Here is a 57,671-nt window from a genome sequence, read left to right as displayed (position 1 = left end):
CGGTCCGCGCCCGCCAGGTGGCCCTGGCCACCAACGTCTTCCCGAACCTGCTGCGCCGTGTGCGCTCCTACACCGTGCCGGTCTACGACTACGCGCTGATGACCGAGCCGCTCAGCGCCGGCCAGCTGGCCTCGATCGGCTGGAAGAACAGACAGGGACTCGGCGACAGCGCCAACCAGTTCCACTACTTCCGGCTGTCCGCCGACAACCGCGTCCTGTGGGGCGGCTACGACGCGATCCACCACTACGGCGGCCGGGTGCGCGCCGAGTACGACGACCGGCCCGAGACGTACGCCAAGCTCGCGGGACACTTCTTCACGTGCTTCCCGCAGCTGGAGGGCGTCCGCTTCACGCACGCCTGGGGCGGCGCGATCGACACCTGCTCGCGTTTCTCGGCGTTCTTCGGCACCGCGCACCAGGGCCGGGTCGCGTACGCGGCCGGGTACACCGGGCTCGGCGTGGGCGCGACCCGCTTCGGGGCGGACGTGATGCTGGACCTGCTGAGCGGGGAGCGCAACGAGCGGACGGAGCTGGAGATGGTCCGCACGAAGCCGCTGCCGTTCCCGCCCGAGCCGTTCGCCTGGACCGGCATCGCGCTCACCAGGTGGTCCCTGGCCCGCGCGGACGCGCACGGCGGCCGCAGGAACCTGTGGCTGCGCACGCTGGACCGGCTGGGCCTCGGCTTCGACAGCTGAGCCGAGGTGTGACTCAGATCACTCCATAGGGGGCGCGGAACCCGCGTAATGCCCACGGACGGCCTCCCTCTCTCCTCCCGAGGCGACCGCACCGGACGGTCGGGACGAGAACAGGGAGGCCTTTCGGATGACTGGTGCGAAGACGGCCGTCGAGTGGCTGGCATCCGTCGCGCCGGACCCCGAGGCGTGCCGCTGGGAATGGGAGCGCAACCCCCTCGGGCTCGCGCTGCTGCCCGCCGGCCGGGCCTGGGACGTGCTGATCCTGCCGGGTGACCTCGGCTATCCGACCCTGGACGTGCTCACCCGCGTCCTCGACCGGCCCGGCCCGGCACTTGTCGACTTCGGCGACCACCGGGTCGGGTTCTTCGTGCCGCCCGGCACCGCCGCCCACTGGGTCGGCACCGGCGTGCGCACCGCGGGCTCCGGCACCTGGATCGTCGTACCGCACCCGGCCCGGGCGACCCGGGAGGTGCGCTGGCTGGTGCCGCCGGACGGCTCGGGCACGCTGACCGACCCCGCGCTGCTGGAGCTGGCGATGCACGAGGCGGCGGCGCGGCTGGCCGGAGGCGGGGACGGCTAGCGTCCGGAAGCGGCGACGGCCGGCGTCCGCAGTGGGAGACAGCCGGGGCCCGGAAGCCTTGACAACAGGATTGGTCTGGACCAAGTTGTGTGCGCTCCACCCTCCAACTCCCCCACCACCGGAGGCCCTTGTGGACCGCAGCCCCCGCGCCCCGCGCACACGGCGTCCCAGATCCGTCCTCGCCCTGCTCACGGCCGTCCTGCTGGCCGTGCCCGGCATCACCGCACTGTCGTCGGCCGCCCGCGCGGCCGACGCGGACCTCGTGACCGACGGCGGCTTCGAGTCCGGCCTGACCGGCTGGACCTGCACCGCCGGTACGACCGTGAACTCGCCCGTGCACAGCGGGAGTTCCGCGCTCCAGGCGACCCCGGCCGGCAGCGACGACGCCCAGTGCGCGCAGACGGTGACCGTACGGCCCGGCGCGCAGTACACCCTGTCCGGCTACGTCCGCGGCGCCTACGTCTACCTCGGCGTGAACGGCACCGGCACCACCGACGTCTCCGCCTGGACCCCGTCCGCCTCCGACTGGCAGCGGCTGACCACCACCTTCACCACCGGCGCCGCCACCACCGAGGTCACCCTCTACACCCACGGCTGGTACGGGACCGGCGCCTACTACGCCGACGACATCTCCCTCACCGGCCCCGGCGGCAGCGGCGCCGGCCAGCCGCCCGCCGCGCCCACCGGCCTGAAGACCACCGCCGTCACCTCGTCCTCCGTGACCCTCTCCTGGTCGCCGGTCACCGGCGCCACCGGCTACACCGTCTACCGCGACGGGACCAGGTCCCAGACGGTGACCGGCACCTCGGCCACCGTGACCGGGCTGAACCCCTCGACGGCCTACGGCTTCCAGGTCACCGCGAGCAACGCCGCCGGCGAGTCCGCGAAGTCCGCGGTGGTGACCGCCACCACCGGCGCCGGCACCGGAACCGGCGGCGGCTCCGCCGGCCTGCCCGCCCACGCCCTCGTCGGCTACCTGCACGCGAGCTTCGCCAACGGTTCCGGCTACACCCGCCTCGCCGACGTACCCGACAGCTGGGACGTCATCGACCTCGCCTTCGGCGAGCCCACCTCGCCCACCTCCGGCGACATCCGCTTCAACCGCTGCCCGGTCACCGAGTGCCCGAACGCCGAGAGCGACGCCGGCTTCAAGGCCGCGATCAAGGCCAAGCAGGCGGCCGGAAAGAAGGTGCTGATCTCGATCGGCGGCCAGAACGGCCAGGTCCAGCTCACCACCGCCGCCGCCCGGGACGCCTTCGTCTCCTCGGTCTCGGACATCATCGACACCTACGGCCTCGACGGCCTCGACATCGACTTCGAGGGCCACTCCCTGTCCCTGGACCCGGGCGACACGGACTTCAAGAACCCCACCACGCCGGCGATCGTCAACCTCATCTCGGCGCTGAAGACCCTGAAGGCGAAGTACGGCACCGGCTTCGTGCTCTCGATGGCGCCGGAGACCTTCTTCGTGCAGATGGGCTACCAGTACTACGGCACCGGCAAGTGGGGCGGCCAGGACCCGCGCTGCGGGGCGTACCTCCCGGTCATCCACGCCCTGCGCGACGACCTCACGCTCCTGCACGTCCAGGACTACAACTCCGGGCCGGTCATGGGCCTGGACAACCAGTACCACTCCATGGGCGGCGCCGACTTCCACATCGCCATGACCGACATGCTGCTCACCGGCTTCCCGGTCGCCGGCGACCCCGGCAACGTCTTCCCGCCGCTGCGCCCCGACCAGGTCGCCATCGGCATGCCGGCGTCCACGAACGCGGGCAACGGTTACGTGGCGCCCGCCGAGGTCACCAGGACCCTGGACTGCCTGACGAAGCGGACGAACTGCGGCTCGTACGCGACCCACGGGACCTGGCCCGCACTGCGCGGTCTGATGACGTGGTCGGTGAACTGGGACCGTTACTCGGACTGGGAGTTCCAGAAGACGTTCGACGCGTACTTCGGCTGAACCCCGTCACCAGGGACAGGGCGGTCAGCAGCATGGTGGACAGGCACCAGCTGGCCACCACGTCCAGCGGCCAGTGCCAGCCGTGCCGGACCAGGCCGTACGACACCCCGAGGACCAGCAGCGCGCAGCCGGCCACCAGCAGGCGGCGGGCCAGGGCCGAGCGGAGCCACGGCAGCAGGATCAGGGTCGCCGAGCCGTAGGCGACGGCCGCCGTGGCCGTGTGCCCGGAGGGGAAATAGCCGACGGCCGGGGGCACCACGGGGGTCCCCGGCCGTGCGGTCCAGTCCTTCAGCGGTACGACGATCGCCGGCACCAGGGCCACCAGCACGGCCGCGGCCAGCGGCGGCAGCCACCACCGGTGCGTGCCGGCGGTGCGGCCCCGCCACAGGACATAGCCCACGGCCGCGACGAGGACCGGGACGGCGACCTCGATGTCGCCCAGGTCCGACAGGGCCCCGCCGAACCGGTCCGGATGGACGAGGGACCGGCTGAGGCGCGCGTCCAGACCCAGCAACGGGCCGTGCGCCACGACCTGCCAGGTGATCAGGGCGAACAGCACGGCCGGGACGCAGAGGCACGGGACAAGGCGGACTGCTCGGGACACGGCGTCCAGCTTGTCAGACATTCGGCCCGGTGACCGGGCGACATACGGTCTGCCCGGCTCCGGGGAGGCGAAGCCGGGCTGGGGGAGAAGAAGAAGGAGGTCGGCCGCCCCGGAACAGGGGGGGTGGTTCCGAGGCGGCCGTCCGGACCGGAACGTCGCTCGCCCCGGGGGGTTTGGGGCGGCGACCGTCCGATCGGTGAGGAGATCCCGGAGCCGTCAGGCGCCGGTTGTGTGCGCGAGGGCACGACCAGGTCGAAGCTGGGGAGGCCTCGGCCCGAAATCGCCCACAGTCCCCTGTGGGCGGGGTGTATCTCTCATCTGGGTAGAACCTACGGCAGGCCGGGCCGCTTGGGCAGACGGAATCGGGTCCCGCCATCCACCTCGCACACGTTCTTCACACGGCCTGCCGCAGGCGCCTTTCAGAGGGGAGGGCGCTCGCTCAGATGGGCGTCGAACGCCCGCCCGGCGGTGCTCAGATGCCGGCGAGGGCCTGCTCGATGATGTCGAGGCCCTCGTTCAGCAGGTCCTCGCCGATCACCAGCGGGGGCAGGAAACGCAGCACGTTGCCGTAGGTGCCGCAGGTGAGGACCAGCAGGCCCTCGGCGTGGCAGGCCTTGGCGAGCGCGGCGGTGGCCTCCGGGTTCGGCTCCTTGGTCGTACGGTCCTTCACGAGCTCGATGGCGATCATCGCGCCGCGGCCGCGCACGTCGCCGATGACGTCGAACTTCTCGGCCATGGCGATGAGGCGACCCTTCATGATCTCCTCGATGCGCTTCGCCTTGCCGTTGAGGTCGAGCTCCTTCATGGTCTCGATGGCGCCGAGCGCACCGGCGCACGCGACCGGGTTGCCGCCGTAGGTGCCGCCCAGCCCGCCGGCGTGCGCGGCGTCCATGATCTCGGCACGCCCGGTGACGGCCGCGAGCGGAAGACCGCCGGCGATGCCCTTGGCGGTGGTGATCAGGTCCGGGACGATGCCCTCGTCCTCGCAGGCGAACCACTGCCCGGTACGGCAGAAGCCGCTCTGGATCTCGTCCGCGACGAACACGATCCCGTTGTCGGCGGCGAACTGCCGGATGGCCGGCAGGAAGCCCTTCGCGGGCTCGATGAAGCCGCCCTCACCCAGCACCGGCTCGATGATGATCGCGGCGATGTTGTCCGGGCCGACCTGCTTGGTCATCTGGTCGATGGCCTGCGCGGCGGCCTCCGGACCGGCGTTCTCCGCACCGGTCGGCCAGCGGTAGCCGTACGCCACCGGCACCCGGTACACCTCGGGCGCGAACGGCCCGAACCCGTGCTTGTACGGCATGTTCTTGGCGGTGAGCGCCATCGTGAGGTTGGTCCGCCCGTGGTAGCCGTGGTCGAACACCACCACGGCCTGCCGCTTGGTGTAGGCACGCGCGATCTTCACGGCGTTCTCGACGGCCTCGGCGCCGGAGTTGAACAGCGCCGACTTCTTGGCGTGGTCACCCGGGGTCAGCTCGGCCAGCGCCTCGGCGACCGCGACGTACCCCTCGTACGGGGTGACCATGAAACAGGTGTGGGTGAAGTCGGCGAGCTGGGCGGCGGCACGGCGTACGACGGCCTCGGCGGAGGCGCCGACGGAGGTCACGGCGATACCGGACCCGAAGTCGATGAGCCGGTTGCCGTCGACGTCCTCGATGATCCCGCCGCCCGCGCGCGCGGTGAACACCGGCAGCACCGAGCCCACGCCCTGCGCGACCGCGGCGGTACGGCGGGCCTGCAGCTCCTGCGACTTCGGGCCGGGGATGGCGGTGACGACGCGGCGCTCCTGCGGAAGTGCGCTCATGAGGGCTCCCTGAAGATCTTGCGTACCGGGCGGTCCCGGGATTCCGGGCGGTGATTTTTCGGCCGCATACCAGTCTTTCTTCGCAGGCTAGGGCCGCGCGCGGGGGGTGGGCATGCTCCATGTGGGCGTCTTCGGGGGTGGCGGTTGTCCGGAGTGGACATAGCAGGGTGGGAAGGGTACGCCCGGCCGGCCTGCGTTCTCGGCCGCGTAAGCGGTGAACTCCCCTTGCCGGGGCGTTAGATTGGCTCGCTGACGGTGGACGGAACGGCTGGTCAGGGGGCAAGGGCGATGGACAGCGACGGCACGCGGGACGCACGCGGCACGCATGCGCATCCCGTACCGCGCCCAACCGCACCACAGGAGAGCCCTGCGGTGCCCCCGATGCCACAGACACCGCCCGGCGTGCCACCCAAACCGGACGGCTCCGCGTTCCTCACCTGGCTGCGCGCCCCCCGCCCGGAGGCGGCACCCGGGGTGTGGCGCCTCGGGCACCGGCCCCGGCCGCAGCAGGAACCCGAGCAGACCCCGGGCCGGCAGCTGATCAGCGGCGCGCTCATCGCCTTCCTCGTCGGCTGGCTGGTCTGGTCCCTGCTGTGGAACGGCTACCTCGGCAGCTGGTGGGTGCTGCCCCTGGACCTGCTCGTCCCCGACTCCTGGCGCAACAGCGACAGCAGCGTGTCGCGCGCCTTCCTCTGGTACGGCTACTACACGATCATCGCCCTGGTCATCCTGTTCGTCGTCGGGCGCATCGGCCGCTGGGGAGAGGTCTGGCGCCGCTACGGCCCGCCGGCCTGGCACCAGACCCCGCCGGTGGCCGAGCGCCCGCCGGCTCCCGAACAGGACCCGGCCGAGTGGCCCCAGCTGCGCCAGGCCGGCGCGCACGAGGCAGCCGACCGGCTGGCCGCCGAGGCGAGGGCGGGCCTCATGAGGGACGTCGACCACGCCCGGATCAGCCGGGCCTGGCAGGGCGTGCGCTCGGGCCGGCACACCCTGGCCGCCTTCACCGGCGCCGTGCTCAAGGACGGCTCCGCCGCCTGCCTGCACCCCTCCGGCGCACGCGACCTGCCCGCCCGGCACGCCCTTCACGACCTGCTCACCGGCCAGGTCCGGCTCGGCGCCGCCGCCGACGATCCGCGCAACCCCTACCAGTACCGGGGCGCGGGCCTCGGCCTCGACCCCGGGCTGCTCGGCACCTCACTGCTCGCGGTCGGCCCCTCCGGCTCCGGGAAGACCGGCACCGTGGTACGGCCGCTCGCCGAGTCCCTGTGCCTGCACGCCCTGGCCGGGCGGGCCTCCGTCGTGGTCGTCGGCGCGGCGGGCGCCGGACTCGGGCCGGCCGAGGCGTACGACGTCGTCGTGGGCATCGGCAACCCGGACTCCGTCTACGACCTCGACCTCTACGGCGGCACCACCGACCCGGACGAGGCCGCCGCCATACTGGCCGAGGCTCTCGTCGGCGACCTCGTCGACGCGCACCCGGGCAGCGACGGGCGCCGCTCCACCACGGTCCTCGCCCAGCTGCTGGGCCCCTTCCACGCCGTCCACGGCCGTTTCCCCTCCGTGCCCGAGCTGCGCCGGCTCCTCGACGGCGCACCCGGCCCGCTCGCCGCACTGCGCAAGGCCCTCACGGACGCCGGACAGGACGGGCTGCTGAGGGAACTCGACGCCCGCGAGCGGCAGATGGCCCATCCGGGAGACGCCGGCACCGTGCTCGCCGACCGGATCGCGCTGCTCGACCGGCCCGCCTTCGCCTCCTTCTTCGACACGTCCGGACAGACCCGGCCGTTCTCGCTCAAGGCCCTCGACCACCCGGTGCGCGTCCGCATCGACCTGCCCCAGCGCGGACACGCCGACGCCTCCCGGATCCTGACCCGGCTGGTGCTCGCGCAGTTCACGGCGGCCGTGACGGCGCGCGAGGACCGCTCGCTCTTCGCCTGCCTGATCCTGGACGACGCCTCCGGCGCCGTCACCCCCGAGGCGGTCCGCGGCATCCAGCGGCTCCGCTCGGCCGGCGCCGGAGTGGTGCTCACCCTGCGCACCCTGGACGACGTGCCGCGGCCGCTGCGCACCCCGCTGCTCGGCGCCACCGGCTGCCGGATGGCGCTGTCCGGCCTCACCCCCTGGGACGGGCAGGACTTCGCCGAGGTGTGGGGCAAGGAGTGGACCGAGATCCGGGACGTCACCGACCGGCAGATCATCGCCGAGACCCCGGCCGGCAAGGCCGTGCACATGCTGCGCCGGATCATCACCGGAAAGGCGCCCACCGCCCGGGCCGTCACCGTCCGTCAGGTCGAGCGGGAGCGGTGGTCGGCGTCCGAGTTGGCTCATGGGGTGCCGGCGGGGCATGCGGTGGTGTCGTTGACGAGTGTGCGCGGGGAGCACGCGCCGCCGTTGCTGGTGGATCTGCGGGGGTGAGGGGGCGGCGCCGGATCGTACGGTGAGGCAGAATCGAGGGAGGCCGTTCATACGTCGCGGCCAAAGAACCGGTTCGGCCGGCCGGGCGCCCCGGCCGGCGGGATCACCCCTCACCGTGAAGGCCCCATGCCCCTGACCCTCGCCTCGCTCGTCCACCACTCCGCGCTGAAGCTGACCGTGCGCGCGGGCGAGGACCGTCTCGACGTGCCCGTCCGCTGGGCGCACGTCAGCGAGCTGGCCGACCCCGTGCCGTACATGGAGGGCGGCGAGCTGCTGCTGATCACCGCGCTGAAGCTGGACGCCGAGGACCGCGAGGCCATGCGGCGGTACGTGAAGCGGCTGGCCGGCGCGGGTGTCGTCGGGCTCGGGTTCGCCGTGGGGGTCAACTACGAGCAGACCCCCGCCGCGCTCGTCGACGCCTGCGCGGAGGAAGGGCTGCCGCTGCTGGAGGTGCCCCGCCGCACCCCCTTCCTCGCCATCAGCAAGGCCGTCTCCGCCGCGATCGCCGCCGACCAGTACCGGGCCGTCACCGCGGGCTTCGCCGCCCAGCGCGAGCTGACCAAGCAGGCCCTGGGCGCCGGTCCCGAGGGCCTGCTCGGGGCGCTCGCGGCCCAGGTCGACGGGTGGGCCGCGCTGTACGACGCCTCCGGCGCGGTCGTCGCCGCCGCGCCCGAGTGGGCCGGCCGGCGTGCCGCCCGGCTGACGGCGGACGTCGAGCGGCTGCGGGAGCGGCCGGCGCCCGCCTCCTCCGTCGTCGGCGGACCCGAGCACGAGGACCGGGTCGAGCTGCACTCCCTGGGCACGGGCCGGCGGCCGCGCGCCGCGCTCGCCGTCGGCACCGCCGCGCCCCTCGGCACCGCCGAGCGCTACGCCGTGCACTCCGCCATCGCCCTGCTCACCCTCACCACCGAACGCTCCCGCTCCCTGCACGCGGCCGAACAGCGCATCGGCGCGGCGGTGCTGCGCATGCTCCTCGCCGGGGAGCCCGACCACGCCCGGGCCGTCGCCGGCGACCTGTACGGCGGGCTGCTCGACGCGCCGTTCCGGGTGATCGTCGCCGAGGCGGTGTCCGGGCCGGCCGCCCGGACGCACGGCGACGCCCAGGGACACGCGCGCACCCCGGGCGGCGCCGGGCGCACCGGCGCCGGGACGGGCGGGGATCCGCTCGGCGCGCTCACCGAGACCGTGGAGTCCGCCGCCGCGCGCTCCGGCGAGGCCGTCCTGGTCGTGCCCGAGGGCGAGCGGCTGGTGGTGCTCGCCGCCGACGGGGGCGCGGCGGTGGCCGCCTGCACGCGGTACGCGGCGGCGCTGGAGGCGGCCAGGGCCGCACCCGAGCAGGCCGCCGGCGACGAAGAGGAGCTGGTCGTCGGGCTGTCCGCGCCGGCCGGGCCGATCGCCGCCGCGACGGCCTACAAGCAGGCCGAGCAGGCGCTGTCGGTGGCGCGGCGCCGGGGGCGGGTCCTGGTGGAGCACGAGCAGCTGGCCGCGGGGTCCGTGCTGCCGCTGCTGGCCGACGACGCGGTGAAGGCGTTCGCGGACGGGCTGCTGCGGGCGTTGCGCGAGCACGACGCGACCGGGCGCGGGGACCTCGTCGCCTCGCTGCGGGCGTGGCTGTCCCGGCACGGGCAGTGGGACGCGGCCGCCGCGGACCTGGGCGTGCACCGGCACACGCTGCGCTACCGGATGCGGCGGGTGGAGGAGATCCTGGGCCGGTCCCTGGACGACCCGGACGTGCGGATGGAGCTGTGGCTCGCGCTCAAGGCGACCAGCACCGAGTAGGACCGGCACCGAGTAGGACGAGGAGTCCAGTAGTCCAAACAGTAGTGGGCGGTCCGCGCACTGCTACGACTCGGACAAACGACCGCGGGTCCTCCCCGCCCTACCGTGGAGCACGCAAGCCAAGCACACCTCCAACGCGGAAGGGCCGGGACTCACCTATGACTTCCACCCACGCCTTCTGGCTCGCCGGCCGCCAGGTCACCGGCGAGGACACCTTCGACGTCACCTCCCCGTGGGACGGCCGGCTCGTCGGCACGGTCAGCGTGCCGTCCGACGCCCAGGTCGAGGAGGCCGTGGCCGCCGCGTACGCGGTGCGGGACGAGTTCGCCGCCACCCCGGCGCACGTGCGCGCCGCCGCCCTGGACCACGTCAGCAAGCGGCTGGCCGAGCGCGCCGAGGAGATCGCCCAGCTGATCTCCGCCGAGAACGGCAAGCCCGTCAAGTGGGCCCGCGGTGAGGTCGGCCGCGCCGTCTCGGTGTTCCGGTTCGCCGCCGAGGAGGCCCGGCGGTTCAACGGCGGCGAGGCCCAGCGCCTCGACACCGACGCCGGCGGCCAGGGCCGGCTGGCCCTCACCCGGCGCTTCCCGAAGGGCGTCGTGCTCGGCATCGCGCCGTTCAACTTCCCGCTGAACCTGTGCGCCCACAAGGTCGCCCCGGCGATCGCCGTCGGCGCGCCGATCATCCTCAAGCCGGCGCCCGCCACCCCGCTGTCCGGCCTGATCCTCGGCGAGCTGCTGGCCGAGACCGAGCTGCCGGCCGGCTCCTGGAGCGTCCTGCCGGTACCGAACGACCGCATGCCCGCCCTGGTCCAGGACGAGCGGCTGCCGGTGATCTCCTTCACCGGCTCCGACAAGGTCGGTTACGCGATCATGGACTCGGTGCCGCGCAAGCACTGCACCCTGGAGCTGGGCGGCAACGGCGCCGCGGTCGTCCTCGCCGACTACGCGAGCGACGAGGACCTGGACTGGGCCGCGACCCGCATCGCGACCTTCTCCAACTACCAGGGCGGCCAGTCCTGCATCTCCGTGCAGCGCGTGATCGCCGACGCCTCGGTGTACGACCGCCTGCTGCCGCGCATCGTCGCCGCCGTCGAGGCCCAGGTCACCGGCGACCCGTCCGACCCCAAGACCGATGTCGGCCCGCTGGTCAGCGAGGACGCCGCCAAGCGCGTGGAGTCCTGGGTGAAGGAGGCCGTCGAGGCCGGCGCCACGCTGCTCACCGGCGGCGACCGCGACGGCGCCTCCTACGCGCCGACCGTCCTCACCGACGTACCGGCGCACGTGACGCTCGCCTGCGAGGAGGTCTTCGGGCCGGTCCTCACCGTGCAGAAGGTGAACGGCGAGGCCGAGGCGTTCGCCGCCGTCAACGACTCCAAGTACGGCCTCCAGGCAGGCGTGTTCACCCACGACCTGCAGGTCGCCTTCCGCGCCCACCGCGCCCTCGAGGTCGGCGGCGTGGTGATCGGCGACGTCCCGTCCTACCGCGCCGACCAGATGCCGTACGGCGGCGCCAAGCAGTCCGGCGTGGGCCGCGAAGGCGTGCGGTTCGCGATGGAGGACTACACCTACGAGCGCGTGCTGGTTCTCACCGGTCTCGCGCTCTGACCTGCCACGGACAGGTCGGACGGAACGGCCGCAGCCCACTGTGCGGGGGCTGCGGCCGTTTCTGTTTCCAGCGGCATGACCGGCAAGGAGGCCCGAACTCCGGCCGGCATGCGCAGAACTGCACAACTCGGCCGCTACCAGATGCCGTTCCGGGACCCCGGCGACGCCGAATTCATGCAAATCGCGCCCTCTTGAGGCCGGGGCGATTCAGGGCGGAAGCCCCGGGCGATGTGATCCCACAGCGTTTGACAGACCCTGCAGAGTGGCGCGTACTGGAAGAAAGGCCAGGACGAACAGCGAACAGAGCCCGGGCTCCCGACAGCCATGGGTGCTGTGCAGCGGTGGCGACAGGGCGCGCTGCTCAGGGCCTCCGTCCTCGGATTCGGTGCCCTTCGCGGCCATGTGGAACCTCTCGCACCACCCTGCACGTCGAACGAAGCTGCTGTACCAGCGGCGACCGCTCCGGGAAACGGAGCATGCAGGCTCGGGCCGAGGGGGCCCTCATCATGAAGTTGAAGCCGAAATTGGCCAGCGTCCAAACGTGGGAAGACGATCCCGGTGAACCTCCGATCGGACGCACTCCGATCCAACGGCCGACGCCCGAAGTGAGCCATCCGTCTCTGCCTGTCTCCGTTGCCGGCGAACCGCCGGCGGAGAGCGGGGACTATCCGGGCAGCGCGGAGTTCCGTTACTGGGCGGCGGCGGACGCGATGAGCCGAGCCTCCAATTTCTGGGGGCCGCTGATGCCGGCGAACACCACCTGGAACGGCAGCGTCGGGCAGGTTCTGACGGCGCAGCTTGATTCTGGTGACGATCTCAACGCCTACTACGACAGGAGCGGTCTTTGTTTCTTCAGGCACACTGTCGCGGGCGTGACCGTGCACTCCGGAGAGAGCCCGGACGTGGTGTGCCACGAGGCGGGCCATGCCGTCCTCGATGCTCTCCGGCCGCAGTTCTGGGGGGTGTTGAGCGCGGAGGTCGGTGCGTTCCACGAGTCGTTCGGGGACATGAGCGCCATCTTGTCGTCGCTGGGCGTGGGCGCCGTCGCGGACGAGGTGCTGACCGAGACACAGGGCAATCCGGCGCGTTCCTCCCGGCTGTCGCGGCTGGCCGAGCAGTTGGGGTGGGCGATCCGGCAGATCGATCCGAGCGCCGTCGACCGTGACTGCCTGCGCAACGCGGCCAACAACTTCTTCTACCGCGATCCGGTGACGCTCCGCCCCAGCGAGCCGGCGAGCCAGTTGTCGAGCGAAGTGCACTCGTTCTCGAGGGTGTTCACGGGAGCGTTCCTCGACGCCGTGGCTGGGATCTTCTACCAGCAGCCGGCGCGTGACGGCGATGCGCTCGTCCAGGCCGGGCAGATCATGGGCAGGCTGCTGGTGGCGGCCCTTCTCGCCACTCCCACGGTGCCCGCCCTGTACGCGCAGGTCGCCGCGCACATGCTCGCCGCCGACAAGGCTCTCTACGACGGCAGGTACGGCCCGGCGCTGCGTTCGGCGTTCGTCCGCCACGGCATCCTGTCGCCTTCGGAGGCCGTTGCCGCCGACCAAGCGGCGCCACAGCACCTCGCGGCGATCACCGGTGTGGTTCCTGAACCCGGCGCGGATCTGGGCACCGTCACCGTGCCCGCCGAACGATACGGCCTCACCGAGCCCTTCACCGCGTCCGCTCCCTCGGAGCAACCGCGATTCGCCGTCGCCGGCGCCGACCCGGCCATCGGCTCGCTGACCCCGGCGGACCCGGCGAAGGCCGCGGAGACCTTCATCGAGGACCTCTTCCGGCAGGGCCGCATCGCCGTCGCCGACGAGTTCCTCACCACGAGCGCCGCCGTGGTCGACGGCACGAGGACACGGACCCACCAGGTCACCCGTCAGGATTCCGGCGGCCTGGTACTGGACCGGCTTCTCTTCCTCTGACCGCGGCTGTCCGGCACGTGCCATGAGTACGGAACAGCACGACGAGCCCCCGCCTGCCACCGAGGGGGAGCATGCGAGGCAGGCGGAGGAGCGCTTCATCGACGACCTCATCGCCCGCGGTGAAGCCGTACCCGAGGGCGAGGACATCCCGCCTGGGGCCACGCACGTCATCGTCCATGACCAGAGTGGCAGACGCACCGTGCGTCGTGTCCGCTTCTCCGGTCACCACCAGGCACCCAGAGAGGAGTGACATCCGGTCCGGCACCCCGGCACCAGGCGCTGGAGGCACCGCGGCGCCGGCGCCGGTGTGCGGTGGCGGCCGGACGGGTGAAGACTGAAGGCGGGCGAGGACGTATCCGCCCGTGACCCGCATGCGAGGCGGCCATGACCACCATCGACGAAGCCGCTGCCGGCAGTCTGCGCGAGGCGCTGCGGGGGTCGTTGATCACACCGCAGGACCCCGGCTATGACGAGGCGCGCAGCATCTACAACGCCATGATCGACCGTCGGCCGGCCGCCTTCGCGCAGTGCGTGGACGTGGCGGACGTGCAAACGGCGGTCTCCTTCGCCCGGGACAACGGCGTCGAGCTGGCGGTGCGCGGCGGCGGCCACAGTGGCCCGGGGCTGTGCCTGGTCGACGACGCGCTCGTACTCGACCTCTCGCCGATGGGCTGGGTCAGGGTGGACCCGGAGACGGACACCGCCCAGGTGGGCGGGGGCAGCCGGATCGGTGACCTCGACCATGCCACACACGCCGTCGGACGTGCCGTTCCGGCCGGGATCGTGTCCACCACGGGCGTCGGCGGCCTCACCCTGGGCGGCGGCCACGGCCACCTGACCCGCAGATACGGCCTGACGATCGACAGCCTGCTCGCGGCCGACGTCGTCCTCGCCGACGGCAGCTATGTCACCGCGTCGCCGGAGAACCATCCCGACCTGTTCTGGGCGCTGCGCGGCGGGGGAGGCAACTTCGGTGTGGTGACGTCGTTCGCCTTCCGGCTGCACCCGGCCTCCACGGTCGGTGTCGGGATGACGCTGTGGCCGCTCGACCGCATCCCCGAGGTGCTGCGCTGGTACCGGGAGTTCCTGCCGGGTGCGCCGGAGAGCCTCAGCGGGTTCTTCGCCGTACTGACCGTGCCGCCCGGCCCGCCCTTCCCGGAGCCGATCCACGGGCGGAAGATGTGCGGGGTCGTGTGGTGCCACACGGGAGACCCGGCCGACGACCGGCTGGCGAAGGCGCTCGAGCCGGCGAACGAACCGGCGCCGCCGGCCTTCCACTTCGCCACCCCGATGCCCTACCCCGCACTCCAGGCCATGTTCGACGGGCTGATGCCCGAAGGTCTGCAGTGGTACTGGCGCGGAGACTTCTTCGACGGCATCCCCGACGCCGCGATCGACGTGCACCGGACGTACGCGGAGAATCTCCCGACCCCCCTGTCGACCATGCACCTGTACCCGGTGGACGGGGCGGCCCGCCAGGTCGGTGCCGACGACACGGCCTGGGCCTACCGTGACGCGATCTGGTCCGGCGTGGTCGCCGGCATCGACCCCGACCCGGCCAACGCCGAGGCGATCCGCCAGTGGTGCGTCGACTACTGGACCGACCTGCACCCGCACTCCATGGGCGGCGGTTACGTCAACTTCATGGGGTCCGCGGAGAGCCAGGACCGGGTCCGGGCCACCTACCGGGGCCACTACGACCGCCTGGCCTCCGTCAAGCACGCGTACGACCCGGACAACCTCTTCCGCGCCAACCAGAACATCTCTCCGGCGCCCGGAAAGGCGATCTGACCGGTCACCGCGGTCGCTTCGACGGTGAAGGGGAACTGCGTCGCGTGCTCAAGGCCGTGACGCCGGAACGGGCTGTCCTGCGGCCGTTTCTCGTTCCCCTCATTTCTCCTGCCGGGTAAAGGATTTGATATCGGCTGCTCAAGAGTGCACCCCTGCGTCTTGTTCTGTCCATGACTCACCCGATGGGATGCGCCTGACCACTTCGTCCGGCTCAGGACGTATCGGATCTGTCAGGGGAACACATGCACATAGCCCGTACCGGGCGCGGCGTCGCGGCGTCCGCAGCCACCGCCGCGCTCGTCGCCGCCGCACTGGCGGCTACCTCCCAGGCCGGCGCCACCGCCGCCGCGCCCGCCGGCGTACCGCACACCTTCGCGCAGCCGGCCGTCAAGGGGCACACCCTCGTCCAGGGCGTGGCCGGCCCGCTGTCCATCGCGCAGTGCCAGGCCAAGTGGCACATCAACTGCTACAACCCGCTGCAGTACCGCACCGCGTACGACCTGAACCCGCTGTACAAGAAGGGCATCACGGGCAAGGGCCGTACGATCGTCATAGTGGACTCCTTCGGGTCCCCGACCGTCCAGCACGACCTGGACGTCTACAGCAAGCAGTTCGGACTGCCCAGCACCAAGGTCAACGTGGTCAAGTGGGGCCACGTCCCGAAGTTCGACCCGAAGAACGCGGACATGACCGGCTGGGCCGGCGAGACCACGCTGGACGTCGAGATGGCCCACGCCGTCGCACCCGGCGCGAAGATCGTCCTGGTGGAGACCGCGGTCTCCGAGACCGAGGGCACCACCGGTCTGCCGGAGATGATGTCCGCGGAGAAGTACCTGATCGACCACGGTGTCGGCGACGTCGTCAGCCAGAGCTTCGGCGCCACCGAGAACACCTTCCCGGGCTTCGACAAGGGCGACTTCTCCAGCATCAAGAAGCTGCGCTACGCCTTCGAGGCCGCGCACCGCAAGCACGTGACGGTGCTCGCGTCCTCCGGTGACGGCGGCGCCACCGACATGAAGCTGGACGGCAAGACGTACTACAACAAGCGCGTCAACTCCTGGCCGTCGTCGGACCCGTTGGTCACCTCCATCGGCGGCACCCAGCTGCACCTGAACGACAAGGGCCAGCGGGTCAAGCCGGACAGCGTCTACAACGACTACGGCGCGAGCGGCGGCGGCCAGTCCCACGTCTTCGCCCGCCCCGGCTTCCAGGACGGCGTGCAGAAGACCGTCGGCACCCGCCGCGGCACCCCGGACATCTCGATGGCCGCCGCGGTCGACGGAGGCGCCTGGGTGTACTCCAGCTACGACCCGAGCGCCACCGGCTGGGACGTCTCCGGCGGCACCAGCGAGGCCAGCCCGCTCTTCGCGGGCATCGTCGCCCTCGCCGACCAGGCGGCCGGCCACCGCCTGGGCACCATCAACACCGCCCTGTACACGCTGCAGAAGCAGAAGAACCCGGGCATCGTCGACGTCAAGGACGGCACCGACAACAGCTACGAGGGCGTCAAGGGCTACAAGGCCGTGAACGGCTACGACATGGCGACGGGCGTGGGCACGCTGGACGCCCTGCGCTTCGTCCCGGCCCTGGCCAAGCAGCCCGTCCACTAGGGGAGACCGCGCAGGCGGGGTACGACTCCGCCCACCGCGCGAAAGGGCCCGGCACCGCTGCCTGACGGTGCCGGGCCTCTCGTGCCGCCGTTCAGGGAGACCTCCAGGACGCCCTCGCCGGCCACCTGTGCCGTCACCTCGCCGATTCCCGTGCCCAAGTCGCAGGCGCGGTAGAGCAGTTCGGCCGCCCTGCCGTGCTCCGGCGTCACCGCGTCGCCCGCCGTCTTCGCTCGGTCCACGATCGCGGCGCCTGGACTGCTCGTCGAAGCCGGCCGCCGCGAGGCCCTGTCGGTCCACCGGGCGCGGCGCCGGGGGAGTGCCGTCGAGGCGCACGGTCGTGCGCGGCCGGATGTCCTCGCTGGACGCCTCCACCAGCAGGTCGTAGGGGCCGCCCTTCAGCCTCGGGCCGCCCCGGGCCACCCCCCGTAACTCCAGCTCGGACAGCGGGACTTCGACAGGAGGAGGTCAGCACTGGCACCGTGTACGGGTGGGCGGCGCGGGCAGCTCCAGGGCCGTACGCCGCCTCCGCCTCCTCCGCGCCCAGCCGGGGCGTGCCGGCTGGCTCAGGGGGCGGCCGGGGCCGGGCCCGAGCTCGCCCGCAGCGTCAGCTCGGGTGCGATCAGCACGACCTCGTCGCTGCCGCGCCCGTCCAGCTTGGCGACCAGATGCTCGACCGCGTACCGGCCCATCTCCTGCGCCGGGATGCCGACCGAGGTCAGCCGCACCGAGGCGTGCACGGCGACCTGGTCCGGGCAGATCGCCACCACGGACACGTCCTCGGGCACCGCCCGGCCCTGCTGGCGCAGCAGCGCGAGCAGCGGCTCCACCGCCGACTCGTTCTGCACCACGAACCCGGTCGTCCCCGGCCGTTCGTCGAGGATCCGGGCCAGGGTCAGGGCCGTCGCGTCGTAACCTCCCTCGCACGGGCGGTGCAGCAGCCGTACGCCGGTCCGCCGGGCCGCCGAGCGCAGCCCGTCCTGGGTGCGCTCGGCGAAACCGGTGTGGCGTTCGTAGACGGCCGGGGCCTCGCCGATGACAGCGATGTCACGGTGACCGAGCCCCGCCAGATGCTCCACGCACAGCGCGCCCGTGGCCCTCCAGTCCAGGTCCACGCAGGTCAGACCGGTGGTGTCGGCGGGCAGACCGATGAGCACCGAGGGCTGGTCGCCCCCCGCCCCCGGCTTCCCCCGGGCCGCGGCGGCGCCGCGGCGCAGCAGCGGCAGCCGCTCGTCCTCCAGTTCGACGTCCATGAGGATCATCGCGTCGGCCAGACCGCTGCCGGTCACCCGGCGCACCGCGTCCGGCCCCTCCTCGCCGGTGAGCAGCAGGACGTCGTAGCCGTGCGTACGGGCCGTGGCGGCCACCGCGATGGCGATCTCCATCATCACCGGCACGTGCATGTCGGTGCGCGGCGGGATCATCAGCGCGATGATGTCCGACCGTTTCCCGGCGAGGGCGCGGGCGCCGGCGTTCGGGTGGTAGCCCAGTTCCCGGATGCTCTGCTCGACCCGCTGCCGGGTGGCCGCGGAGATGGACCGCTTGCCGCTGAGGACATAGCTCACCGTGCTCGCCGAGACTCCGGCGTGCTGGGCTACCTCGGCGAGGGTGACCATCCGGGCTCCAAGCTCTGTGAAGCGCTTCGACTACCGCCACATGACCGTCGGAGGTGGAGTGAGGGTGAGATCGACGCTAATCCCTGGCTGGGTGGGGTGTCCAGAGGGTGTCGAAGCGCTTCGACAGCTTTGTCCTGCGCGTCCGCGGCTCCCGGGCAGCAGGAGTACCTCACCCGCCGGCCGCGCCCGCGGCGGGGCTTTCGGCCGGATGGACGCGCGAGGGGTGGTGAGGTCGGCCCGTTTCGGGTACCAACGATCCAGTAGCACTGGTCGGTAGCGAACGGTCCCTAATCATCCCTCTTCGCGGCGAGGTGAGCCTCATGTCCGCCCCCTCCACCCCACGCACCACCGTCACCGAGCGCGAGGCCCGTCAGGTGGCGGAGGCCGCCCGGCAGCAGGACTGGCACAAGCCCAGCTTCGCCAAGGAGCTGTTCCTCGGGCGCTTCCGGCTCGACCTCATCCACCCCCACCCGCTCCCGGACCCGGACAGCGTCAGCCGCGGCGAGGAGTTCCTCGCCAAGCTGCGCGCGTTCTGCGAGTCCACCATCGACGGCGCCCGCATCGAGCGCGAGGCCCGCATCCCCGACGAGGTCGTCGCCGGCCTGAAGGAACTCGGCGCCCTCGGGATGAAGATCGACCCCAAGTACGGCGGGCTCGGCCTCACCCAGCTGTACTACAACAAGGCGCTCGCCCTGGTCGGCTCCGCGAGCCCCGCCGTCGGCGCGCTGCTCTCCGCGCACCAGTCGATCGGCGTCCCCCAGCCGCTGAAGATGTTCGGCACCCAGGAGCAGAAGGACGCCTTCCTGCCCCGCTGCGCCCGCACCGACATCTCGGCCTTCCTGCTCACCGAGCCGGACGTCGGCTCCGACCCGGCCCGCCTCGCCACCACCGCCGTGCCCGACGGGGACGACTACGTCCTCGACGGAGTGAAACTGTGGACCACCAACGGGGTGGTCGCCGACCTCCTGGTCGTGATGGCCCGGGTGCCGAAGTCCGAGGGGCACAAGGGCGGCATCACCGCGTTCGTCGTAGAGGCGACCAGCGAGGGCATCACCGTCGAGAACCGCAACGCCTTCATGGGCCTGCGCGGCATCGAGAACGGCGTCACCCGCTTCCACCGGGTCCGCGTGCCGGCCGCCAACCGCATCGGCCCCGAGGGCGCCGGCCTGAAGATCGCGCTCACCACGCTCAACACCGGGCGGCTCTCGCTGCCCGCGATGTGCGCGGGCGCCGGCAAGTGGTGCCTGAAGATCGCCCGCGAGTGGTCGGCGGAGCGCGAGCAGTGGGGCAAGCCGGTCGCGCTCCACGAGGCCGTCGGCTCCAAGATCAGCTTCATCGCGGCCACCACCTTCGCCCTGGAGGCCGTCCTCGACCTGTCCTCGCAGATGGCCGACGAGGACCGCAACGACATCCGCATCGAGGCCGCCCTCGCCAAGCTCTACGGCTCCGAGATGGCCTGGAAGATGGCCGACGAACTGGTCCAGATCCGCGGCGGCCGCGGCTACGAGACCGCCGAGTCCCTCAAGGCGCGCGGCGAGCGCGCGGTCCCGGCCGAGCAGATGCTGCGCGACCTGCGCATCAACCGCATCTTCGAGGGTTCCACCGAGATCATGCACCTGCTGATCGCCCGCGAGGCCGTCGATGCCCACCTCTCGGTCGCCGGTGACCTCATCGACCCCGACAAGTCCCTGTCCGACAAGGCCAGGGCGGGCGCCAACGCGGGCGTCTTCTACGCCAAGTGGCTGCCGAAGCTCGTCGCCGGACCGGGTCAGCTGCCCACGTCGTACGGCGAGTTCAAGCACGGCATCGACCTGTCCGGGCATCTGCGCTATGTCGAGCGCACCGCCCGCAAGCTGGCCCGCTCCACCTTCTACGCCATGTCCCGCTGGCAGGGGAGGATGGAGACCAAACAGGGCTTCCTCGGCCGGATCGTGGACATCGGCGCCGAGCTGTTCGCGATGAGCGCGGCCTGCGTCCGGGCCGAGTGGCTGCGCGGCCGGGGCGACCACGGCCGCGAGGCCTACCAGCTGGCCGACGCCTTCTGCCGGCAGGCCCGCATCCGGGTCGACGAGCTCTTCGACCGTCTGTGGACCAACACCGACGACCTGGACCGCAAGGTGGTCAAGGCCGTCCTCGGCGGGGCCTACACCTGGCTGGAGGAGGGCATCCTCGACCCGTCCGGCGACGGCCCGTGGATCGCCGACGCGACCCCCGGACCGTCCGCCCGGGAGAGCGCGCGCCGCCCCTTCGGGGCCTGACGCGCTCTCCCGCCCGTCGACCGGGCGCCTGGGGTCAGCTGCCCCAGGTGCCCTGGTTCACGGCGCAGGTCCAGCCCGAGCCGTGCAGGGTGAACTTCACCTTGTAGCTGTGGGTGTTGAGCAGATGCGTCTGCACCTTCACCCCGAGGCTCGCCTTCTTGTTCAGCGTCCCCGTGTACACGGTCACCGTCTTCGACGTCTTGTGGGTGACCTTGCCGCCCGTGGCCTTTGCCGAGCCGAAGCGGATGTTCTTCACGTCCGTGACGGTGAAGCTGACCTTCTTGAAGGTCTTCGTCGTGCTCTTGTTCTTGATGCCGAAGTACAGGCCCCCGTTGGTCACCCACCCGTGCGAGTCGATGTAGAAGCGGGACGGGTAGACCAGGTCGATCGGGCAGCCGGAACTGGCCGGCGCCTGCGCGGCGGCGAACGCGCCCCCGGCGAGCCCGAGCTGAGCGGCGGTCAGCAGACCGGCCGTGGCCAGGACGGTCGTGGTCGTGCGCATACGGTTCAAGGCGGTGATTCCTCCCCCATTTTTCCGCGCCCGTCGAGCCGGGCGCCTACGGAAGAATGCCATCACCGGAGCCGCGACACGCGGAGTTTCGGCAGGACGTGCACCTGTGCCCGAGGTCCGGGCCTCGTCCCCGCCGCGCAATCATCACTGATGTTTTACAAGCGGACAAACATTCCATTCGGCGGCAAAAACTGTTCACGCACCCGCCCGAGGGACACCCTGTCCCCGCTGTCAGTGGATGCGGCAACAATGGGGGGATGACCGACAGCCCCGCCCATCCGGCACCCCTGGCCGATCCGCACCTCGTCTACGACCCCCTCGCGGCCGACGGCCCCAAGGACGTGGTGATCCTCGGCTCGACCGGGTCCATCGGCACCCAGGCCATCGACCTCGTGCTGCGCAACCCCGGCCGCTTCCGGGTCACCGCCCTGTCCGCGAACGGCGGCCGCACCGCCCTCCTCGCCGAGCAGGCGCACCGGCTGCGGGTGCGCACCGTCGCGGTCGCCCGCGAGGACGCCGTCCCCGCGCTGCGCGAGGCCCTCGCCGCCGCCTACGGCCCCGGCGAGCCGCTCCCCGAGATCCTCGCCGGACCGGACGCGGCCACCCAGGTCGCCGCCTCCGCCTGCCACACCGTGCTGAACGGCATCACCGGGTCCATCGGCCTCGCGCCCACCCTGGCCGCCCTGCAGGCGGGCCGCACCCTCGCGCTCGCCAACAAGGAGTCGCTGATCGTCGGCGGGCCGCTGGTCAAGGAGCTGGCCAAGCCCGGCCAGATCATCCCCGTCGACTCCGAGCACGCGGCGCTCTTCCAGGCGCTGGCCGCGGGGACGCGGGCCGACGTGCGCAAGCTGGTGGTGACGGCCTCCGGCGGCCCCTTCCGCGGCCGGACCAGGGCCGAGCTGGCGGACGTGACCGTCGAGGACGCCCTCGCCCACCCCACCTGGGCGATGGGCCCGGTGATCACGGTCAACTCCGCGACCCTCGTCAACAAGGGCCTGGAGGTCATCGAGGCCCACCTGCTCTACGACATTCCCTTCGACCGCATTGAGGTGGTCGTGCATCCCCAGTCGTATGTCCACTCGATGGTCGAGTTCACCGACGGATCCACGATCGCCCAGGCGACGCCCCCCGACATGCGCGGGCCCATCGCCATCGGTCTGGGCTGGCCCGAACGGGTTCCGGACGCGGCGCCCGCCTTCGACTGGAGCAAGGCCTCCACCTGGGAGTTCTTCCCCCTGGACGACGAGGCCTTCCCGGCGGTGAACCTCGCCCGGCACGTGGGGCGGCTCGCGGGCACGGCCCCGGCGGTGTTCAATGCCGCCAACGAGGAGTGCGTCGCCGCCTTCCTGAACGGCGCGCTGCCCTTCAACGGCATCATGGAGACCGTCACCCGGGTGGTCGAGGAGCACGGCACCCCGGCCACGGGAACTTCCCTCACCGTGTCGGACGTCCTCGAAGCGGAGACCTGGGCCCGCGCCCGGGCCCGTGAACTCACAGCCACGACGGCGACCGCGGAGGCGCGTGCATGACGACCTTGATGTTCATCCTCGGCATACTGGTCTTCGCCGTCGGCCTGCTCGTCTCGATCGCCTGGCACGAGCTGGGGCACCTGTCCACGGCCAAGCTGTTCGGCATCCGGGTGCCGCAGTACATGGTCGGCTTCGGCCCGACCGTCTGGTCGCGGAAGAAGGGCGAGACCGAGTACGGCATCAAGGCCATCCCGCTCGGCGGCTACATCCGCATGATCGGCATGTTCCCGCCCGACGAGAAGGGCCGCGTCTCCGCCCGCTCCACCTCACCGTGGCGCGGCATGATCGAGGACGCCCGCTCGGCCGCCTTCGAGGAACTGCAGCCCGGTGACGAGACGCGCATGTTCTACACGCGCAAGCCGTGGAAGCGCGTCATCGTGATGTTCGCGGGCCCCTTCATGAACCTGATCCTCGCGATCGCCCTGTTCTTCACGGTCCTGATGGGCTTCGGCATCCAGCAGCAGACCACCACGGTCGCCTCGGTCTCGCCCTGCGTCATCGCGCAGAGCGAGCACCGTGACACCTGCAAGAAGTCCGACCCGGCGTCCCCCGCCGAGGCCGCCGGCATCAAGAAGCGCGACAAGATCGTCTCGTTCGCCGGCAAACCCACCAAGGACTGGAACACCCTGTCCGACCTGATCCGCGACAGCGCCGGCAAGACCGTCCCGATCGTCGTCCAGCGCGACGGCAGGCAGCTCACCCTGCACGCCACGATCGCCACCAACCAGGTCGCCAAGAAGGACTCCAGCGGCCAGTACGTCGAGGGCAGGTACGTCAAGGCCGGCTTCCTCGGCTTCAGCGCCGCCACCGGCGTCGTCCACCAGGACTTCGGCCAGTCCGTGACCTGGATGACCGACCGGGTCGGCGACGCCGTCGACTCCCTCGCCGCGCTGCCCGGCAAGATCCCGGCCCTGTGGGACGCGGCCTTCGGCAACGCCCCGCGCCAGCCGGACTCCCCGGTCGGCATCGTCGGCGCGGCCCGCATCACCGGCGACATCGCCACCCTCCACATCCCCGCCTCCCAGCAGGTGGCGATGTTCGTGATGCTGCTCGCCGGCTTCAACCTCTCCCTGTTCCTGTTCAACATGCTCCCGCTGCTCCCGCTCGACGGCGGCCACATCGCGGGCGCCCTGTGGGAGGCACTGCGCCGCAACGTGGCCAGGGTCCTGCGGCGCCCGGACCCGGGCCCGTTCGACGTGGCGAAGCTGATGCCGGTGGCGTACGTGGTGGCGGGGATCTTCGTCTGCTTCACCCTTCTCGTCCTGGTGGCGGACGTCGTTAACCCCGTGAAAATCTCCTAGCCACGCACGGTTCGAGGCGGTCCGGAAGGCTCTGTTCCGGGCCGCCATCCATCGGGTGGGTTCACCGGGTGGGATGTGCTGTCGCGTAGGGCCGTGCCGTAATCTCGAAGCCTGGAGCCCGCCCGACGACGGGACCGGACCTTGATCCACGACTTGGGGTTGCACAGCAGATGACTGCGATTTCTCTCGGCATGCCGTCCGTTCCGACCAAGCTCGCCGAGCGCCGGAAGAGCCGGCAGATCCAGGTCGGAAGCGTGGCGGTCGGCGGGGACGCCCCCGTATCGGTCCAGTCGATGACGACGACCCGTACGTCCGACGTCGGCGCCACCCTCCAGCAGATCGCCGAGCTGACCGCGTCCGGCTGCCAGATCGTCCGCGTCGCCTGCCCGACCCAGGACGACGCCGACGCCCTCGCGACCATCGCCAGGAAGTCGCAGATCCCGGTCATCGCCGACATCCACTTCCAGCCCAAGTACGTCTTCGCCGCCATCGAGGCCGGCTGCGCCGCGGTCCGCGTGAACCCCGGCAACATCAAGCAGTTCGACGACAAGGTCAAGGAGATCGCCAAGGCCGCCAAGGACCACGGCACCCCGATCCGCATCGGCGTCAACGCCGGCTCCCTCGACAAGCGCCTGCTCCAGAAGTACGGCAAGGCGACGCCCGAGGCCCTGGTGGAGTCCGCCCTCTGGGAGGCGTCCCTCTTCGAGGAGCACGACTTCCGGGACATCAAGATCTCCGTCAAGCACAACGACCCGGTCGTCATGATCGAGGCCTACCGCCAGCTCGCCGAGCAGTGCGACTACCCGCTGCACCTGGGCGTGACGGAGGCCGGCCCCGCCTTCCAGGGCACGATCAAGTCGGCGGTCGCCTTCGGCGCGCTCCTGTCCCAGGGCATCGGCGACACGATCCGCGTCTCCCTCTCGGCCCCGCCCGTCGAGGAGGTCAAGGTCGGCCTCCAGATCCTCCAGTCGCTCGGCCTGCGCCAGCGCGGCCTGGAGATCGTCTCCTGCCCGTCCTGCGGCCGTGCCCAGGTCGACGTCTACAAGCTCGCCGAGGAGGTCACCGCGGGCCTCACGGGCATGGAGGTCCCCCTCCGCGTCGCCGTCATGGGCTGCGTCGTCAACGGCCCCGGCGAGGCCCGCGAGGCCGACCTCGGCGTCGCCTCCGGCAACGGCAAGGGCCAGATCTTCGTCAAGGGCGAGGTCATCAAGACCGTCCCCGAGTCCAAGATCGTCGAGACCCTCATCGAGGAGGCCATGAAGCTGGCCGAGCAGATGCAGGACGAGGGCGTGGAGTCGGGCGAGCCGTCGGTGTCCGTGACGGGCTGATCTTCTCCCTCTCGCGAGCCCCGTCACCGCTGGGCGACGGGGCTCAGCCGTACCTCTGCCCAGACGGATTTGCCGGTCCTGTCGCTCGAACAGCATCACAAATCAGCCGATGCAGCGAGTGAGGGGTTGTTCTTCTCGGAAGGAAAGCGGGACAGACGTCACTAGAGGGCAAAGGTGAAGTTGATCGGTTTTTATCAGGAAATGGATCCAGGGTACCGGGAATCCTGGGGTGGCCCGGCGCCTCGGCCTGATTCGGGTGCGGGCACGTACCCGGTAGGGGATGTGGTCGGTTACCTGAAGTCCGGTTACTCCATCCTCGACGTGATGGAATCGACTGTCGACGTCATCGGTGGAAGTTTCCGTGTGCCGGGCGGATCGTCCGTACTCACCGATGGATGTTTCGTGTGGCGCGTGGACCTGTCCTCGTATGTCGGGCGATACCGCATAGACCTTCCGCGGGAATTCCTCGAGACGATCCACGGCTACGGCTACCGCATTCCTCAGGTCACGCACGAAGCGCTGCTCGGCATCTCCGTCGGGGTGAGCCGAGTGCTGGGATTCGGCGCGGGATCTCCCGCGGGCCCTGCATGACGCCGTCACCCGCTGGGCGCGGAAGCCCGGGCTTCCGGCGCAGGAGAGGCCCTCGCCGGAGGTCGTCCCGCTGTGCCGTTCCGACCCGGAAGCGCTTCACGGAATCGGGGTACAGTTCCACGACCAGCAGAACCCCAGGGTGAGGCCCCCGCACGTGTTGACGCAGACGACCTCTCGGGTGCTCGAACCGAGCGACCTTGACGCCGCACTCGCCGTCCTCGACCGCGAGCCGGTCGCGAACGCCTTCGTGACCTCGCGGGTGCAGGTGGCCGGTCTCGACCCGTGGCGGCTCGGCGGCGAGATGTGGGGCTGGTACGAGGACGGCATGCTCACGTCCCTGTGCTACGCCGGCGCCAACCTCGTCCCCGTCTGCGCCACCCCGCGCGCCGTCCGCGCCTTCGCGGACCGGGCCAGGCGAGCCGGCCGCCGCTGCTCCTCCATCGTCGGCCCCGCCGAATCCACCGCCGCGCTGTGGAGCCTGCTCGAACCCCACTGGGGCCCCGCCCGCGAGGTCCGCGCCCACCAGCCCCTGATGGTCACCGACCGCATGCCCGCCGACATCGCCCCGGACCCCTGTGTCCGCCGCGTCCGCAAGGACGAGATGGAGACGATCATGCCGGCGTGCGTGGCGATGTTCACCGAGGAGGTCGGCGTCTCCCCGCTGGCCGGCGACGGCGGGCTGCTGTACCAGGCGCGCGTCGCCGAACTCGTGGGCTCCGGCCGCTCCTTCGCCCGCCTCGACGAGCACGGCAAGGTCGTGTTCAAGGCGGAGATCGGCGCCGCGACGCACCACGCGTGCCAGATCCAGGGCGTGTGGGTGGCCCCCGAGTACCGGGGGAGGGGTCTCGCGGCCCCGGGCATGGCGGCGGTCCTGCAGTACGCGCTCGCGGACGTGGCGCCGGTCGTCAGCCTCTACGTGAACGACTTCAACACCGCGGCCCGCCGAACGTACAGGCGAGTGGGCTTCCAGGAGGTCGGCGCCTTCATGAGCGTCCTGTTCTGAGGCCCCTGTACGCTCCCGGCATGGACCTCGTGATCGGCCCCCTGGACCTCGCAGCCCACGTCGACGAGGCCCTCGCCGTCCAAGCCGTCGCCTTCGGCCTCGGCCCGGACGAGGTCGCCGTACGCCGTCAGATCGTCCAGCGCCACATGCAGTTCCCGGGTGCCCGGGCCCTCGGCGCGACCGCGGGCGGCCGGCTCGTGGGGTTCGTGTACGGCATGCCCAACTCCCGCACCCACTGGTGGTCCACGGTCGTGGAGCCCTACCTCCGCGCCAACGGCAACGACCACTGGCTCGACGACTCCTTCGTGATCACCGAGCTGCACGTCCACCCCGACCACCAGAACCGCGGCATCGGCCGCGCCCTGATCACCACGATCACGGACGGCGCGGCCGAACCCCGCTCGATCCTCTCCGCGATCGACACCGACAGCCCCGCCCGCGGCCTGTACTTCTCCCTCGGCTATGTCGATCTCGCCCGCCAGGTGCACTTCCCGAGCGCGCCCAAGCCGTACGCGGTGATGGGCGCCCACCTGCCCCTGCGCCGCAAGTGAGCTCCGCGCCGGGCAGACCCTGCGCCGCGGGCGAAGCCGGGACGAATACGATTTCCACCGGCGCCGCCCGCCCGGCTAACCTCCTATGCCATCACCCTCCCCCGCTCTCGCTGCGCTCGAGTGGGGGGACCCCCATCCGGCAGGAGTACGACAACCATGGCGAACGCACCGGTCCAGCGCATGTCCCAGTTGATGGCGAAGACCCTGCGCGACGACCCGGCGGACGCCGAGGTCCTCAGCCACAAGCTTCTCGTCCGCGCCGGCTACGTCCGCCGCACGGCCGCCGGCATCTGGAGCTGGCTGCCGCTCGGCATGAAGGTCCTCTCCAACGTGGAGCGGATCGTCCGCGAGGAGATGGACGCCATCGGCGCCCAGGAGGTCTCCCTCCCCGCCCTGCTGCCGCGCGAGCCCTACGAGGCGACCGGCCGCTGGGACGAGTACGGCCAGGAGCTGTTCCGGCTCAAGGACCGCAAGGGCGGCGACTACCTGCTGGGCCCCACCCACGAGGAGATCTTCACCCTCCTGGTCAAGGACCAGTGCACGTCCTACAAGGACCTGCCGGTGGTCCTCTACCAGATCCAGACCAAGTTCCGGGACGAGGCCCGCCCCCGCGCCGGCATCCTGCGCGGCCGTGAGTTCCTGATGAAGGACTCGTACTCCTTCGACCTGGCGGACGAGGGCCTCGCCCAGTCCTACGCCCTGCACCGCCAGGCCTACCAGCGCATCTTCGAGCGCCTCGGCCTGGACTACCGCATCTGCGCGGCCACCGCCGGCGCCATGGGCGGCTCGAAGTCCGAGGAGTTCCTGGCCCCCGCCGAGGCCGGCGAGGACACCTTCGCGGACTGCCCGAACTGCGACTTCGCCGCCAACACGGAGGCGATCAGCTACGGGTTGAAGGCGGTGGACGGCTCCGCCGTGCCCGCGCTCGAGGAGATCCCGACCCCCGACACCCCGACCATCGAGACCCTGGCCGCCTCCCTCGGCGTCCCCGCCTCCGCCACGCTGAAGAACCTGCTGGTGAAGGTGGACGGCGAGATCGTCGCCGTCGGCGTCCCCGGTGACCGCGAGGTGGACCTGGACAAGGTCGAGGCGCACTTCGCCCCGGCGGTCGTCGAGATGGTCACCGAGGCGGACTTCGCGGGCCGCCCGGACCTGGTGCGCGGTTACGTCGGCCCGCAGGGCCTGGGCGAGAAGGTGAAGTACATCGCCGACCCGCGCGTGGCCCCCGGCACCGCCTGGATCACCGGCGCCAACAAGGAGCACACCCACGCGAAGAACGTCGTCGCCGGGCGTGACTTCGAGGTCGACGAGTACGTGGACGTCGTGGTCGTGCAGGAGGGCGACCCCTGCCCGAAGTGCGGCACCGGCCTGAAGCTGGACCGCGCCATCGAGATCGGCCACATCTTCCAGCTGGGCCGCAAGTACACCGACGCCCTCAAGCTCGACGTCCTCGGCCAGAACGGCAAGCCGGTCCGGGTCACCATGGGCTCCTACGGCATCGGCGTCTCCCGCGCGGTCGCGGCCATCGCCGAGCAGAGCGCCGACGAGCACGGCCTGGTGTGGCCCAAGGAGGTCGCCCCGGCCGACGTGCACGTGGTCGCCGCCGGCAAGGCCCTGCAGACCGAGCTGGCCCTCGACGTCGCCGAGAAGCTGGCCGCCGCCGGCGTCCGCGTCCTGGTGGACGACCGGGCCGGCGTCTCCCCGGGCGTGAAGTTCACCGACGCCGAGCTGATCGGCGTACCCCAGATCCTGGTCGCCGGCCGCCGCTCCGGCGAGGGCGTCGTGGAACTGAAGGACCGCAAGACCGGCGAGCGCGAGGAGCTGACCGTCGAGGACGCCATCGCCCGCCTGACCGCCTGACGAGGCCGGCCGCGCAGGCGAGGCCCCCTGGGACCGGCAGAGGTCCCAGGGGGCCTTCTCGCGTGGTCACGGGCCGCTCGCCCGCCGGTCACAGCCAGCCCGCGAACTCCAGCAGCAGCTCCCCGTCCTTCGGCCGCCCCACCCGCAGCGCGCGCACACCCGACTCCACCGCGCGGAACAGGGTCCAGCCGCGCAGGCGGTCCTGGTCGACCTCCAGGGACTCGGCGAGACGCTTGATGCGGCGCCGGGTCGTCGCCGGGCCGGAGGGGGCCGCGATCAGGTCGTCCACGCGGTCGCGCACCAGCCGCGCCAGGTCGAACGCGCACTCGCCGACCACCGGGTCCGGCCCCACCGCGAGCCACGGCCTCCGCTCCCCGGCGAGGACCTTGCTCTGGCGGAACGTGCCGTGCAGCAACTGGTGCTCGGGCGGGGCGGCGACCAGCTCGTCCCGGGCCGCGAGCGCCGCGTCGACCAGCGGCGCCACCTCGGGCTCGGCCTCCGCGCCGGCCCGCATCGCCGCGGCCTGCCGCCCCGTGCGCTCCGCGACCGTCTCGAAGGGGTGACCGGCGGGCGGCGCGACCCACAGCCGCCGGAGCGTGCCCGCGGCCTCCAGCAGCGCCTTCGCCTCCGGCAGCGACCGCACCGACACATCGGGGTGCAGCCGCTCCAGCAGCAGCACGCCCTCCTCCGCGCCGTCCTCCAGCAGCTGTACGGCGCCCAGGCCGCCCCAGTGCGCCAGCGCCGCGCGCTCGCTCTCCGGGCGGGCCCGGGGCGGGGCCAGCTTCAGCACGGCAGGGGTGCCGTCCGGGCGCCGTACCAGCACCACCAGACTGCTGCGGCCGCCCGGCACCTGCACCCGCTCCACGGTCAACTCGCGCCCGGCCACGGCCTGTTCGGCGAGCGCGGGCAGCCGGGCGAGCCAGTCGTCCCCGTCCGGCGCCGTCTCACCGAGCGCCCGTACCAGGCGCGGCGGCGGTTCGAAAACCATGCGCGAGTCGTTCCCTTCCGGTCCGGGTCCTGTCGTACGGGCACCCCTGGCGGGTCACCCGGTCAGGGTGTCACCGGTGCGGAGGCCGACGGGGTGGCACCGGCCGTGCCCGTCCCCTCGCCGGCCCGCTCGGCGAGCCCAGGGAAGGCTACGCTCTCCCCGCTCCAGCGCACCGCGCGCACCGCGGCCTCGCGCAGCGCCGCGGCGGCCGAGGCGCGCCGCACGCCCGTCGCCGCCCGCACCAGGTCCGCGTAGACGCCGGCCACCCGCTCCTCCAGCCGGGCGGCGAGCCGTACGGCGGCGGGCGCGTCCGGCACCGGGAACGGCAGCGCGTAGGCGGCGTTCGCGGCGACCGGCTCGCCGCCCAGGTCGCGGACCTCCCGGGTCAGCGCGTCGCGGCGCGCCCGGTGCGCGTCGTAGGCCGCCCGCGCCTCGCTCCGGCGCGCCGCGCCGATCCTGCCGCCGACGACGCCGTAGCCGTACACCGCCGCGTGCTCCGCGGCCAGCGCCGCCTGCAGGGCCGTCAGCTCGGCCCGCTTCGCCCCGCCGCTCACTTCGCCCCCTCGGTCAGCAGGTACGCGTGCGTGGCCCCGGCCGCCGCCACCGACGCCAGCAGCCGTGCCAGCTCGCCGGGCACGTCCAGCAGGGCCTTGGCGCGCCGGTCGGCGAGGGTGCGCTCGGCGGCGGCGAGGCCCGCGAGCGCGTCCTTCTCGGCGGCCGGCACCTCAGCAACGGGCGACGGGGAGGCCGAGGACGCCGCCGGCGAGGGCGGCGCGCCCTCCCGGAACGCCCGGACGTGGGCCGCGACCTCGGCCCGCAGCGGGCTCAGCCGCCGGGCGAGCCCCGGATGCGCGGCGAGGACGGCGTCGTACCGCGCCAGCAGCGCCTGGCTGTCACCCGCCGCACGCGCGCGTGCCCGCTGCGCCGCCGAGGAAGCCGCGCCGCCGCCGGAGTCCGGATCGGCCGTGCAGCCCGCCAGCAGGGCTGCGCCGGCGGCCGAGGCGAGCAGGGATCTTCTGCGCGGCCCCGGGGGGATGCGCGGCGGCGGGGGGTACGGCACTGCAGACGTCCTCGGGGCTCGTACGGAGGGAAAACCTGGGGGAAGGCCGCACAGATGGTCGGCACGTCCGTGATCACGGTACCCGCGCGCCCGTCCTGCGCCACTCACCGGCACCGGCCGTCCCGCACGGGCAGGCGAATCGTCCCTGCAGGCCCGCGTTTCCCCAGTGATCACCCCGGTTGTCCACAGGTGGACGGCGACACTCCTCGCGACCGGATACGCTTTGACCAGACACGCGACCCATCCCACAACAGCACACGCGGCCGAGGAGTCACCCGGATGAGCACCACCCAGAGCGAGAGGCTGCGAGAGCTGCTCGAACCGCTCGTCATCTCCCAGGGACTGGATCTCGAAGAGATCGCCGTGGACTCCGTCGGACGCAAGCGGGTGCTGCGCGTGGTCGTCGACTCCGACACCGGAGCCGACCTGGACGCCATCGCCGATGTGAGCCGTGCGCTCTCGGCGAAGCTCGACGAGACCAACGCGATGGGTGACGCGGCGTACGACCTGGAGGTCGGAACCCCCGGCGCGGAGCGCCTCCTCACCGAGCACCGGCACTTCGTGCGCGCCACCGACCGGCTCGTGAAGTTCCAGCTGACCGAGGGCGGCGAGCTTCTCGCCCGGATCCTGAAGGTCGACGAGGACGGTCTGGAGGTCGAGGTCCCCGGAGTGAAGGGCCGCAAGGCCACCACCCGCAGACTCGGCTTCCCGGAGATCGCCAAGGCGCGCGTGCAGGTCGAGTTCAACCGCAAGGACAGCAAGAAGGACATGAAGGAAGAGGAGGAGGCGTAGCCGTGGACATCGACATGAGTGCCCTGCGGGGCTTGGTTCGGGAGAAGGAGATCTCCTTCGACCTGCTGGTCGAGGCGATCGAGTCGGCCCTCCTCATCGCCTACCACCGCACCGAGGGAAGCCGCCGACACGCGCGCGTGGAGCTCAACCGGGAGACCGGGCATGTGACCGTGTGGGCGAAGGAGGACCCCGAGGACCTCGAGGAGGGGCAGGAGCCCCGCGAGTTCGACGACACCCCGTCCGGCTTCGGGCGGATCGCCGCCACCACGGCCAAGCAGGTGATCCTGCAGCGGCTGCGCGACGCCGAGGACGACGCGACGCTCGGCGAGTACGCCGGCCGCGAGGGCGACATCGTCACGGGCGTGGTCCAGCAGGGCCGCGACCCGAAGAACGTGCTGGTCGACATCGGCAAGCTGGAGGCCATCCTGCCGGTGCAGGAGCAGGTGCCGGGCGAGACCTACCCGCACGGCATGCGCCTGCGCAGTTACGTCGTCCGGGTGGCCAAGGGCGTCCGCGGCCCCTCCGTGACCCTCTCCCGTACGCACCCGAACCTGGTGAAGAAGCTCTTCGCCCTGGAGGTGCCCGAGATCGCCGACGGCTCGGTGGAGATCGCCGCGATCGCCCGTGAGGCCGGTCACCGCACCAAGATCGCCGTCCGGTCCACCCGCTCGGGCCTGAACGCCAAGGGCGCCTGCATCGGCCCGATGGGCGGACGGGTGCGCAACGTGATGGGCGAGCTGAACGGCGAGAAGATCGACATCGTCGACTGGTCGGACGACCCGGCCGAGATGGTGGCCAACGCCCTGTCACCCGCTCGGGTGAGCAAGGTGGAGGTCGTCGACCTGGCCACGCGCTCCGCCCGGGTGACCGTGCCGGACTACCAGCTGTCGCTGGCCATCGGCAAGGAAGGACAGAACGCCCGCCTCGCCGCGCGGCTCACCGGCTGGCGGATCGACATCCGGCCCGACACCGAGCCGGCCGCCGCCGAGTGACCGAGTGACGCCCGGTGACCGTGCGGCTCCGGGAATAGATCCCAGCCGCAGGTCGCTAGGTTTACGACAACAGCCGTTCGATCTTTGCCCCAAAGGGGTGAGGTCGGTGCGGGGAGGTAGACTTAACTGTGTCTGGCCGGACGCACGCCCGAGCATGCCCTGAGCGCACCTGTGTGGGGTGCCGGGAGCGGGCGGCCAAGAACGATCTCCTGCGGATCGTGAAGATCGAGGACGCATGCGTCCCCGATCCTCGCGGTACGCTGCCCGGCCGGGGTGCGTACGTACACCCCGCCCTGGTCTGTCTCGACCAGGCGGTACGCCGCCGGGCGTTCCCGCGGGCACTGCGCGCCCCGGGGCCGCTCGACACAAAGGCGTTGCGCCGATACGTCGAGCAGACAACAGTTGCCGAGCAGGCAACACCGTAAGACGTGCCGCACGGAACCCCGTGCGGCCTGGTACCTCGCGAGTCGAAAGCAGGTCGAGATTGCGATGAGCACTCGATGAGTACGCGATGAGTACGCCCATGAACTAGCGACGGTCCGGCTTCAACCCGGACCTCAAAGGAGCGAAGTGGCTAAGGTCCGGGTCTACGAACTCGCCAAGGAGTTCGGTGTCGAGAGCAAGGTCGTCATGGCCAAGCTCCAGGAACTCGGTGAATTCGTCCGTTCGGCGTCTTCGACCATCGAAGCGCCGGTTGTACGCAAGCTGACCGACGCCTTCCAGGGCGGTGGCAACGGCAAGCCCGCCGGCAAGCCCGCCCCCCGCAAGGCTTCCCCCAAGCCCGCCCCGGCGCCCTCTCCGGCGCAGGCGGCGCGTCCTGCTGCCCCGGCCCCGCGGCCGGCAGCCCCCAAGCCTCCGGCGGCGCCGGCTGCCGAGCAGCCCGCCACGCCGTCGGCCCCCTCGGCGCCCGCGCCGGGCCCGCGTCCGGTCCCGGGTCCCAAGCCCGCGCCGCGTCCGGCTCCGGCCGCCCCGGAGTTCACGGCTCCGCCGGCCCAGACCCCGCAGGCCCCGGCCGCGCAGGGTCCGCGCCCCGGCGCCCGTCCCGGTGCGCCGAAGCCCGGTGGCGCCCGTCCGGGTGCCCCCGGCCAGGGTCAGGCCCGTCCGGGCCAGGGTGCTCAGCGTCCCGGCGGCCAGGCCCCGCGTCCGGGCGCCCGTCCGGCCGGTCCGCGTCCGGGCAACAACCCCTTCACCTCCGGTGGCTCCACCGGCATGGCCCGTCCGCAGGCCCCGCGCCCGCAGGGCGGCCCGCGTCCCGGTCCCGGCGGCGCTCCCCGTCCCCAGGCGCCCGGCGCCCAGGGCGGCGGCCCGCGTCCGCAGGCTCCCGGCGGTCCCCGTCCGAGCCCGGCCGGCATGCCCCGGCCGCAGGGCGGTCCGCGTCCCGGCCCGGCCGGTCCGCGTCCGAACCCCGGCATGATGCCGCAGCGTCCCGCTGCCGGCCCGCGTCCCGGCCCCGGCGGCGGTCGCGGCCCGGCCGGTGCCGGCCGTCCCGGTGGCGGCGGCGGTCGCCCGGGTGGCGGCGGCTTCGCCGGCCGTCCCGGTGGTGGCGGCGGCGCCCGTCCGGGTGGCGGCGGCTTCGCCGGCCGTCCCGGTGGTGGCGGCGGCGGTGGCTTCGGCGGTGGCGGCGGTGGCCGCCCCGGCTTCGGCGGCCGTCCCGGCGGTCCCGGTGGCCGCGGTGGCACGCAGGGCGCCTTCGGCCGTCCCGGCGGTCCGGCGCGTCGTGGCCGCAAGTCGAAGCGGCAGCGTCGCCAGGAGTACGAGGCGATGCAGGCCCCGAGCGTCGGCGGCGTGATGCTGCCGCGCGGCAACGGCGAGACCATCCGTCTCTCCCGCGGCGCGTCGCTCACCGACTTCGCGGAGAAGATCAACGCCAACCCGGCGTCCCTCGTCGCGGTCATGATGAACCTCGGCGAGATGGTCACCGCGACGCAGTCCGTCTCCGACGAGACCCTGCAGCTCCTCGCCGACGAGATGAACTACACGGTTCAGATCGTCAGCCCCGAGGAGGAGGACCGCGAGCTGCTCGAGTCCTTCGACATCGAGTTCGGCGAGGACGAGGGCTCCGAGGAGGACCTGGTCGTCCGTCCGCCGGTGGTGACCGTCATGGGTCACGTCGACCACGGCAAGACCCGCCTGCTCGACGCGATCCGCAAGACGAACGTCATCGCGGGCGAGGCCGGCGGCATCACCCAGCACATCGGTGCCTACCAGGTCGCGACCGAGGTCAACGGCGAAGAGCGCGCGATCACCTTCATCGACACCCCGGGTCACGAGGCGTTCACCGCCATGCGTGCCCGCGGTGCGAAGTCGACGGACATCGCGATCCTGGTCGTCGCGGCCAACGACGGCGTCATGCCGCAGACGGTCGAGGCCCTGAACCACGCCAAGGCGGCCGACGTGCCGATCGTGGTCGCGGTCAACAAGATCGACGTCGAGGGCGCGGACCCGACCAAGGTGCGCGGTCAGCTGACCGAGTACGGCCTGGTGGCCGAGGAGTACGGCGGCGACACCATGTTCGTCGACATCTCCGCCAAGCAGGGCCTGAACATCGACAGCCTCCTGGAGGCGGTCGTGCTGACGGCCGACGCCGCCCTGGACCTTCGGGCCAACCCGAACCAGGACGCGCAGGGCATCGCGATCGAGTCCCGGCTCGACCGCGGCCGCGGCGCCGTGGCGACGGTGCTCGTCCAGCGAGGCACGCTGCGGGTCGGCGACACGATGGTGGTCGGCGACGCGTACGGCCGCGTCCGGGCGATGCTCGACGACAACGGCAACAACGTGGCCGAGGCCGGCCCGTCGATGCCGGTCCAGGTCCTGGGTCTGACCAACGTCCCGGGCGCCGGCGACAACTTCATCGTGGTCGACGAGGACCGTACGGCCCGCCAGATCGCGGAGAAGCGCGCGGCCCGCGAGCGCAACGCGGCGTTCGCCAAGCGCACGCGCCGTGTCTCGCTGGAGGACCTGGACAAGGTGCTCAAGGCCGGCGAGGTCCAGCAGCTGAACCTGATCATCAAGGGTGACGCTTCTGGTTCCGTCGAGGCCCTGGAGTCCTCCCTGCTCCAGCTGGACGTCGGCGAAGAGGTCGACATCCGCGTCCTGCACCGCGGCGTCGGTGCGGTCACGGAGTCCGACATCGACCTGGCGATGGGCTCGGACGCGATCGTCATCGGCTTCAACGTCCGCGCTGCCGGGCGTGCCCAGCAGATGGCGGAGCGCGAGGGCGTGGACGTCCGGTACTACTCGGTCATCTACCAGGCGATCGAGGAGATCGAGGCGGCCCTCAAGGGCATGCTCAAGCCGGAGTTCGAGGAGGTCGAGCTCGGTACGGCGGAGATCCGCGAGGTCTTCAAGTCGTCCAAGCTGGGCAACATCGCCGGTGTGCTCATCCGGTCGGGCGAGGTCAAGCGCAACAGCAAGGCGCGCCTCATCCGCGACGGCAAGGTGGTCGCGGAGAACCTCACCATCGAAGGCCTGCGTCGCTTCAAGGACGACGTCACCGAGATCCGCGAAGGGTTCGAGGGCGGTATCAACCTCGGCAACTTCAACGACATCAAGGTCGACGACATCATCGCGACGTACGAGCTGCGGGAGAAGCCGCGGGCGTAACGGCCGACGGCGCCTGAAGCTGGCCGGCGGGATCTCGGTCCTGCCGGCCAGCTTGCCGTTCCCGGGGCTCCGCCCCGGACCCGGACGGAGCGGCAGCGGACGGTGCCGGGAAACCCGGTCGAGCCACTGTCGGCCAAGCGGTACCGTGGCTCCAGGCCATCGATCCCGTACCGGCGGGTTAACCCGGCACACACCATGTACGTGGGGACTCTGTCCTTCGACCTCCTCCTCGGCGACGTCCACTCGCTGAAGGAGAAGCGCTCCGTCGTCCGCCCCATCGTCGCCGAACTCCAGCGGAAGTACGCGGTGAGCGCGGCGGAGGTGGACCACATGGACCTCCACCGGCGAGCGATCATCGGCCTCGCCATGGTCTCCGCCGACGCGGCGCACCTCACCGACGTACTGGACCGGTGCGAACGGCTGGTCGCCGGCCGCCCCGAGGTCGAGCTGCTGTCCGTACGACGGCGCTTCCACGGCGAAGACGACTGACACGACGACGCCGACCAGACCACAGCAACGCAAGAAGAAACAACGAACGGGAGACGGACCAGTGGCCGACAACGCGCGGGCGAAAAGGCTGGCGGACCTCATCCGGGAGGTGGTGGCCCAGAAGCTGCAGCGCGGGATCAAGGACCCGCGGCTCGGCTCGCACGTCACCATCACGGACACCCGGGTCACGGGTGACCTGCGGGAGGCGACCGTCTTCTACACGGTCTACGGCGACGACGAGGAGCGCAAGGCCGCGGCGGCCGGACTGGAGAGCGCCAAGGGCATCCTGCGCTCCGAGGTCGGCCGCGCCGCCGGGGTGAAGTTCACGCCCACCCTGACCTTCGTCGCGGACGCCCTGCCGGACACCGCCCGGACCATCGAGGACCTCCTCGACAAGGCCCGGCAGTCCGACGCGAAGGTCCGCGAGGCGGCCGCCGGCGCCACGTACGCCGCCGGCGCGGACCCCTACCGCAAGCCGGCCGAGGACGAGACCGACACGGACGGCGACGCCGCGGAATGACCCAGAAGCACACCACGCCCGACGGCCTCGTCATCGTCGACAAGCCGTCGGGCTTCACTTCGCACGACGTGGTCGCCAAGATGCGCGGGATCGCCAGGACCCGCCGCGTCGGCCACGCCGGCACCCTCGACCCGATGGCGACCGGCGTGCTGGTCCTCGGCGTCGAGCGCGCCACCAAACTCCTCGGGCACCTCGCCCTCACCGAGAAGGAGTACCTGGGCACCATCCGCCTGGGCCAGAACACCATCACCGACGACGCCGAGGGCGAGATCACCTCGTCCACCGACGCCTCCAAGGTGACCCGGGACGCCATCGACGCCGGGATCGCCAAGCTGACCGGCGACATCATGCAGGTGCCGTCCAAGGTCAGCGCCATCAAGATCAACGGCGTACGGTCGTACAAGCGGGCCCGCGAGGGCGAGGAGTTCGACATCCCGGCCCGGCCGGTGACCGTCTCCTCCTTCGCGGTGTACGACGTCCGGGACGCCGTCGCCGACGACGGCACCCCGGTGCTCGACCTGGTCGTCTCCGTCGTCTGCTCCTCCGGCACCTACATCCGCGCCCTCGCCCGTGACCTCGGCGCCGGCCTCGGCGTCGGCGGCCATCTCACCGCGCTGCGCCGGACGCGCGTCGGGCCGTACAGGATCGACACGGCGAAGACGCTGGACCAGCTGCAGCAGGAGCTGACCGTGATGCCGATCGCGGACGCCGCCGCGGCCGCGTTCCCGCGCTGGCAGGTCGACGACCGGCGCGCCCGGCTGCTGCTCAACGGCGTCCGGCTGGAGATGCCCGACGAGTACGCGGGCGCCGGTCCTGTCGCCGTCTTCGACCCCGAGGGCCGCTTCCTGGCGCTCGTCGAGCAGCACAAGGGCAAGGCCAAGAGCCTGGCTGTCTTCGGCTGAGGCCCCGAGCGAAGGCGCTTGCCCGTGGAACGGCGGCCGGCCACGGGGTGTGCCCCTGCCGCCGCTCCACGGTCCCCCCTCGGTTCCCCCACCCCTAGGGTTATCCAGCGGCTCCCGACTATTCACCCGTCCGGGCAGGCGCTCGGAGTGAACCGGGGGAGCGGAAGGGGGCGCGTTCGTCACGCGATCTGTCCCGTAGATCATCGTGCGCCTTACCGTCGCAAGAGAGGTCACGCGGGCGAGAGCGGGGAGGTACGGCCATGGCGGGACGGGGTCCGCGCACCGGAGGCGCTCGCCGGCCACCGACGGACGGCTTCCGAGGCCCAGGCTGGGACGGTACGGCCGCCAGGGACACGGCCGGCCCCCACAGCGCCCCGGGCGTCGGTGCCGTCGGCTACACCACGGGCGCGGCCTGCTTCGAACACACCACGGGCACAGCCGACAGCACGGCCACGGAAGGGCACCCCACCGCGGGTCCCCGGGCGTCAGGGGGCGCGGGAGGCTCCGGTACGGCGGGTTCCTCGGCGTCAGGGGGCGCGGGAGGTTCCGGCACCGCAGTCCCGTCCGTACCCGGCGCCGTCTCCGGCCACCCGCACCCGCCCCTCGTCCAGATCCGTGACCTCGCCGGGCGGCCGCGAGGCGTCGGGTTTCTCGCCGATCACCAGGGCACCCTGGTCACCAGCCACGAGACCGTCGACGGCCTGCCCCGGCTCGTGCTGCAGACGGCGGGCGGCGACCGCACCTGCGTGGTGGCCGCCGATGCCGTGACCCCGCTTCCCGCCCTCGACCTGGCCCTGGTCCGCACCGACGGCCTGGGTCTCGACCCGCTGCCGCTGACCGTGCGGGAACGGATCGACGCCGGAACCTATGTACGGCTCCCCGCGGGCTGCTGGCGCGAGGCGCGGATCCTGGCCGCGACCGAGGTGACGTACACCGCCACCGACCGCTTCCACCTCCTCCCGGACGCGCTGGAACTGGCCATCGGCACGGCCGGCCAGGACGCGCTGCGGCTGGGCGGCGGGGCGGCCGGGGGCCCGGTGCTGGACGCGCGGACCGGCGCGGTCCTCGGCGTCCTCGGCACCGCCCTGCACTCCGCACAGCGCGACACGGGGTTCGCGGTGCCGCTGCGGCCCGTCGACGGCCCCCTCGCCGAGCTGCTCGCCCGCAACGCGGCGACCGTGCCCGCCTACGGCGCCGACCTCAACCTGGCCGGCATCCTGCAGCTCACCGAGACCTCGGTCGGCCAGGACGGCCCGCAGCGGCCCCTCGCCGGCACCGTGGAACCGGTCGAACGCCCCGACGTCGTCCGGGAGTTGGCTGCCTTCACCGACGGCGGCCGGGCCGTCCTCGGGCTCGTCGGCGCCCCGGGCAGCGGTCGTACGACGGTACTCGCGGACCTCGCCGCCCGCCGGGCCCACGGCGAGCGGCCCGCCCCCACCCTGTGGCTGCGCGGCGCCGACCTGGAGGACACCGACGCATCCCTGGCCGACGCGGCCCGCCGCGCCCTGGAACGGGCGGCCCGGATCGTCGCCACGGCCCGCCACGCCCACCCCGAGTCCCTCGGCGACCTCACCCCCGACGACCTGGCCCACCTCGCCGCCCGCGCCGGCCGCCCGCTCCTGCTGGTCCTGGACGGCCCCGAGGAGATGCCTCCCGTCCTCGCCCACCGCCTCCCCGACTGGACCCGGGCCACGGCCGACTGGCTCCGCCGGACCGGCGCACGTCTGGTGGTGGCCTGCGGGGAGGAGTACTGGGAGCATGCGGGCGCGGAGTTCCCCGCCGGCCTGCTGCACACCCCAACGGCTCCCGCCGCGCCCCCCGGCTCCGAGACCGCCGACGTCTTCGTCGCCCCGGTCCTCACCGAAACCGCCGACGAAGCCCCGCCCGGCGCGGAGACCGGTGGGCTTTTCGTCGCCCCGGCCGTCACGGCCACCGCGCCGGTCACCGACACACCCTCCGCTGCCGCCTTCGCGGTCATGGCCGGCGCCGCGCCCGCCGGGGCTTCCGTCCCCCCGGCCGTCGCCGGCACCGCGGCCGCCCCGCCGGGCACCAACACCACCCCAACCGGCACCGGCACCACAACCAGCACTGTCACCCTGCCCGGCACCAAGGCCGCCGCCCGTCCCTCCGCGGCCACCCCGCCAGGCATCGCCACCCCAACCGGCAACACCAACGCCACCCCCGCGACCAACCTCACCCCCACCGCCGACTCACCCCCCTCCGCCCCCTTCCCGCCCTGCCTGCGCCTTTCCGATCTGACCGATGACGAGGCCAGGCGGGCCCGTGCCCGTTATGGGCTGCCCGACGGACTTCTCGCCGAGCGTGACGCCCGGCACCCGCTCACCCTGCGGCTGCTGTCCGAGGTGCGGGCCGCCGCGCCGGACGTCCAGGCCGGTGCCGTGCCCCTCGACCGGCATGACGTGTTCGCCGCTCACCTGGACCTGATGTGCCTGCGGATCGCGGTCCGGCTCGCCGCCGAGGGCGGGCTGCGCGGGACGGCCGTACGCCTGCTCGCCGCACGGGTGGCCGGGCAGGTGCACGAGGCCGCCCGGCGGAGCCTCGGCCCGGGGCAGGGCGAGCTGGACCGGGCGTCGTTCGAGGCGGTGTTTCCCTGGGGGCCCGCCCCGGCGCGGCTCGGCGGCGGCACCGGCTGGGCGTCCGCCGTCCTCGCCGAAGGCCTCCTCGTCCCGGCCGGCCGGGGCTACCGCTTCGCGCACGAGGAACTGGCCGACTGGATCCAGGGCATGCACCTCGACCTCGACGCGGCCCTGCACGCCCTGGTCCACCGCGCCGGCGCCTCCCACCCGGTGCCCGTGCCGCGCCACCGCGCCGGCCCGGTCGTACAGGCCCTGCTGCTCCTCGGACGGCAGCACGGCCACCGGCAACTCGCCGCCCGCCTGCGGGACTTGACGGACGCACTGGACCGTGACCCCGGCTCCTGGTGGGCCGCGCGACTGCTCGCCCGCACTCTGCTCCAGGTCCCGGACGCCGCGCCGTACACCGAGGTGCTGCGGCGGCTCGCGGACCGGATCGTCGCCTGGCGCCGGGCCGGGCGGCCGGTGCCGGCCGAGTTCGGTCCCGGTTTCTGGACCGGTCTGCCGGTCACCGACACCGAGCGGCTCGACCTGCTGCGCCGGCTGGTGCCGGCCGACCGGGCGCCCTCGGAGCCCGGCGAGCGCTACCTCGACGCCGTCGCCCGGCTGCTCGCCGCCGCCCCCGCCGTCGTACAGCCGGCGCTGGTCCGCTGGTTCGACGACGAACGGCCGCTGCCCGCGACCCCGCACGCCACCGTCGCGACCGCAGCCCAGGCCCTGCTGCACACCCACCGGCACGGCGCACTGGACGACCTCACCGAGGTTCTGGCGGCGAGCGGGCACCGGCGCGCGGACGAACTGCTCGCCACCCTCGCCGAGGACGAGCCGGCGGCCGTCTGCCGGGCCGTCGACCGCTGGGCGCACGACGAGCGCCCCGCCCGGCGTCTCGCGGCCGTGACCCACGGGCTGCGCGCGGCGCCGCACGTCCGCTCTGAGGCCGACGGCCGGCTGCTGCGCTACGCCGCCCTCACCCTCCTCGCCCGTCCCGCCGACCGCGCCCTGCACGGCGGCGCCCTCGCCCTGCTGGTCCGCGACCCGCACAGCCGCGACCGGCACCTCGCCGCGGCCCTGCGGCACTTCGCCGACGGCGATCCCCATCTCCCGCCGAGCGCCCTGGCCCCCGCCCTGACCACCCACCCCGAACCGGTCCTCGAGGCCTTCCGCGCCCGGCTGTGCCATCCGGACACCACGGACACACACCAAGAGGGAAGGGCACACCTGGAGACGGCGGAGACACGCCCGGAGACGGCGGAGACACGCCCGGACGAGACGCTGCACACCCTCACCGACGTCACCACCCCGGCGCTCGCCCGCCGCGTCGCAGCCCTCCTGCGGGAGTCGGCACGGCAGTGCCCCGGCCTCGCCCGGCCCATCGCCGCCCACATCGACCGGCGCCTCGCCGAGGGCCCCACCGTCCGGCCCGTGCTGCTGCCCCTGGTCACCGGCCTACTGGACGACGGCCCCGACCACCTCCGCGCGGCCCTCGCCGGCGTCCTCGCCGCCGCCGGCACCCCCGCCTGCCGGCCGCTGCGCCGGGAGCTGCTGGAGCTGCTGCTCGCCCGGGAACAGGACCCGTCCGTGCTGGACGCCGTTCTGCACGCCGCCGCCACCGCACACGGAGACGACCGGGAGGAGGACGTCCGCGGGCTCGTCCACCGGACCGGCCTGCTGCTCGTCCGCACCCCCGAGGGCGCCGCCCGCTTCGACCGCGGCCTGGTGGACCTGGGGCGGCACGTGCCCGGCTTCGCCGCCCGCATGACCGGCTGGCTGGCCGCCGCCCCGGACGACTGGGCCGCCGTGGTCGGCCCCAGCACCCGCCGCATGCTCGAGAGCCTCGCGGGCGTCCGCGTACCGGCGTGAGCGGCGACGGACCGTCGCCGCGGACGTGCGCCCCGTCACAGCCCCGATACCGATGCGGGCCCCGGGCACCCGGCATGGCACCCTTAGACCTGCGCAAGTCTTAGGCGTCATTTGGACACGGGTTCGAGGAGCGGTCACTGTGCAGCGCTGGCGTGGCTTGGAGGACATCCCCCAGGACTGGGGGCGCAGCGTCGTCACCATCGGTTCCTACGACGGCGTCCACCGCGGCCACCAGCTGATCATCAAGCACGCCGTCGACCGCGCCCGCGAGCTGGGCGTCCCCGCCGTCGTGGTCACCTTCGACCCGCACCCCAGCGAGGTCGTCCGTCCCGGCAGCCACCCGCCGCTGCTCGCCCCGCACCACCGCCGCGCCGAGCTGATGGCGGACCTGGGCGTGGACGCGGTCCTCATCCTGCCCTTCACCACCGAGTTCTCGAAGCTCTCGCCCGCCGATTTCGTGGTCAAGGTCCTGGTGGACAAGCTGCACGCGAAGGCGGTCGTGGAGGGCCCGAACTTCCGCTTCGGCCACAAGGCCGCCGGCAACGTGGACTTCCTCGCCGAACAGGGCAAGGTGTACGACTTCGAGGTCGAGGTCGTCGACCTGTACCTCACCGGTGAGGCGGGCGGCGGCCAGCCGTTCTCCTCCACGCTGACCCGCCGCCTGGTCGCCGAGGGCGACGTCGAGGGCGCCCGGGAGATCCTGGGCCGCCCGCACCGGGTGGAGGGCGTGGTCGTGCGCGGCGCCCAGCGCGGCCGCGAACTGGGCTTCCCGACGGCCAACGTCGAGACGCTCCCGCACACCGCGATCCCCGCCGACGGCGTGTACGCCGGTTACCTGCACGTCGAGGGCGAGGCCATGCCGGCCGCGATCTCCGTCGGCACGAACCCGCAGTTCGACGGCACCGAGCGCACGGTGGAGGCGTACGCCATCGACCGCGTCGGCCTCGACCTGTACGGCCTGCACGTCGCCGTCGACTTCCTCGCGTACGTGCGCGGACAGGCGAAGTTCGACACGCTGGAGGCCCTGCTGGAGCAGATGGCCGCCGATGTGAAGCGGTGCCGGGAGATCGTGGCGGCGGAGGGATAGCCTCCGGCGGTTCCCCGGCTCCCGGGGACCTCCGACACGCGAGGGCGGCCGGTGCGCTGAGCACCGGCCGCCCTCTTCGTCGTCGTCCTACTGCTGGGGCGGGGCCTGCGGCGGCTGGGGGTAGCCGTAGGCGCCGGGCTGGGGCGCCTGCCCCTGCTGCGGCGGGTACGGCTGCCCGCCCGGAGCGGCCTGCGGGTACGGCTGCTGGCCCGGCTGCTGCGGCGGGTACGGCTGCTGCCCCGGCTGTTGCGGCGGGTACGGCTGCTGGCCCTGCTGCGGCGGGTACGGCTGCCCCGGCTCCTGCGGGTAGGGCTGGCCCGGCATGGGCTGGCCCGGCATCGGCGGGGCGGCCACCGGCGGCGGATTGCCGTCACTGGTCCACAGGCCGTGCGCCTGCTGGTGGCGGGTGAAGTCCTCGGCGACCAGCGCGGCCAGGTTGAAGTACGCCTCGCGGGTCTTCGGCCGCATCATGTCCAGGTCGACCTCGGCGCCGGCGGCCAGATGCTCGTCGAACGGCACGACCACGACCGCGCGGGTGCGCGTCTCGAAGTGCGCCACGATGTCCTCGACCTTGATCATCTTGCCGGTCTCGCGGACCCCGGAGATCACGGTGAGCGAGCGGGAGACCAGGTCGGCGTACCCGTGCGCGCCCAGCCAGTCCAGCGTCGTACTGGCGCTGCTCGCGCCGTCCACGGACGGCGTGGAGATGATGATCAGCTGGTCGGCGAGGTCGAGCACCCCGCGCATGGCGCTGTACAGCAGGCCCGTGCCCGAGTCGGTCAGGATGATCGGGTACTGCCGGCCCAGCACGTCGATCGCGCGCCGGTAGTCCTCGTCGTTGAACGTGGTCGAGACGGCCGGGTCCACGTCGTTGGCGATGATCTCCAGACCGGAGGGCGCCTGCGAGGTGAACCGCCGGATGTCCATGTACGAGTTCAGGTACGGGATCGCCTGCACGAGGTCGCGGATGGTCGCCCCGGTCTCCCGGCGCACCCGTCGCCCGAGCGTGCCGGCGTCCGGGTTCGCGTCGATCGCGAGGATCTTGTCCTGGCGCTCGGTGGCGAGGGTGGAGCCCAGCGCCGTGGTGGTGGTCGTCTTGCCGACGCCGCCCTTGAGGCTGATGACCGCGATCCGGTAGCAGGACAGCACCGGCGTGCGGATCAGCTCCAGCTTGCGCTGCCGCTCGGCCTCCTCCTTCTTGCCGCCGAGCTTGAACCGGCCGCCCGCCGCCGCGGGCCGGCCGCTCTTCGCCTTCTGCCGCTTGTTGTTGAGCAGCCGGTCCGAGGACAGCTCCACGGCGGCCGTGTAACCGAGCGGCGCCGCACCGGGGTTGGTGGGCTGCCGCTGGTCGTGCTGCACGGGCTGCGGCCAGGCGGCACCGGAGCGCGGATCCACGGGCGCGTGCGGGGCCTGCGGGGCGTGGGGGACCTGCGGCGCTGCCGGACCTTCAGCCGCCGGTGCGCCGCCCTGACCCTGCGGCGGCTGCGGGAACCCGTAACCGCCGGGCTGCGGCTGCGCGTTGGGGGTGCCACCCTGCGCGCCGGGCTGCGGGAAGCCGTAACCACCCGGCTGTGGCTGCGGCTGCGGCTGTGGCTGGGCGGCGGGCGGCTGCGGGAAGCCGTAACCGCCGGGCTGCGGCTGCGCGTTGGGGGTGCCGGGCTGGGGGAAGCCGTAACCTCCGGCCTGGCTGGGGTCGTTGGGGTTGGGCTGGGGCGCGGGGGGCTGCGGGAAGCCGTAACCGCCGCCCGGGGCGCCGGGGCCCGCCGGGTTCGGCTGCGGTCCCGGGCCGGGCGCCGGCTGCCCGGCCGGGTTCGGCTGTCCGGGCTGCGGTGCGGCGGGCGCGCCGGGCTGGTTCTGGTGGGACTGGTTCTGCTGCGGCTGGTTCCAGGCCGCGGGCGCGGGCTGGGGGGCCTGCGGCTGGAACGGCGGCTGCTGGCCGGGCATCGGGCCGGGGCCCTGAGCGGCCGCCGGCTGCGGCTGACCGGGCATCGGGCCGGGCTGCTGCTGTGCGGGCCACTGAGCCGCCGGAGCGGGCGCCGCGGGCTGGTACGACGGCGGCAGCGGGGGCACCCCGCTCTGCGGCGCGGGCGGAGGCGTCCAGCCGGACGCGCCGTCCTGGCCGCCCTGGACGGGCGCGGGCGGCACGGCGGCCTGGGGAGCGCCCGACTGCGAGGCGCCGTCCGCCCGGGCGCCGCTCTCCGGCGCGCCGGGCTGGGATGCGCCGGGTTGCGGGGCGCTGGATTGCGGGGCGGCCTCGGCGGTGGGGGAGGCGGCGGGTGTCACGGCGTCCTGGGCGCCCGCGTCTGCGTCCGTGGACGAGGAGGCGTCCGACTGGGCGTTCTCAGGCGCGCCGTTGTCGGATGTCGCGTCGGCGGACTCGGCGGCGCCGGGCCCGGCCTCGCCGGACGTGCCGTTCTCGGCCTCTGCGTCCTGCGCGGACTCCTCCCGAGCACCGGCCGTGCCCTCGGCCTCCGCAACGGCGTCGCTCCCGGCCGCGTCCTCAGCCCGGGCCTCGTCCTCGCCCTCGACCTCGACCTCGCCCGCGCTCGCACGCTCGCCGAGACCGTCGTCCTCCCCGGCCTCGGCCTGCGAGGCGGCGGCATCCTGCACGGAACCCGTCGACGCCTCGTCCGACCGCGCCTCGGCGTTGCCGTCGGAGCCCTCGGCCGCGGGCTTCCCGGACGCGTCGCCCTCGGCACCGGCGGAGCCCGTGGCCGTACCCTCGGCCGGGCTTTCGTCATCGGAGCCGATCTGCTGCGCGGCGGCGGCCGCGCGCTCGGCGATCTCGGCCATCTCGCGCTTCAGGGCCACGGCGGAGAACCGCATGGTGGCACCGCTCTCCAGGTCCCCGTTGCCGGTCTCCGGCCCGACGGCCGGCGCCGGAGCCTCCGGCTGTGCCTGCTGGGCCGCGTCCGGCTGGACGTGCTGGGCCTGCTGGACGTGCTGGGCCTGCTGGGCCGCGTCCGGCTGGATCTGCTGGGCCTGCTGGGCGGCGTGCGGCTGCTGCGGCTCGAATCCCTCCGGCAACCGGGGCATCGGGACGGGGTTTCCGACGGGCGGCGCCGGGGCGGCGTAGGGCGCGGCCTGGGCCGGCGGGGCCGGCGGAGGCGGCGGCGCGTACGGGGTGCCCTGGGGCGGGGTGCCCGGGGGCGGGCCGTACGGGGCGCCCTGCGCCGGCGCAGGCGGGGTGTAGGGGGCGCCGTTGGCCGGCGGAGGCGGCGGCACCGGGGACGACGAGGGCGCACCGGACGAACCCTGGGCGTTCTGCGTGTACCAGGCGGGCGGCGCGTAGTCGATGGTGAACTCGCCCGTCATCTCGATGGCGGACTCCGCGTCGGTCTGGTCGTCGTCGGGTGTGTCCCAGCCCCCGCGGATCCCGTCCCGATCGCTGTTCACAGTTCCTCCTGGTGTGGTCGAACACCCTCATGCCGTGCTAGGGGGCGACCGTTCCTGTCGTACGATTCGCCGGGCTTCCCCCTCGGGTCACCGGACCCCTTGGTCGCAGAGCGCGCACCACCCGCTCGTGGGAACTCGCGACTGCCCGGTCCCAGCCTAATCACCAATGCGACGGCGCTGGCAGGCCCGGCCGCCGCTTCCTGCCCGTCCGACGCGTCACACCGGGGCAGTTACGGCCACGGCGCGTGCGGACGTACACCAAAACGTGACGCGGAAGCGCCTCAGCCGGGCACGATAGCGGGCGAATTCCGGCATCCCTTCGCCAACTCCCTTGAAACCGGCCAAGTTGGGGTTCGGTCGCGCCGGCGGCTCAGTCCATGCGGCGAGCCACGCCGAGCAGTCCGGTCTCGGGGTCGGTCGCCTGCGTCACCACGTACTGCCGGTCCCGCTCCGTGCACCACAGCGTCACCCCGTCCGGAAGCGTGGGCAGCGTCTCGACCTCCGTACGCGGCAGGCCCAGCACCCGGCCGATCTCCGCCGCCTCGTCCGGCGACACCCGCTGCACGCCCACCAGGCGCGCCTGGCGCATCAGCCGCGGCGCCACCGGGCTGAGATACGGCAGCAGGGTCAGCACGGACTGCCAGGGCGCCGACACCACCCGACCGCGCGGCGGGCGCATGCCGCAGTCCCGCACCACCAGCACCGGCGTACCGGCCGAGGCGCCCTGCGGGGGCACGCGGCCGACGTCGTACACCGCGAGGCCGTTCTGCCCGCCGCCCATGGCGTGCACCATCGGCATCCAGGCCTGCGCACGCCCGGTCTCGACGGCCACGCGCGCGCCCGTCGCCGCCGCGCGCAGCGCCACGACCTGCGCGGTCCACAGGCCGCCGATGAGCACGATGTCGTACGGCGTCGGACGGTTGACGCCGAGCACGGCGGGCTGGCCCTCGGCGTTGACGCCGACGACCACGCCGTCGTCGCCGATGGGCAGGGACAGCGCGTCGGCCTGCTCCACGGGCAGGGTGTGCCGCGGGTGGCGGGGGCCGAGCAGCCCGAAACCGGTACGCAGCCGTTCACCGAGACCCGGCGTCGGCGAGGCCGCGCGGGACGGCGTGGGCGAGGTCGACAGGGCCATCAGCGGGCACCTCCGAGCGGCAGGGTGGCCAGAACGCCGGGCAGCTGCTCCCGGTCCAGGCGGGCGAGTCCGGTCCGCGCCCGACGCGCCGCCTGCTCCAACTCCCGGCGCGCGTCGGTCAGTTCCTGGTTGCTGCGGCCGGTGATGCGCACATGGCCGGTGATGACCACGTCCTGCTGGGCGCCCTTGGCGAGCGTCAGGCTGAACGTCGTCGCCAGCGCGGGCACCTCCGTCAGCTGCGCGACCAACTGGGCCAGCGAGCCGCCGGACCCGCCCAACTGGGGCCAGCGGCGCACCCAGTAGGTGGTGTGCCGGCGGTTGTCGCAGCGCCAGCTGCGGCTGGACTCCTCTGTGCGGCGCTGCGGCGCCTCGCCGCGCCCGGCCTGCGCCGTCACCATCGGGTTGGCGCACGCGGAGGTCGCGATGGCCGCCGTCAGCTCCTCCTCGGTGAGCACGCTCGCCCGGAACCCGGCGCCGGTCAGCCGGCTCGCCAGATGCTCGGCCGCGCGGGTCAGGGCCTTCTGCGCGCCCGTCAGCCCGCCGCCGCGCGCGGCCACCGCCTCCGGGCACAGCTCGGGATCCAGCTTCAGCGCGATCCAGGTGATGCGCACCGCCGGGGAACCGGTCTGCGCCTGCAGCGGCGCGTAGTTGCTGACCACGACCGACTGCTGGGGCAGATGCAGGGCGGGCGCCGGCTGGGTGTGCACGACGATCTGCGCCGACTCCAGCCGTATCCCGTCGACTTCGAGGGCGTCGCGCACCAGCCGCACCGGCAGCGGTCTGCGGCCGCGCTCCGCGCGCAGCGCGTCGGCGTCCGACTCCACCTGCAGCACCGCCGTCAGGAAGCCGCCGTCGCCGATCATGCCGATCGGCCGCTGGTCGCGGTCGTCACCGCGGCTGTAGCTGTAGGTGCGCAGCGTCGGGTCGCACTCCACGGCCGGGGCGAGTCCGGCGTCGGTGCCCGGCGGGACCGGTGTCGCCGCCGCCCGGCGCGTGCGGGCCCGCAGCGCCAGCAGGGTGCTGAGCCATTCCGGCAGGGAGCGCCCCCGGCGCCGTACGACCGCGAGCACCACGAACAGCGCGGCGACCGGGACGGAGGCGATCAGCGCGATCGTGCCCGCGAGCCACCCGCACAGCACGAGCGCGGCCGCGATCTCCAGCAGCACCAGCCGCTGCAGCGCGAACGAACCGCCGCGCCCGGAACGGGACTCCGGATGCGGGGTGAAAGCGCCCTGGTAGGGCGCGGGCGAGGGCTGGGTGGCGGGCTGAGGGGCGGCAGGGCCGTGAGCACTCGACCGGCGCGCACGACGAGGTCGTGACCCCGATTGCGATCGCGACCGGGTCCGCGTTGCGGAAGCCATCACTCCAAAACCCCCGAACTCACCCGGAAACCCTTTGAGCTCCGGTCCCTTCAAGCCGTGAGCACCCTACCCGTGCCACACGCACGTCCACGCAACAGGCATAGTAGGGGGCGGGTCTGACAGTCGAGTCACCAGAGGCAACCGAGGGCGGGGGACGGATCTTCACAGGTCCCCCACGGCTCCGCAACGGGGAGAGAGCGGACACAGATGGCATCACGGCGGGACGAACTCAACGCCTACACCTTCGCGAAGCGCCGTACGCTCGCAGCTTTCCTTCAGCCCTCGCCCTCCGGCTCGGAGGAGGGCGCCCCCAAGCCGCTGGGCGCACTGGTGCCCGGCCTCGTCGTCGGCGTCGTCATCCTCGCGGTGTTCGGCGCGATCGGCATGTTCAGCCCGACGGCGCCCAAGGGCTGGGACGACCCGGAGAAGCACGTCATCGTCGCCAGCGAGTCGACCACGCGCTACGTGGTGCTGAAGACGGGCAAGCAGGTGCAGCTGCACCCGGTCCTCAACATGGCCTCCGCCAAGCTGCTGCTGAGCCCCGAGAACGACAGCGTCATCACCGTCGACGAGAAGGTCCTGGACAGCGGCAAGCCCCCGCACGGCGTCACCATCGGCATCCCCTACGCCCCCGACCGCCTGCCCTCCCCGGGCGAGGCATCGGCCGCCAAGCGCTGGGCGGTCTGCGAACGCCCCGGCGCCGGCGGCCGCGCCATCCAGAAAGCGGCCTTCGTCCTCGCCAAGAAGGAGTGGCCCAGGACGGAGGGCCCGAACCGGCTCACCGGCGGCGACCTGATGTACGTCGTCGCCCCGGACGGCAAGACGCAGTACGTCGTCGACGCGCACGGCACGGCCTACCCGATCGCGAACCCGGACGACAAGGAACTGCTCAAGGCCCTCGACACCCAGGGCCGCGCCCCGCAGCGCGTCTCCCAGGACTGGCTCGCCACCCTCCACAAGGGCGACGCCGTCTCGATCCCGCACGTCCCGGGCACCCCCGGCACGAAGGCCGGCGCCGGCCTGCCCGCCGAGTACGACAAGGTCGGCGAGGTCATCAAGGCCTACGACGGCCACACGCTTCAGTACTACGTCGTACTCCAGGGCAAGGTCGCCCGCATCTCCGAGTTCACCGCGACGCTCCTGCTCAACAGCGGACAGCTCGTGAAGGCCGGCCAGGCCGGCGAGGCCCAGAAGGTCAGCCCCGGCGCGGTCGCCGACAGCACCACGTTCCAGGGCGACCGGAACTGGCCGACGTACCGGCCCAGGATGGTGAACGACGGCTCCAGCGCCACCAGCGGCCGCAACACCGTGTGCAACGTGCTGCGTTCGGTCGGCGCCAAGGGCCGGACCACCCTGTCGACCTGGGTGGGCCAGGACTTCCCCGCCCAGCTGCCCACCGGTTCCTCCAGCGGCTATGTCACCCCCGGCTCCGGCCAGCTCTACCGCCAGTTCCAGGGCACGGAGACCTCCGTCGGCGGCGTCTTCCTGGTCACCGACACCGGCCTGCGCTACGCCCTGCAGTCCAACAGCGACAGCGACAGCGACAGCGAACGCATCGGCACCGACGCCAAGAAGCGCAAGGAGGAGCTGCAGGAAGCGAAGATCGCCCAGACCCACCTCGGATACGAGAACGTGAAGCCGAGCCCCGTCCCCATGGAGTGGTCGACCTTCCTGCCGACGGGCCCCCGCCTGTCGGAGGCGGCGGCACGCCAGCCGCAGGGTTCCTGACGGCCGGGCGGAGGAGAACGCAATCATGCTGAAGGCAAGGACGCCCCGGACCGGCATCCCGGGCACCGCTGCCAGAGCGACGGCCCTGGCCGCCGCGCTGGCCCTCACCGCCGCGACCACGGTGCTCGCCCTCCCCGCGGCCCCGGCCCGCGCCGACGACGGCCAGTGCACCTTCCCGTCGAAGCCGTACGCGGGCCGGCCCTGGGCGCTGCAACGCGTCAACCTGGACGAACTGTGGGCCCTGTCGACCGGCAAGGGCGTCCGGGTGGCCGTGATCGACACCGGCGTCGACGTCAAGAACCGTCAGCTCACCAACGCCGTCGACGCGTCCCGGGGCAAGAACCTGCTGCCCGGCACGAACTCCAAGGGCGAGAAGATCGACCGCGGCAACAACTCCGGCACCACGGACACGGTCGGCCACGGCACGCGCGTGGCGGGCATCATCGCCGCCCGCCCGATGAAGGGCACGGGCTTCGTCGGCCTGGCGCCGGACGCGACGATCATCCCGATCAAGCAGAACGACGCCGAGGGCGACGGCACGGCGGACACCCTGGCGCAGGCGGTCCTCGACGCGGTCCACGCGGGCGCGGGCGTCATCAACATCTCCCAGGACACCGCCAACGCGCTCGACCCGAAGAACTCCGGGCTGAAGGACGCCATCGACTACGCCCTCGCCCACAAGGTCGTCGTGGTCGCCTCCGCCGGCAACGACGGCCTCGGCGGCAACGTCAAGGTCACGTACCCGGCGGCGTACCCGGGCGTCCTGGCGGTTGCGGCGTCCGACCGCAACAACGAACGCGCCCCCTTCTCACAGTCCGGGGATTTCGTGGGGGTCGCCGCACCCGGTGTCGACATGATCTCCACAGTCCCCGGCGGAGGCCACTGCTCGGACAACGGCACCAGCTTCTCCGCCCCCTATGTGGCGGGCGTCGCCGCCCTGCTGAAGGCCAAGTACCCCGACTGGACGGCCCAGGAGATCGTCGCGCAGATCGAACAGAGCGCGGAACGCTCCATCCCCGGCCACGACCGGCTGGTGGGCTGGGGCGTGGTGGACCCGGTGAAGGCGCTCGCGGACGTGGACCCGGAGCACCCCGTGCAGTCCCCGCACCCCGAGGGCGGCGTGTCCAGGGCCGAGGCCCCGGACGTCACACCGCTGCACTTCGGCGAGACGGCGCAGGAACGCGACAGCCGCATGGCCGCCTACGTGGTCGTGGGTGCCCTGGTCCTGGTGGCCGGCCTGAGCGGTACGGCGGTGGCGGTACGGGACGCGCGGCGCAGGCGCGAAGGGCGGCTGGAGACCGGCCGGTGAACGCGCTGGACAAGCTGAACGTCCTGCTCCTGCTCGTCTCCGCCGTGCTCATCGCCATGGCGTGCGTGAAGGCGGACCGGGTACGAGCCTGGCGCCAGAGCCTCACCCCCTCCGCGCCGGACCTGCCCGACACCGCCTTCGGCTGCGCCCGGGTCGTCTTCCTGGCCCTCGCCGCCTGCGGCGTCTACACCGCCGTCCACGGCTTCGGCGTCTCCGACGCCCAGTCGTGGGACGACAAGGAGCTGACCAGCGCGGTACGGCAGGCCACGGACGACCTGGACGGCTACCGGTTCACCGTCGACGACTCCGGCACCCCCCTCTACTTCGACGACTACGCCTCGCTCCTCGAGCAGAAGGTCACCGAACACGGCGGCGGCGACGCCCCGCAGTACGGCGTGACCGCCACCCCCTCCGACACCGACACCCCCGACCGCGCGAACCTCACCGTCACGGCCGACGGCACGGACACATCCTTCTGCACCCACGTCGAACGCGCCCGCTCCAAGAAGGACGACTACTCCCCACCGGGCCTCTACGGCGGCGAAAGCTCACTGACGTACCGGGGCTACCGGATCGCTGTCAGGACGGAGGAGGGGGAGTGCTGATGGCGGGGAGTGGCCGGGGAGCGGTGGGGCGAGGGACTGGCGGGACAGTGCTGATGGTGGTGCGGAGGGGCCGGGGGCGGTGGGCCGAGGGACTGACGGGGGAATGCCGGCGGGGTGAATGCCGACGGGGGGATGCCGATCCGAGGTGAGGAAGCCGGCCCGTGCCGCCGCCGGCCTCACAACTTCCCGAAGACAACGCCCCGCCAGGTCCAGCCGCACGTGAGCACGGTGTCCCGCAGCGGCTCGCGCAGCTGGGCGCTGTCGAAGCGGAAGGTCTCGGTCACCTCCAGTCGGCCGTTCTCCCCCCGCCCGATGGTCCCGGAGCGGCTGACGGTCCGACTCGGCCCGCGCGTGTAAGTGGACGTCACCTCGAGCCTCGTCGGATGCCCGACGCGCCTGACCTCCCACTGCTCCTCGAGGGCACGCACCTCGTGCTCTGCGCGGTTCAGCCGCATCCGGATCCGCACGGCGTGAGTGATCTGGGACTGCACGAAGACGTGCTGCCAGGCGGGCTCCCTCAACCGCCACTCCGCCAGCAGGTCGCATCCCTCACCGCCGCCGTAGCGGACGACGTAAGGGACATCCGGCTGATTCAGACCGAGCAGAGCAGCCCGCAGCTCCTCGCCGGGGACCGGGGAAACCCCCTGCGGGGGACGCCGGGTGCCGGTGAGTTTGTCGAAGAGGCCCATGACAGCGGTACGGATGTCAGTTCGCGGCCGGGGAGGCCTTGTCGTCGGCCTTGATGTCGAAGTTCACCTTGGATCCCTTGACGGAGGTGACGGTGACGGTCACGCCCAGCGTGCTGCCGTCGTCCGCGGTCAGCTTGCAACGGGTGCTGCTGCCGACCTTCCCGGTGAGGTCCTCGGGGCACGTGATGTGCGGCTTGGGCCGTCCCGTCTGCGCGGCGAGCTGCTCGGAGACCGTGGTGGCCAGCTTGTCGGCGGACACCTTCGGCTCCGACTTGCCCACGCTCACCGAGCCCGAGCAACCGGCGAGCAGGGCACCGGCGGCCACGACCGAGAGAACCGGAACAGCGGTGGTCATCCGGACCTTGGACATTACAACACTCCGCGTTGGCTGGTGATGAAAAGAAGACCCGGAGAGCATACTTGGCGACGACCTGTGGTCATTCTGAAGGGCATGGGGAACGCGCGACCACAGGCAACTACCCATAGGCCCTTCACCTTCTCCGCAAATGACCCTCGATGCCCATGAGTTCTGTCTTGCCGGTGAAGGCGAAGTGCGCACCTCGCTCTTATTGGGTGCATTGCAAGCGTGCGGTGCTCGGTGGCAGGAGCCGTGCTGAGGCGGCGGGCTCGGCATTCGCATGATGATGTTGGTGCTAGCGTGAGCCCGGGCCGCCAAGTCGCCCATGAGCAAGCAGCGTTGACGGAAGAAGGTACGGGGATCTCGTGTCGGCTGATCTCGGAGTCGGGCCAGGTGTCCTCAAGAAAGGCGCATCGGACATTCTGGAATGCCTCACGCCGGTACAGAAGGTGGACCTGACGGATGCAGCCGAGCAGGGTTCTTCCTTCGGCGATGACGAGGCTGCCGCCGCACTCGTCACATTCTGCGCCACTTGGCAGTTGGGGGCGCAGTTCCTCGCGGATTCCGCAGCAACCTTGGCGGGGGGCCTGAACAAGGCCGACAACAACTACGCGGAAACGGACGAGGCGATCCGTGACGCGGTGAACTCGGTCAAGTCGGACCTGAACTGAGGACGGGGGATCCGCATCCATGGCAAGCGAGCTGGGGTCGACGAGCGACCCCAAGGACCTCATACCAGGAGACCCGGGAAAGCTCCATGGTCTCGCCACCACGCTCAACGGCTGGTCCAAGAAGTTCGAGAAGATCGGCAACGGTCTGCGCGACCTGAAGATCCCGGGCTGGACCGGGCGGGCCAGCGACGTCTTCTGGCCCACCCTGGCCAAGGAGAAGGCCAACTGGTACCTCGCATCCGACGCGATGTCGGATGCGGCCAAGCAGATCACCTCGTACGCGTCGACGCTTGACTGGGCCCAGAAGCAGGCCCACACGGCGATCGAGCAGTGGAAGTCCGGTGACCACGACGCGGCGGAGACGACGCTCAAGGCCGCCCAGAAGCAACTCAAGCCCGAGACCGAGAAGCTGACGAAGAAGCTGGGGGATCTGGCGGGGGGTGCCGCTCATAGTCCGGCCTGGCTCCGGCAGGTCCGGCAGCAGGTCGACGACTGGCAGTGGATCAAGGACCACAGCGTCGGCAAGACCAGTCAGAACCGGTGGAAGTGGGAGACCCAGAAGTGGCTGGGAGGTGAATCCAGCCGGTGGCACCAGGAGAAGGAGTGGGGGAAGGACGCCGACGGCAACTGGTTCGTCCGGACCAAGCAGTCGGCCGAGCCGGGTGACCCGGCAGCTCCGGGCGGCAAGACCAACCTCACCGTCAAGCTGGCCGAGTGGACGGGAGGCGCCAACGCCTGGTCGGACGGCGTCAAGAAAGAGGGCACCGTCGGAGGCGTGAAGCTGGCGGGCGCAGCCGGCGTGTCCGTGCTCGGGGTGGATGGAACCGCCGGAGCCAGCATCACCAACGGACGGCTGCAGGCCGGTGTGGCGGGGAGCGCCTACCTGGCCCAGGCCTCCGCGAACGGCAGTGCGGAATGGGGCATCGCAGCGGGCCAGGCCGAAGCCAAGGCCTATGCGGGCGCCGAGGCCTCCGCGAACGTCGGCGTCGGCAAGGACGGCCTGCACGCCGGCGCCGAGGCGTTCGCCGGAGCCAAGGCCACCGGGTCGGTCTCCGCCGACGTCGGCGGTGTCGGCGCCGGTGTGAACGGTGAGGCGTGGGCCGGCGTGGGTGCTTCCGCCAACGCCGACCTGGGCATGAAGGACGGCAAGTTCACGATAGGCGGCGAACTCGGAGTCGGTCTGGGTGTCGGCGGCAAGGTCTCTTTCGACGTCACCGTCGACCCCCACAAGATGGTCGACTCGGTCGGCGACGCGGCCGACTGGGTGGGCGACACCTGGGACGACACGGTCGGCAGTTGGCTCTAGGCTCGACTGCAGCTCATCAAGGAAGTGGATGCACCATGACGACCACGCTGCCGGTCAAGATCTCATTCTCCCTGCCGGACGGCTGGCAGGCGGCACCGCCGGACGAGGTAGGGGCACCTGGCGTCGCCTTCGTCGCGCTCCATCCCGCGTCCACTGACGGATTCACGGCGAACATCACCATTGCCGGGCGGATGCGCAACGACAGCGCCATGATGTGGCAGATCGCCGAGGAGTCGGTGCGACGGCTGGAGCAGGCCGGCACTGTGGAGGTCGTCAAGAAGGCCGAGATCGGCACCCCTGACATCCCGGGCCTCACGGACTCTCCCGGCGTTGTCCAGAACCTCCGCCTCCACACCACCCTGCGGGGAGAACCGCTGGAACTGCTCCAGACCCAGGTGTACCTCGGTATGGAGGACGTCAGGAATCCTGCGGAGCGCGCCGTCCTCGAGTTCGTGCTGACCGCGAAGCCGACTCAACTCGACGCTGTGATCGGAGACTTCCAGGCCTTCCTGCGCACAGTACGTCCGGCCGACGAGGAAGACTCCGCCTGAACGACGAAAGTGCCCCTTGCCCCGGTGATTCTCTTCCCTGGGGCAAGGGGCACTCCGCTGGCTCAGGAAGCAGTCCAGGCCCCTGCCGGAATGCGGTCCAGGACGTCGCACAGGTAGTTCAGCTTTTCTTCGACCTTCTGCGGCGACAGGGTGCCCCTGTACCAGGTGAACAGTTCGTAGTCCCGTAGCTGCAGCGGTGACTTCTTCGCTCGGGGATCCTCGAGGAGGAAGGGCACCAAGGCGCCGCTCAGGCTGTTCCGGACGAAATCCTCGTCAGCGGTGATGAGACGGAAATTCTGATCGAACTCGGGAACACCGAGCTGCGTCTTCTCCCTGCGGTCCAGCACGGCGTCCAGCTTGCTCGGA

General features: G+C 72.3%; 46 protein-coding genes and 1 pseudogene (2 of these 47 running past the window's edge). 33 read left to right on the top strand and 14 right to left on the bottom strand.

Features of this window, described 5'->3' with window-relative positions:
- The 3 genes from OG956_RS09530 to OG956_RS09520 form a co-directional block, all read left to right on the top strand.
- Nucleotides 1–695: the 3' end of an NAD(P)/FAD-dependent oxidoreductase gene (locus OG956_RS09530; protein WP_330337520.1), read on the top strand. Its footprint begins 736 nt before the window's first position; 695 of the gene's 1,431 nt are visible here — the last part of the coding sequence; its start codon lies beyond the left edge, outside the window; the stop codon is at nucleotides 693–695.
- Between the two features lie 127 nt (nucleotides 696–822).
- A complete protein-coding gene (locus OG956_RS09525) occupies nucleotides 823–1,275 on the top strand; it encodes a hypothetical protein (RefSeq protein WP_330337519.1) in 453 nt (150 codons plus the stop codon).
- Nucleotides 1,276–1,405: 130 nt separating this feature from the next.
- The gene (locus OG956_RS09520) at nucleotides 1,406–3,238 is read left to right on the top strand and encodes a chitinase (protein WP_330337518.1); all 1,833 of its coding nucleotides are present in this window, start codon (nucleotides 1,406–1,408) and stop codon (nucleotides 3,236–3,238) included.
- 67 nt (nucleotides 3,239–3,305) lie between these two features.
- Here the strand turns inward: OG956_RS09520 and OG956_RS09515 are convergent.
- Together OG956_RS09515 and gabT are read right to left on the bottom strand one after the other, a co-directional pair.
- A pseudogene (locus tag OG956_RS09515) lies at nucleotides 3,306–3,863 on the bottom strand (phosphatase PAP2 family protein); the annotation flags it as partial.
- A gap of 451 nt (nucleotides 3,864–4,314) precedes the next feature.
- The gene (gene gabT, locus OG956_RS09510) at nucleotides 4,315–5,649 is read right to left on the bottom strand and encodes a 4-aminobutyrate--2-oxoglutarate transaminase (protein ID WP_330337517.1); all 1,335 of its coding nucleotides are present in this window, start codon (nucleotides 5,647–5,649) and stop codon (nucleotides 4,315–4,317) included.
- Nucleotides 5,650–5,937: 288 nt separating this feature from the next.
- On the opposite strand from gabT, the gene OG956_RS09505 reads away from it, so the two are divergent.
- The 7 genes from OG956_RS09505 to OG956_RS09475 all read left to right on the top strand — a co-directional run bounded on the left by OG956_RS09505 (nucleotide 5,938) and on the right by OG956_RS09475 (nucleotide 16,764).
- Nucleotides 5,938–8,064, top strand: coding sequence for an ATP-binding protein (locus OG956_RS09505; RefSeq protein ID WP_330337516.1), 2,127 nt, complete (start codon nucleotides 5,938–5,940; stop codon nucleotides 8,062–8,064).
- Between the two features lie 126 nt (nucleotides 8,065–8,190).
- Complete coding sequence (locus OG956_RS09500) at nucleotides 8,191–9,843, top strand: PucR family transcriptional regulator (protein ID WP_330337515.1); 1,653 nt, start codon at nucleotides 8,191–8,193, stop codon at nucleotides 9,841–9,843.
- A 158-nt stretch (nucleotides 9,844–10,001) separates the two neighbouring features.
- Nucleotides 10,002–11,447: an aldehyde dehydrogenase family protein gene (locus OG956_RS09495; protein WP_330337514.1), complete on the top strand. Its 1,446-nt coding sequence runs from the start codon at nucleotides 10,002–10,004 to the stop codon at nucleotides 11,445–11,447.
- A gap of 506 nt (nucleotides 11,448–11,953) precedes the next feature.
- Nucleotides 11,954–13,363: a hypothetical protein gene (locus OG956_RS09490; RefSeq protein ID WP_330337513.1), complete on the top strand. Its 1,410-nt coding sequence runs from the start codon at nucleotides 11,954–11,956 to the stop codon at nucleotides 13,361–13,363.
- A gap of 22 nt (nucleotides 13,364–13,385) precedes the next feature.
- Nucleotides 13,386–13,613 (top strand): hypothetical protein, encoded by a 228-nt coding sequence (locus tag OG956_RS09485; protein WP_330337512.1) that lies wholly within the window; start codon nucleotides 13,386–13,388, stop codon nucleotides 13,611–13,613.
- A 134-nt stretch (nucleotides 13,614–13,747) separates the two neighbouring features.
- Nucleotides 13,748–15,154 (top strand): FAD-binding oxidoreductase, encoded by a 1,407-nt coding sequence (locus tag OG956_RS09480; protein WP_330337511.1) that lies wholly within the window; start codon nucleotides 13,748–13,750, stop codon nucleotides 15,152–15,154.
- 242 nt (nucleotides 15,155–15,396) lie between these two features.
- Nucleotides 15,397–16,764 (top strand): S53 family peptidase, encoded by a 1,368-nt coding sequence (locus tag OG956_RS09475; RefSeq protein ID WP_330337510.1) that lies wholly within the window; start codon nucleotides 15,397–15,399, stop codon nucleotides 16,762–16,764.
- Here the strand turns inward: OG956_RS09475 and OG956_RS40220 are convergent.
- On the bottom strand, nucleotides 16,761–17,003 hold the full coding sequence (locus OG956_RS40220) for a hypothetical protein (RefSeq protein WP_443065546.1): 243 nt from the start codon (nucleotides 17,001–17,003) through the stop codon (nucleotides 16,761–16,763). The two genes, OG956_RS09475 and OG956_RS40220, sit on opposite strands and share 4 nt — an antisense overlap.
- Nucleotides 17,004–17,327: 324 nt before the next feature.
- The gene (locus OG956_RS09465) at nucleotides 17,328–18,377 is read right to left on the bottom strand and encodes a LacI family DNA-binding transcriptional regulator (RefSeq protein ID WP_330337509.1); all 1,050 of its coding nucleotides are present in this window, start codon (nucleotides 18,375–18,377) and stop codon (nucleotides 17,328–17,330) included.
- 320 nt (nucleotides 18,378–18,697) lie between these two features.
- Between OG956_RS09465 and OG956_RS09460 the strand changes: the two genes are divergently transcribed.
- Nucleotides 18,698–20,635 (top strand): acyl-CoA dehydrogenase family protein, encoded by a 1,938-nt coding sequence (locus OG956_RS09460; RefSeq protein ID WP_330337508.1) that lies wholly within the window; start codon nucleotides 18,698–18,700, stop codon nucleotides 20,633–20,635.
- Between the two features lie 34 nt (nucleotides 20,636–20,669).
- On the opposite strand, the gene OG956_RS09455 is transcribed toward OG956_RS09460, so the two are convergent.
- A complete protein-coding gene (locus tag OG956_RS09455; RefSeq protein WP_330337507.1) occupies nucleotides 20,670–21,137 on the bottom strand; it encodes a hypothetical protein in 468 nt (155 codons plus the stop codon).
- 266 nt (nucleotides 21,138–21,403) lie between these two features.
- Between OG956_RS09455 and dxr the strand changes: the two genes are divergently transcribed.
- The 7 genes from dxr (at nucleotide 21,404) to OG956_RS09420 (ending at nucleotide 29,309) form a co-directional block, all read left to right on the top strand.
- A complete protein-coding gene (gene dxr, locus OG956_RS09450) occupies nucleotides 21,404–22,675 on the top strand; it encodes a 1-deoxy-D-xylulose-5-phosphate reductoisomerase (protein ID WP_330337506.1) in 1,272 nt (423 codons plus the stop codon).
- Entirely contained in the window at nucleotides 22,672–23,976 is a 1,305-nt protein-coding gene (locus OG956_RS09445; RefSeq protein WP_330337505.1) for a M50 family metallopeptidase, read from the top strand. The genes dxr and OG956_RS09445 overlap by 4 nt, the downstream gene beginning before the upstream one ends.
- A gap of 170 nt (nucleotides 23,977–24,146) precedes the next feature.
- The gene (gene ispG, locus OG956_RS09440; protein ID WP_330337504.1) at nucleotides 24,147–25,304 is read left to right on the top strand and encodes a flavodoxin-dependent (E)-4-hydroxy-3-methylbut-2-enyl-diphosphate synthase; all 1,158 of its coding nucleotides are present in this window, start codon (nucleotides 24,147–24,149) and stop codon (nucleotides 25,302–25,304) included.
- Between the two features lie 174 nt (nucleotides 25,305–25,478).
- Nucleotides 25,479–25,895 carry a hypothetical protein gene (locus tag OG956_RS09435; RefSeq protein ID WP_330337503.1) on the top strand — a complete coding sequence of 139 codons (417 nt, stop codon included), beginning with the start codon at nucleotides 25,479–25,481 and terminating at the stop codon, nucleotides 25,893–25,895.
- 154 nt (nucleotides 25,896–26,049) lie between these two features.
- On the top strand, nucleotides 26,050–26,898 hold the full coding sequence (locus OG956_RS09430; RefSeq protein WP_330337502.1) for a GNAT family N-acetyltransferase: 849 nt from the start codon (nucleotides 26,050–26,052) through the stop codon (nucleotides 26,896–26,898).
- 20 nt (nucleotides 26,899–26,918) lie between these two features.
- Nucleotides 26,919–27,449: a GNAT family N-acetyltransferase gene (locus OG956_RS09425; protein WP_330337501.1), complete on the top strand. Its 531-nt coding sequence runs from the start codon at nucleotides 26,919–26,921 to the stop codon at nucleotides 27,447–27,449.
- A gap of 156 nt (nucleotides 27,450–27,605) precedes the next feature.
- Nucleotides 27,606–29,309, top strand: a complete 1,704-nt coding sequence (locus OG956_RS09420; protein ID WP_330337500.1) for a proline--tRNA ligase — start codon at nucleotides 27,606–27,608, stop codon at nucleotides 29,307–29,309.
- Nucleotides 29,310–29,397: 88 nt separating this feature from the next.
- On the opposite strand, the gene OG956_RS09415 is transcribed toward OG956_RS09420, so the two are convergent.
- From OG956_RS09415 to OG956_RS09405, 3 genes are all read right to left on the bottom strand, one after another.
- Complete coding sequence (locus tag OG956_RS09415) at nucleotides 29,398–30,297, bottom strand: aminoglycoside phosphotransferase family protein (protein WP_330337499.1); 900 nt, start codon at nucleotides 30,295–30,297, stop codon at nucleotides 29,398–29,400.
- 62 nt (nucleotides 30,298–30,359) lie between these two features.
- A complete protein-coding gene (locus OG956_RS09410; protein ID WP_330337498.1) occupies nucleotides 30,360–30,851 on the bottom strand; it encodes a ferritin-like domain-containing protein in 492 nt (163 codons plus the stop codon).
- Complete coding sequence (locus OG956_RS09405) at nucleotides 30,848–31,357, bottom strand: hypothetical protein (RefSeq protein WP_330337497.1); 510 nt, start codon at nucleotides 31,355–31,357, stop codon at nucleotides 30,848–30,850. The genes OG956_RS09410 and OG956_RS09405 overlap by 4 nt, the downstream gene beginning before the upstream one ends.
- A gap of 279 nt (nucleotides 31,358–31,636) precedes the next feature.
- Here OG956_RS09405 and rimP point away from each other — a divergent pair, with 279 nt between their 5' ends.
- The 9 genes from rimP to OG956_RS09360 all read left to right on the top strand — a co-directional run bounded on the left by rimP (nucleotide 31,637) and on the right by OG956_RS09360 (nucleotide 44,196).
- Complete coding sequence (gene rimP / locus OG956_RS09400) at nucleotides 31,637–32,149, top strand: ribosome maturation factor RimP (RefSeq protein ID WP_330337496.1); 513 nt, start codon at nucleotides 31,637–31,639, stop codon at nucleotides 32,147–32,149.
- Nucleotides 32,150–32,151: 2 nt separating this feature from the next.
- A complete protein-coding gene (nusA, locus tag OG956_RS09395) occupies nucleotides 32,152–33,141 on the top strand; it encodes a transcription termination factor NusA (RefSeq protein ID WP_330337495.1) in 990 nt (329 codons plus the stop codon).
- A 128-nt stretch (nucleotides 33,142–33,269) separates the two neighbouring features.
- Nucleotides 33,270–33,566 (top strand): YlxR family protein, encoded by a 297-nt coding sequence (locus tag OG956_RS09390; RefSeq protein WP_330337494.1) that lies wholly within the window; start codon nucleotides 33,270–33,272, stop codon nucleotides 33,564–33,566.
- Nucleotides 33,567–33,711: 145 nt separating this feature from the next.
- Entirely contained in the window at nucleotides 33,712–36,744 is a 3,033-nt protein-coding gene (infB, locus tag OG956_RS09385) for a translation initiation factor IF-2 (RefSeq protein ID WP_330337493.1), read from the top strand.
- A gap of 195 nt (nucleotides 36,745–36,939) precedes the next feature.
- Entirely contained in the window at nucleotides 36,940–37,233 is a 294-nt protein-coding gene (locus OG956_RS09380) for a DUF503 domain-containing protein (protein ID WP_330337492.1), read from the top strand.
- 61 nt (nucleotides 37,234–37,294) lie between these two features.
- A complete protein-coding gene (rbfA, locus tag OG956_RS09375) occupies nucleotides 37,295–37,753 on the top strand; it encodes a 30S ribosome-binding factor RbfA (RefSeq protein ID WP_330337491.1) in 459 nt (152 codons plus the stop codon).
- Complete coding sequence (truB, locus tag OG956_RS09370; RefSeq protein ID WP_330337490.1) at nucleotides 37,750–38,655, top strand: tRNA pseudouridine(55) synthase TruB; 906 nt, start codon at nucleotides 37,750–37,752, stop codon at nucleotides 38,653–38,655. The genes rbfA and truB overlap by 4 nt, the downstream gene beginning before the upstream one ends.
- 260 nt (nucleotides 38,656–38,915) lie before the next feature.
- Nucleotides 38,916–43,109, top strand: coding sequence for a hypothetical protein (locus tag OG956_RS09365; protein ID WP_330337489.1), 4,194 nt, complete (start codon nucleotides 38,916–38,918; stop codon nucleotides 43,107–43,109).
- 139 nt (nucleotides 43,110–43,248) lie between these two features.
- Nucleotides 43,249–44,196, top strand: coding sequence for a bifunctional riboflavin kinase/FAD synthetase (locus OG956_RS09360; protein ID WP_330337488.1), 948 nt, complete (start codon nucleotides 43,249–43,251; stop codon nucleotides 44,194–44,196).
- Nucleotides 44,197–44,283: 87 nt separating this feature from the next.
- Here the strand turns inward: OG956_RS09360 and OG956_RS09355 are convergent, their stop codons facing one another.
- The 3 genes from OG956_RS09355 to eccE form a co-directional block, all read right to left on the bottom strand.
- Nucleotides 44,284–47,592, bottom strand: a complete 3,309-nt coding sequence (locus tag OG956_RS09355) for an SCO5717 family growth-regulating ATPase (RefSeq protein WP_330337487.1) — start codon at nucleotides 47,590–47,592, stop codon at nucleotides 44,284–44,286.
- A 370-nt stretch (nucleotides 47,593–47,962) separates the two neighbouring features.
- Nucleotides 47,963–48,727, bottom strand: a complete 765-nt coding sequence (locus OG956_RS09350) for a hypothetical protein (RefSeq protein WP_330337486.1) — start codon at nucleotides 48,725–48,727, stop codon at nucleotides 47,963–47,965.
- A complete protein-coding gene (gene eccE / locus OG956_RS09345) occupies nucleotides 48,727–50,088 on the bottom strand; it encodes a type VII secretion protein EccE (RefSeq protein ID WP_330337485.1) in 1,362 nt (453 codons plus the stop codon). The genes OG956_RS09350 and eccE overlap by 1 nt, the downstream gene beginning before the upstream one ends.
- 207 nt (nucleotides 50,089–50,295) lie before the next feature.
- Between eccE and eccB the strand changes: the two genes are divergently transcribed.
- The 3 genes from eccB to OG956_RS09330 are packed head-to-tail and all read left to right on the top strand — an operon-like array spanning nucleotide 50,296 to nucleotide 53,730.
- Entirely contained in the window at nucleotides 50,296–51,816 is a 1,521-nt protein-coding gene (gene eccB / locus OG956_RS09340) for a type VII secretion protein EccB (RefSeq protein WP_330337484.1), read from the top strand.
- 25 nt (nucleotides 51,817–51,841) lie between these two features.
- Nucleotides 51,842–53,125, top strand: a complete 1,284-nt coding sequence (mycP, locus tag OG956_RS09335) for a type VII secretion-associated serine protease mycosin (RefSeq protein WP_330337483.1) — start codon at nucleotides 51,842–51,844, stop codon at nucleotides 53,123–53,125.
- Nucleotides 53,122–53,730, top strand: coding sequence for a hypothetical protein (locus OG956_RS09330; protein ID WP_330337482.1), 609 nt, complete (start codon nucleotides 53,122–53,124; stop codon nucleotides 53,728–53,730). Before mycP ends, OG956_RS09330 begins: the two co-directional genes overlap by 4 nt.
- Nucleotides 53,731–53,906: 176 nt before the next feature.
- Here OG956_RS09330 and OG956_RS09325 read toward each other — a convergent pair whose 3' ends face one another.
- Entirely contained in the window at nucleotides 53,907–54,419 is a 513-nt protein-coding gene (locus OG956_RS09325; protein WP_330337481.1) for a hypothetical protein, read from the bottom strand.
- Between the two features lie 16 nt (nucleotides 54,420–54,435).
- Nucleotides 54,436–54,789 carry a DUF4333 domain-containing protein gene (locus OG956_RS09320; RefSeq protein ID WP_330337480.1) on the bottom strand — a complete coding sequence of 118 codons (354 nt, stop codon included), beginning with the start codon at nucleotides 54,787–54,789 and terminating at the stop codon, nucleotides 54,436–54,438.
- A 353-nt stretch (nucleotides 54,790–55,142) separates the two neighbouring features.
- Here OG956_RS09320 and OG956_RS09315 point away from each other — a divergent pair, with 353 nt between their 5' ends.
- The 3 genes from OG956_RS09315 to OG956_RS09305 are packed head-to-tail and all read left to right on the top strand — an operon-like array spanning nucleotide 55,143 to nucleotide 57,305.
- Complete coding sequence (locus OG956_RS09315) at nucleotides 55,143–55,448, top strand: hypothetical protein (protein WP_330337479.1); 306 nt, start codon at nucleotides 55,143–55,145, stop codon at nucleotides 55,446–55,448.
- A gap of 19 nt (nucleotides 55,449–55,467) precedes the next feature.
- Nucleotides 55,468–56,754, top strand: coding sequence for a putative T7SS-secreted protein (locus OG956_RS09310; RefSeq protein WP_330337478.1), 1,287 nt, complete (start codon nucleotides 55,468–55,470; stop codon nucleotides 56,752–56,754).
- A 35-nt stretch (nucleotides 56,755–56,789) separates the two neighbouring features.
- Nucleotides 56,790–57,305, top strand: a complete 516-nt coding sequence (locus OG956_RS09305) for a hypothetical protein (RefSeq protein WP_330337477.1) — start codon at nucleotides 56,790–56,792, stop codon at nucleotides 57,303–57,305.
- Between the two features lie 62 nt (nucleotides 57,306–57,367).
- Here the strand turns inward: OG956_RS09305 and OG956_RS09300 are convergent, their stop codons facing one another.
- On the bottom strand, nucleotides 57,368–57,671 hold the end of the coding sequence (locus tag OG956_RS09300) for a hypothetical protein (protein WP_330337476.1). 413 nt of this gene lie beyond the right edge of the window; the window shows 304 of its 717 coding nt (coding positions 414–717); its start codon lies off the right edge, out of view; the stop codon is at nucleotides 57,368–57,370.

It is taken from the genome of Streptomyces sp. NBC_00557, assembly GCF_036345995.1.
Classification (GTDB): domain Bacteria; phylum Actinomycetota; class Actinomycetes; order Streptomycetales; family Streptomycetaceae; genus Streptomyces.
The sequence above is the reverse complement of the archived record's forward strand: the minus strand, read 5'-3'. Positions and strand labels throughout refer to the sequence as shown.

Coding starts and splice junctions, on each gene's coding strand:
- OG956_RS09525 (WP_330337519.1), top strand. CDS start 823: ATGACTGGTGCGAAGACGGCCGTCGAGTGGCTGGCATCCGTCGCGCCG.
- ispG (WP_330337504.1), top strand. CDS start 24,147: ATGACTGCGATTTCTCTCGGCATGCCGTCCGTTCCGACCAAGCTCGCC.
- truB (WP_330337490.1), top strand. CDS start 37,750: ATGACCCAGAAGCACACCACGCCCGACGGCCTCGTCATCGTCGACAAG.
- dxr (WP_330337506.1), top strand. CDS start 21,404: ATGACCGACAGCCCCGCCCATCCGGCACCCCTGGCCGATCCGCACCTC.
- OG956_RS09420 (WP_330337500.1), top strand. CDS start 27,606: ATGGCGAACGCACCGGTCCAGCGCATGTCCCAGTTGATGGCGAAGACC.
- OG956_RS09490 (WP_330337513.1), top strand. CDS start 11,954: ATGAAGTTGAAGCCGAAATTGGCCAGCGTCCAAACGTGGGAAGACGAT.
- OG956_RS09500 (WP_330337515.1), top strand. CDS start 8,191: ATGCCCCTGACCCTCGCCTCGCTCGTCCACCACTCCGCGCTGAAGCTG.
- OG956_RS09460 (WP_330337508.1), top strand. CDS start 18,698: ATGTCCGCCCCCTCCACCCCACGCACCACCGTCACCGAGCGCGAGGCC.
- OG956_RS09475 (WP_330337510.1), top strand. CDS start 15,397: ATGCACATAGCCCGTACCGGGCGCGGCGTCGCGGCGTCCGCAGCCACC.
- eccB (WP_330337484.1), top strand. CDS start 50,296: ATGGCATCACGGCGGGACGAACTCAACGCCTACACCTTCGCGAAGCGC.
- OG956_RS09445 (WP_330337505.1), top strand. CDS start 22,672: ATGACGACCTTGATGTTCATCCTCGGCATACTGGTCTTCGCCGTCGGC.
- OG956_RS09365 (WP_330337489.1), top strand. CDS start 38,916: ATGGCGGGACGGGGTCCGCGCACCGGAGGCGCTCGCCGGCCACCGACG.
- OG956_RS09425 (WP_330337501.1), top strand. CDS start 26,919: ATGGACCTCGTGATCGGCCCCCTGGACCTCGCAGCCCACGTCGACGAG.
- OG956_RS09485 (WP_330337512.1), top strand. CDS start 13,386: ATGAGTACGGAACAGCACGACGAGCCCCCGCCTGCCACCGAGGGGGAG.
- OG956_RS09415 (WP_330337499.1), bottom strand. CDS start 30,297: ATGGTTTTCGAACCGCCGCCGCGCCTGGTACGGGCGCTCGGTGAGACG.
- OG956_RS09380 (WP_330337492.1), top strand. CDS start 36,940: ATGTACGTGGGGACTCTGTCCTTCGACCTCCTCCTCGGCGACGTCCAC.
- OG956_RS09320 (WP_330337480.1), bottom strand. CDS start 54,789: ATGTCCAAGGTCCGGATGACCACCGCTGTTCCGGTTCTCTCGGTCGTG.
- OG956_RS09350 (WP_330337486.1), bottom strand. CDS start 48,727: ATGGCCCTGTCGACCTCGCCCACGCCGTCCCGCGCGGCCTCGCCGACG.
- OG956_RS09310 (WP_330337478.1), top strand. CDS start 55,468: ATGGCAAGCGAGCTGGGGTCGACGAGCGACCCCAAGGACCTCATACCA.
- rimP (WP_330337496.1), top strand. CDS start 31,637: ATGAGCACCACCCAGAGCGAGAGGCTGCGAGAGCTGCTCGAACCGCTC.
- eccE (WP_330337485.1), bottom strand. CDS start 50,088: ATGGCTTCCGCAACGCGGACCCGGTCGCGATCGCAATCGGGGTCACGA.
- OG956_RS09480 (WP_330337511.1), top strand. CDS start 13,748: ATGACCACCATCGACGAAGCCGCTGCCGGCAGTCTGCGCGAGGCGCTG.
- gabT (WP_330337517.1), bottom strand. CDS start 5,649: ATGAGCGCACTTCCGCAGGAGCGCCGCGTCGTCACCGCCATCCCCGGC.
- OG956_RS09455 (WP_330337507.1), bottom strand. CDS start 21,137: ATGCGCACGACCACGACCGTCCTGGCCACGGCCGGTCTGCTGACCGCC.
- OG956_RS09305 (WP_330337477.1), top strand. CDS start 56,790: ATGACGACCACGCTGCCGGTCAAGATCTCATTCTCCCTGCCGGACGGC.
- OG956_RS09325 (WP_330337481.1), bottom strand. CDS start 54,419: ATGGGCCTCTTCGACAAACTCACCGGCACCCGGCGTCCCCCGCAGGGG.
- mycP (WP_330337483.1), top strand. CDS start 51,842: ATGCTGAAGGCAAGGACGCCCCGGACCGGCATCCCGGGCACCGCTGCC.
- OG956_RS09465 (WP_330337509.1), bottom strand. CDS start 18,377: ATGGTCACCCTCGCCGAGGTAGCCCAGCACGCCGGAGTCTCGGCGAGC.
- OG956_RS09495 (WP_330337514.1), top strand. CDS start 10,002: ATGACTTCCACCCACGCCTTCTGGCTCGCCGGCCGCCAGGTCACCGGC.
- OG956_RS09505 (WP_330337516.1), top strand. CDS start 5,938: ATGGACAGCGACGGCACGCGGGACGCACGCGGCACGCATGCGCATCCC.